58 protein-coding genes and 1 other RNA gene (2 of these 59 cut by a window edge) are annotated in these 57,130 nt (G+C 44.6%); 28 read left to right on the top strand and 31 right to left on the bottom strand.

The window, feature by feature from the left end; all coding sequences use genetic code 11:
* From AC59GT_RS17300 to AC59GT_RS17290, 3 genes are all read right to left on the bottom strand, one after another.
* Nucleotides 1-22, bottom strand: the beginning of a protein-coding gene (locus AC59GT_RS17300; RefSeq protein WP_497238789.1) for a nitroreductase family protein. Its footprint begins 557 nt before the window's first position; only the first 22 of its 579 coding nucleotides appear in the window; it begins with the start codon at nt 20-22; the stop codon falls past the left edge of the window.
* Nucleotides 23-192: 170 nt separating this feature from the next.
* Nucleotides 193-867, bottom strand: a complete 675-nt coding sequence (locus tag AC59GT_RS17295) for a DUF2711 family protein (protein WP_497238788.1) — start codon at nt 865-867, stop codon at nt 193-195.
* Between the two features lie 6 nt (nt 868-873).
* Nucleotides 874-1,428 carry a hypothetical protein gene (locus tag AC59GT_RS17290; protein WP_497238787.1) on the bottom strand — a complete coding sequence of 185 codons (555 nt, stop codon included), beginning with the start codon at nt 1,426-1,428 and terminating at the stop codon, nt 874-876.
* A 258-nt stretch (nt 1,429-1,686) separates the two neighbouring features.
* Between AC59GT_RS17290 and AC59GT_RS17285 the strand changes: the two genes are divergently transcribed.
* From AC59GT_RS17285 to AC59GT_RS17275, 3 genes are all read left to right on the top strand, one after another.
* Nucleotides 1,687-2,907 (top strand): dicarboxylate/amino acid:cation symporter, encoded by a 1,221-nt coding sequence (locus AC59GT_RS17285; protein ID WP_497238786.1) that lies wholly within the window; start codon nt 1,687-1,689, stop codon nt 2,905-2,907.
* A 47-nt stretch (nt 2,908-2,954) separates the two neighbouring features.
* Nucleotides 2,955-3,542, top strand: a complete 588-nt coding sequence (locus AC59GT_RS17280; protein WP_497238785.1) for a hypothetical protein — start codon at nt 2,955-2,957, stop codon at nt 3,540-3,542.
* Between the two features lie 110 nt (nt 3,543-3,652).
* On the top strand, nt 3,653-4,603 hold the full coding sequence (locus AC59GT_RS17275; RefSeq protein WP_497238784.1) for a rhomboid family intramembrane serine protease: 951 nt from the start codon (nt 3,653-3,655) through the stop codon (nt 4,601-4,603).
* A 167-nt stretch (nt 4,604-4,770) separates the two neighbouring features.
* Here AC59GT_RS17275 and AC59GT_RS17270 read toward each other — a convergent pair whose 3' ends face one another.
* Nucleotides 4,771-7,203: an alpha-ketoacid dehydrogenase subunit alpha/beta gene (locus tag AC59GT_RS17270; RefSeq protein WP_497238783.1), complete on the bottom strand. Its 2,433-nt coding sequence runs from the start codon at nt 7,201-7,203 to the stop codon at nt 4,771-4,773.
* A 136-nt stretch (nt 7,204-7,339) separates the two neighbouring features.
* Between AC59GT_RS17270 and AC59GT_RS17265 the strand changes: the two genes are divergently transcribed.
* From AC59GT_RS17265 to AC59GT_RS17240, 6 genes are all read left to right on the top strand, one after another.
* On the top strand, nt 7,340-7,750 hold the full coding sequence (locus AC59GT_RS17265; RefSeq protein WP_497238782.1) for a DUF1573 domain-containing protein: 411 nt from the start codon (nt 7,340-7,342) through the stop codon (nt 7,748-7,750).
* Nucleotides 7,751-7,887: 137 nt separating this feature from the next.
* Complete coding sequence (locus tag AC59GT_RS17260) at nt 7,888-9,084, top strand: pyridoxal phosphate-dependent aminotransferase (protein ID WP_497238781.1); 1,197 nt, start codon at nt 7,888-7,890, stop codon at nt 9,082-9,084.
* Nucleotides 9,085-9,134: 50 nt separating this feature from the next.
* Nucleotides 9,135-10,193, top strand: coding sequence for an acyltransferase (locus AC59GT_RS17255; protein ID WP_497238780.1), 1,059 nt, complete (start codon nt 9,135-9,137; stop codon nt 10,191-10,193).
* Nucleotides 10,194-10,342: 149 nt separating this feature from the next.
* Nucleotides 10,343-10,711, top strand: a transfer-messenger RNA (tmRNA) gene (ssrA, locus tag AC59GT_RS17250).
* 246 nt (nt 10,712-10,957) lie between these two features.
* A complete protein-coding gene (locus tag AC59GT_RS17245) occupies nt 10,958-12,154 on the top strand; it encodes a site-specific integrase (protein WP_497238779.1) in 1,197 nt (398 codons plus the stop codon).
* 70 nt (nt 12,155-12,224) lie between these two features.
* The gene (locus tag AC59GT_RS17240) at nt 12,225-13,265 is read left to right on the top strand and encodes a PDDEXK nuclease domain-containing protein (RefSeq protein WP_497238778.1); all 1,041 of its coding nucleotides are present in this window, start codon (nt 12,225-12,227) and stop codon (nt 13,263-13,265) included.
* A gap of 366 nt (nt 13,266-13,631) precedes the next feature.
* On the opposite strand, the gene AC59GT_RS17235 is transcribed toward AC59GT_RS17240, so the two are convergent.
* From AC59GT_RS17235 to AC59GT_RS17225, 3 genes are all read right to left on the bottom strand, one after another.
* On the bottom strand, nt 13,632-14,015 hold the full coding sequence (locus tag AC59GT_RS17235) for a hypothetical protein (protein WP_497238777.1): 384 nt from the start codon (nt 14,013-14,015) through the stop codon (nt 13,632-13,634).
* Nucleotides 14,016-14,054: 39 nt separating this feature from the next.
* Complete coding sequence (locus tag AC59GT_RS17230; RefSeq protein WP_497238776.1) at nt 14,055-14,801, bottom strand: SDR family NAD(P)-dependent oxidoreductase; 747 nt, start codon at nt 14,799-14,801, stop codon at nt 14,055-14,057.
* Between the two features lie 111 nt (nt 14,802-14,912).
* Nucleotides 14,913-15,494: a Crp/Fnr family transcriptional regulator gene (locus tag AC59GT_RS17225; protein WP_497238775.1), complete on the bottom strand. Its 582-nt coding sequence runs from the start codon at nt 15,492-15,494 to the stop codon at nt 14,913-14,915.
* A gap of 140 nt (nt 15,495-15,634) precedes the next feature.
* On the opposite strand from AC59GT_RS17225, the gene AC59GT_RS17220 reads away from it, so the two are divergent.
* Nucleotides 15,635-16,642, top strand: coding sequence for a zinc-dependent alcohol dehydrogenase family protein (locus AC59GT_RS17220; RefSeq protein ID WP_497238774.1), 1,008 nt, complete (start codon nt 15,635-15,637; stop codon nt 16,640-16,642).
* Here AC59GT_RS17220 and AC59GT_RS17215 read toward each other — a convergent pair.
* From AC59GT_RS17215 to AC59GT_RS17200, 4 genes are all read right to left on the bottom strand, one after another.
* On the bottom strand, nt 16,637-16,837 hold the full coding sequence (locus AC59GT_RS17215; protein WP_497238773.1) for a DUF6597 domain-containing transcriptional factor: 201 nt from the start codon (nt 16,835-16,837) through the stop codon (nt 16,637-16,639). The genes AC59GT_RS17220 and AC59GT_RS17215 overlap by 6 nt on opposite strands.
* 183 nt (nt 16,838-17,020) lie before the next feature.
* Entirely contained in the window at nt 17,021-18,436 is a 1,416-nt protein-coding gene (locus tag AC59GT_RS17210) for an aldehyde dehydrogenase family protein (protein ID WP_497238772.1), read from the bottom strand.
* Nucleotides 18,437-18,469: 33 nt separating this feature from the next.
* Entirely contained in the window at nt 18,470-19,264 is a 795-nt protein-coding gene (locus AC59GT_RS17205; RefSeq protein WP_497238771.1) for an alpha/beta fold hydrolase, read from the bottom strand.
* 33 nt (nt 19,265-19,297) lie between these two features.
* Nucleotides 19,298-20,011, bottom strand: a complete 714-nt coding sequence (locus tag AC59GT_RS17200) for a DUF1223 domain-containing protein (RefSeq protein WP_497238770.1) — start codon at nt 20,009-20,011, stop codon at nt 19,298-19,300.
* A 362-nt stretch (nt 20,012-20,373) separates the two neighbouring features.
* On the opposite strand from AC59GT_RS17200, the gene AC59GT_RS17195 reads away from it, so the two are divergent.
* On the top strand, nt 20,374-21,183 hold the full coding sequence (locus AC59GT_RS17195; protein WP_497238769.1) for an SDR family oxidoreductase: 810 nt from the start codon (nt 20,374-20,376) through the stop codon (nt 21,181-21,183).
* A 9-nt stretch (nt 21,184-21,192) separates the two neighbouring features.
* Entirely contained in the window at nt 21,193-22,113 is a 921-nt protein-coding gene (locus AC59GT_RS17190) for a helix-turn-helix domain-containing protein (protein WP_497238768.1), read from the top strand.
* A 129-nt stretch (nt 22,114-22,242) separates the two neighbouring features.
* On the opposite strand, the gene AC59GT_RS17185 is transcribed toward AC59GT_RS17190, so the two are convergent.
* On the bottom strand, nt 22,243-22,983 hold the full coding sequence (locus tag AC59GT_RS17185; protein ID WP_497238767.1) for an SDR family oxidoreductase: 741 nt from the start codon (nt 22,981-22,983) through the stop codon (nt 22,243-22,245).
* Between the two features lie 75 nt (nt 22,984-23,058).
* Here AC59GT_RS17185 and AC59GT_RS17180 point away from each other — a divergent pair, with 75 nt between their 5' ends.
* The 4 genes from AC59GT_RS17180 (at nt 23,059) to AC59GT_RS17165 (ending at nt 25,607) form a co-directional block, all read left to right on the top strand.
* Nucleotides 23,059-23,424, top strand: a complete 366-nt coding sequence (locus AC59GT_RS17180) for a winged helix-turn-helix transcriptional regulator (RefSeq protein WP_194112269.1) — start codon at nt 23,059-23,061, stop codon at nt 23,422-23,424.
* A gap of 177 nt (nt 23,425-23,601) precedes the next feature.
* Nucleotides 23,602-24,024: a DoxX family protein gene (locus tag AC59GT_RS17175; RefSeq protein ID WP_497238766.1), complete on the top strand. Its 423-nt coding sequence runs from the start codon at nt 23,602-23,604 to the stop codon at nt 24,022-24,024.
* A gap of 38 nt (nt 24,025-24,062) precedes the next feature.
* On the top strand, nt 24,063-25,112 hold the full coding sequence (locus AC59GT_RS17170; protein WP_497238765.1) for an alpha/beta fold hydrolase: 1,050 nt from the start codon (nt 24,063-24,065) through the stop codon (nt 25,110-25,112).
* Between the two features lie 36 nt (nt 25,113-25,148).
* A complete protein-coding gene (locus AC59GT_RS17165) occupies nt 25,149-25,607 on the top strand; it encodes an organic hydroperoxide resistance protein (protein ID WP_497238764.1) in 459 nt (152 codons plus the stop codon).
* A 47-nt stretch (nt 25,608-25,654) separates the two neighbouring features.
* Here AC59GT_RS17165 and AC59GT_RS17160 read toward each other — a convergent pair whose 3' ends face one another.
* On the bottom strand, nt 25,655-26,242 hold the full coding sequence (locus AC59GT_RS17160; protein ID WP_497238763.1) for a TetR/AcrR family transcriptional regulator: 588 nt from the start codon (nt 26,240-26,242) through the stop codon (nt 25,655-25,657).
* Nucleotides 26,242-27,846 (bottom strand): ABC-F family ATP-binding cassette domain-containing protein, encoded by a 1,605-nt coding sequence (locus tag AC59GT_RS17155; RefSeq protein ID WP_497238762.1) that lies wholly within the window; start codon nt 27,844-27,846, stop codon nt 26,242-26,244. Before AC59GT_RS17155 ends, AC59GT_RS17160 begins: the two co-directional genes overlap by 1 nt.
* A 167-nt stretch (nt 27,847-28,013) precedes the next feature.
* Here AC59GT_RS17155 and AC59GT_RS17150 point away from each other — a divergent pair, with 167 nt between their 5' ends.
* The 5 genes from AC59GT_RS17150 (at nt 28,014) to AC59GT_RS17130 (ending at nt 33,099) form a co-directional block, all read left to right on the top strand.
* Nucleotides 28,014-28,976 carry a heme-binding domain-containing protein gene (locus AC59GT_RS17150; protein ID WP_497238761.1) on the top strand — a complete coding sequence of 321 codons (963 nt, stop codon included), beginning with the start codon at nt 28,014-28,016 and terminating at the stop codon, nt 28,974-28,976.
* 1 nt (nt 28,977) lies between these two features.
* Nucleotides 28,978-29,418: a hypothetical protein gene (locus AC59GT_RS17145; RefSeq protein WP_497238760.1), complete on the top strand. Its 441-nt coding sequence runs from the start codon at nt 28,978-28,980 to the stop codon at nt 29,416-29,418.
* Between the two features lie 71 nt (nt 29,419-29,489).
* Nucleotides 29,490-30,509, top strand: a complete 1,020-nt coding sequence (locus AC59GT_RS17140; RefSeq protein WP_497238759.1) for a sensor histidine kinase — start codon at nt 29,490-29,492, stop codon at nt 30,507-30,509.
* Complete coding sequence (locus tag AC59GT_RS17135; protein ID WP_497238758.1) at nt 30,490-31,251, top strand: LytR/AlgR family response regulator transcription factor; 762 nt, start codon at nt 30,490-30,492, stop codon at nt 31,249-31,251. The genes AC59GT_RS17140 and AC59GT_RS17135 overlap by 20 nt, the downstream gene beginning before the upstream one ends.
* 660 nt (nt 31,252-31,911) lie before the next feature.
* Complete coding sequence (locus tag AC59GT_RS17130) at nt 31,912-33,099, top strand: glutathione-independent formaldehyde dehydrogenase (protein WP_497238757.1); 1,188 nt, start codon at nt 31,912-31,914, stop codon at nt 33,097-33,099.
* Between the two features lie 185 nt (nt 33,100-33,284).
* Here the strand turns inward: AC59GT_RS17130 and AC59GT_RS17125 are convergent, their stop codons facing one another.
* Together AC59GT_RS17125 and AC59GT_RS17120 are read right to left on the bottom strand one after the other, a co-directional pair.
* On the bottom strand, nt 33,285-33,917 hold the full coding sequence (locus tag AC59GT_RS17125) for a TMEM175 family protein (RefSeq protein ID WP_497238756.1): 633 nt from the start codon (nt 33,915-33,917) through the stop codon (nt 33,285-33,287).
* A gap of 206 nt (nt 33,918-34,123) precedes the next feature.
* Nucleotides 34,124-34,537 (bottom strand): putative quinol monooxygenase, encoded by a 414-nt coding sequence (locus tag AC59GT_RS17120; RefSeq protein WP_497238755.1) that lies wholly within the window; start codon nt 34,535-34,537, stop codon nt 34,124-34,126.
* Between the two features lie 105 nt (nt 34,538-34,642).
* Here AC59GT_RS17120 and uvrA point away from each other — a divergent pair, with 105 nt between their 5' ends.
* Entirely contained in the window at nt 34,643-37,165 is a 2,523-nt protein-coding gene (gene uvrA / locus AC59GT_RS17115; protein ID WP_497238754.1) for an excinuclease ABC subunit UvrA, read from the top strand.
* 220 nt (nt 37,166-37,385) lie between these two features.
* Here uvrA and AC59GT_RS17110 read toward each other — a convergent pair whose 3' ends face one another.
* From AC59GT_RS17110 to AC59GT_RS17095, 4 genes are read right to left on the bottom strand one after another with little or no spacing between them, the layout of a single operon-like run.
* The gene (locus AC59GT_RS17110) at nt 37,386-37,892 is read right to left on the bottom strand and encodes a hypothetical protein (protein ID WP_497238753.1); all 507 of its coding nucleotides are present in this window, start codon (nt 37,890-37,892) and stop codon (nt 37,386-37,388) included.
* A complete protein-coding gene (locus tag AC59GT_RS17105; RefSeq protein WP_497238752.1) occupies nt 37,889-38,104 on the bottom strand; it encodes a hypothetical protein in 216 nt (71 codons plus the stop codon). Before AC59GT_RS17105 ends, AC59GT_RS17110 begins: the two co-directional genes overlap by 4 nt.
* A gap of 29 nt (nt 38,105-38,133) precedes the next feature.
* Complete coding sequence (locus tag AC59GT_RS17100) at nt 38,134-38,574, bottom strand: nuclear transport factor 2 family protein (RefSeq protein ID WP_497238751.1); 441 nt, start codon at nt 38,572-38,574, stop codon at nt 38,134-38,136.
* 19 nt (nt 38,575-38,593) lie between these two features.
* Nucleotides 38,594-38,902: a DUF4440 domain-containing protein gene (locus AC59GT_RS17095; RefSeq protein ID WP_497238750.1), complete on the bottom strand. Its 309-nt coding sequence runs from the start codon at nt 38,900-38,902 to the stop codon at nt 38,594-38,596.
* Nucleotides 38,903-39,451: 549 nt separating this feature from the next.
* Here AC59GT_RS17095 and AC59GT_RS17090 point away from each other — a divergent pair.
* Nucleotides 39,452-40,453, top strand: coding sequence for a sensor histidine kinase (locus AC59GT_RS17090; protein ID WP_497238749.1), 1,002 nt, complete (start codon nt 39,452-39,454; stop codon nt 40,451-40,453).
* Complete coding sequence (locus AC59GT_RS17085; RefSeq protein ID WP_497238748.1) at nt 40,416-41,156, top strand: LytR/AlgR family response regulator transcription factor; 741 nt, start codon at nt 40,416-40,418, stop codon at nt 41,154-41,156. Before AC59GT_RS17090 ends, AC59GT_RS17085 begins: the two co-directional genes overlap by 38 nt.
* A 425-nt stretch (nt 41,157-41,581) precedes the next feature.
* Here the strand turns inward: AC59GT_RS17085 and AC59GT_RS17080 are convergent, their stop codons facing one another.
* From AC59GT_RS17080 to AC59GT_RS17070, 3 genes are all read right to left on the bottom strand, one after another.
* On the bottom strand, nt 41,582-42,484 hold the full coding sequence (locus AC59GT_RS17080) for a helix-turn-helix domain-containing protein (RefSeq protein ID WP_497238747.1): 903 nt from the start codon (nt 42,482-42,484) through the stop codon (nt 41,582-41,584).
* Nucleotides 42,485-42,555: 71 nt separating this feature from the next.
* Nucleotides 42,556-43,371 carry an SDR family oxidoreductase gene (locus AC59GT_RS17075; protein ID WP_497238746.1) on the bottom strand — a complete coding sequence of 272 codons (816 nt, stop codon included), beginning with the start codon at nt 43,369-43,371 and terminating at the stop codon, nt 42,556-42,558.
* Nucleotides 43,372-43,918: 547 nt separating this feature from the next.
* A complete protein-coding gene (locus AC59GT_RS17070) occupies nt 43,919-44,809 on the bottom strand; it encodes a LysR family transcriptional regulator (protein WP_497238745.1) in 891 nt (296 codons plus the stop codon).
* A gap of 123 nt (nt 44,810-44,932) precedes the next feature.
* On the opposite strand from AC59GT_RS17070, the gene AC59GT_RS17065 reads away from it, so the two are divergent.
* Together AC59GT_RS17065 and AC59GT_RS17060 are read left to right on the top strand one after the other, a co-directional pair.
* Nucleotides 44,933-45,484 carry a hypothetical protein gene (locus AC59GT_RS17065; protein WP_497238744.1) on the top strand — a complete coding sequence of 184 codons (552 nt, stop codon included), beginning with the start codon at nt 44,933-44,935 and terminating at the stop codon, nt 45,482-45,484.
* 2 nt (nt 45,485-45,486) lie between these two features.
* Nucleotides 45,487-46,491, top strand: a complete 1,005-nt coding sequence (locus AC59GT_RS17060) for an NADP-dependent oxidoreductase (protein WP_497238743.1) — start codon at nt 45,487-45,489, stop codon at nt 46,489-46,491.
* Nucleotides 46,492-46,646: 155 nt separating this feature from the next.
* On the opposite strand, the gene AC59GT_RS17055 is transcribed toward AC59GT_RS17060, so the two are convergent.
* From AC59GT_RS17055 to AC59GT_RS17020, 8 genes are all read right to left on the bottom strand, one after another.
* Complete coding sequence (locus tag AC59GT_RS17055; RefSeq protein WP_497238742.1) at nt 46,647-47,537, bottom strand: helix-turn-helix domain-containing protein; 891 nt, start codon at nt 47,535-47,537, stop codon at nt 46,647-46,649.
* 81 nt (nt 47,538-47,618) lie between these two features.
* Nucleotides 47,619-48,443 (bottom strand): oxidoreductase, encoded by an 825-nt coding sequence (locus AC59GT_RS17050; protein WP_497238741.1) that lies wholly within the window; start codon nt 48,441-48,443, stop codon nt 47,619-47,621.
* 108 nt (nt 48,444-48,551) lie between these two features.
* Nucleotides 48,552-49,373: an SDR family NAD(P)-dependent oxidoreductase gene (locus tag AC59GT_RS17045; protein WP_497238740.1), complete on the bottom strand. Its 822-nt coding sequence runs from the start codon at nt 49,371-49,373 to the stop codon at nt 48,552-48,554.
* Between the two features lie 151 nt (nt 49,374-49,524).
* Entirely contained in the window at nt 49,525-50,361 is an 837-nt protein-coding gene (locus tag AC59GT_RS17040) for a helix-turn-helix domain-containing protein (RefSeq protein ID WP_497238739.1), read from the bottom strand.
* A gap of 33 nt (nt 50,362-50,394) precedes the next feature.
* Nucleotides 50,395-51,267, bottom strand: a complete 873-nt coding sequence (locus AC59GT_RS17035) for an SDR family NAD(P)-dependent oxidoreductase (protein ID WP_497238738.1) — start codon at nt 51,265-51,267, stop codon at nt 50,395-50,397.
* A 102-nt stretch (nt 51,268-51,369) separates the two neighbouring features.
* Nucleotides 51,370-52,857, bottom strand: coding sequence for an L-dopachrome tautomerase-related protein (locus AC59GT_RS17030; protein ID WP_497238737.1), 1,488 nt, complete (start codon nt 52,855-52,857; stop codon nt 51,370-51,372).
* A gap of 10 nt (nt 52,858-52,867) precedes the next feature.
* On the bottom strand, nt 52,868-53,992 hold the full coding sequence (locus AC59GT_RS17025) for an L-dopachrome tautomerase-related protein (RefSeq protein ID WP_497238736.1): 1,125 nt from the start codon (nt 53,990-53,992) through the stop codon (nt 52,868-52,870).
* A 24-nt stretch (nt 53,993-54,016) separates the two neighbouring features.
* Nucleotides 54,017-54,952: an NADP-dependent oxidoreductase gene (locus AC59GT_RS17020; protein WP_497238735.1), complete on the bottom strand. Its 936-nt coding sequence runs from the start codon at nt 54,950-54,952 to the stop codon at nt 54,017-54,019.
* A gap of 86 nt (nt 54,953-55,038) precedes the next feature.
* On the opposite strand from AC59GT_RS17020, the gene AC59GT_RS17015 reads away from it, so the two are divergent.
* Nucleotides 55,039-55,899, top strand: coding sequence for a helix-turn-helix domain-containing protein (locus AC59GT_RS17015; RefSeq protein WP_497238734.1), 861 nt, complete (start codon nt 55,039-55,041; stop codon nt 55,897-55,899).
* A 932-nt stretch (nt 55,900-56,831) separates the two neighbouring features.
* Nucleotides 56,832-57,130, top strand: partial view of a hypothetical protein gene (locus tag AC59GT_RS17010; RefSeq protein ID WP_497238733.1) — the 5' end (the start) only. The gene runs 769 nt beyond the window's last position; only the first 299 of its 1,068 coding nucleotides appear in the window; the start codon lies at nt 56,832-56,834; its stop codon lies beyond the right edge, outside the window.

Raw genomic sequence — 57,130 nt, 5'->3', positions numbered from 1 at the left:
CAGCAGCGAAAGTAGATTCCATAATGATTTCTATAAGCTTTTTGAGTGCCGCAAATTAGGAATTTTTGAGGAAAGGTAATGAGTTAAGTTGTGAACAACTAAAACTGTTGTCATGCCGAACAATAGGCACAAGCTACCTCTACCTGCTTACCGATCCGCAAATTTGTGCCGATGGAGAAAATCTATTCAACGTCATGAATACAACGTATTAACTACATACACAACTCCAATAAATTTCTGTTTCTTCATTGCAGTAAAACCCTTCAAAGGAGTTTTTTTTAGTATAGATCTAATAGTTAGGTTGTCTGAGCACAGCATCGTAAAATGACTATCCCAGTGAACGGTATAAAGTATTTCGTGCTTATTAGTATACCAGTTACGTTGCGGGCCCCATTGTAGAGTTGTATCGTCCTTACCCTCTATACACTCTTGTATGTAGGCTAGTTTCCTTTCAAATCCAAATTCATCTGCTATAAACATATAATGGTGACCCTGTTCAATTAGACTTTGCAACATCTGTTTTTCAAGTGTTACTTGAAAAATTCCCTCCGATGGTAGAAGTATGTCATACTCCTCACAAACAGATCTCAAAATTTTAACGTCTTCGTCATTCTTCCATCTGTCAACAAGACCGCCTATATTGTTCCTAAGTGCAATATCCAGTTGATTAATATTCTTGAATCCTGTTAATGATAACATTTCATTCCATGATACTATTCGGGTGATTTCTTGTTTTTCAGTAGCTTTAAAAAAGGGATGTAGCATGATATAAACGGCATCAAAATGTTCCTTATAAAAATCAAGAATAGGCATGTCTGCAAAGGCGCAAATGGAATTGTGCTCGGCTTCAAAAGTCGGCTTCGACATAGATCATCAATATTGTTCCAAAAATTCTTCTATTACATCTTCGCTATCCAGGTTTTGAATAGCATTGCCAAGCGTAATTTGCTTCTTTGCGATTGCTATAGCAGCTAGTGCCGCTGAAGCAGTACTTAAATCCCAATCATTACCGATTATGCTTATTGCTAACGAGGTTAGTTCACTTAAAGCCGTAGCATACGCTGGATAAAGTAACGAGGGTATTGCGGGGTTATTTTTATGGCGCTGTATCTCTATCAGCGATACCAATCCCAGTACGTTGTAATCAATTATTTGATTTGATTTTGCAGCCGAGATCATATGAGGAACCGCATAATACGAGGCTAATCCTACATCGCCTTGATGGTGCAGTTTGTCCCATAATTCCTGATAGATAGCGCTTACTTCATTCACTGCCACGCTGTTTTTCAACCGACTTAATACTACTGAAGCATCATACAAAGAACCTCTATAACCCCCTTCTAATTCTGCCCAGCGAGGATCGTCTAATTCTAAGTAAGGTTCATTTATGGTTTTTTTTGGAAATAGGCTACCTAAGGTAAAAGTCATTTGATAAGGATCTATTGTTTTTATAAGATAATATAGATTATTATTCAGAAGTGAAAGGCAGGAGCTGTAAAAATCCACATGCCTAAGGTAAGTCTTAGGATGTTAAATATACTCAATATCATTAAGAATGTTACCCACCTTCAATTAGCATTTGTTCGACACAAGAACAACGGAGCAGTATATCTTAGGTAACTCTATCCAAAATACTCAACCAAAATTTTTACCTTTCGCCATTGCCGCTATGGGGCATAATGGTGTATGAACAACTGGATAAAAAATTATAGCAGTATACTATGGTTGCTGGCGGGCATTATTGCCGGTACCATTGCTGGTGTTGTGTTAGGGAAGGATGCAGCGGTACTTAAGCCCATTGGCGATATATTCCTTAACCTGTTGTTTGTAGCGGTTATCCCACTGGTGTTTTTCGCCATAGCATCGGCCATTGCCAACCTGCAGGGCACGCAGAAGCTTGGGCGCATAATGGGCGTAACGGCGGCCGTATTTTTAGGGACCATCATCGTAGCTGCTGTGGTAACCATTATAGCAGTTTGGATATTGCCGCTGGGCAACAGCATGGCATCCGCGAAGGCGAATATAGACGCTGGTGCCACCGGTAAGTTCACCGGTGAACAAATAACGCAGCTTTTTACTACCAGCGAATTCTTCAACCTGCTATCGCGCAAGAACATGCTGGCCATGATCATCTTTGCCATATTGGTTGGCTTTGCCAGCCTGCGCGCCGGTGAAAAAGGTGCAGCCTTCACCCGTTTCCTGAATGACGGAAGCGAAGTTTTTAAACAACTGTTCACCATTATCATGAAAGCCGGACCGGTGGGTTTGGGGGCTTATTTCGCCTACCAGGTGGCAGAGTTCGGGCCATCGCTGTTTGGCACCTATGCCCATATACTGGGGATAGGTTACGGCGTCAGTATATTTGTGTACGCCGTGGTATATAGTATTTACGCGTTTATTGCCGGCGGTATTAGCGGCATCAGGCGGTACTGGAAAAACAATATTATACCTTCTGCAACGGCTGTTGCTACCTGCAGCAGTATAGCCACCATCCCTGCCAACCTGGATGCCGCCCGTAAGATGGGCATTACCAATGTCATAGCGGGCATCACCATCCCTCTTGGCGGGACATTACACAAAGACGGCTCGAGCATATCCTCTATTCTGAAAATGGCGGTAGTATTTGCCATGTTCGGCAAAGGGTTTGATAGTCCGCAAAATATCCTGCTGGCCCTTGGCATGACCGTATTGGTGAGCGTTGTAGAAGGTGGCATACCTAACGGCGGATACATTGGCGAACTGCTGTTCATCTCGGCTTACGGTTTCCCGGCAGAAGCGCTGCCACCGGCCATCATCATAGGTACGCTGATAGACCCTATAGCTACCCTCCTGAACGCTACTGGCGATACCGCGGCAGCCATGCTGATCAACCGGTTTGTTGAGGGAAAAACGCCAACTCATAAATAGCAAAAGCAGTCTTTTTATTACATTAGCTGTAAAATCCTATCCTTTAAATGCGTCCCTCATTACTTAAGATCAAACTGGTCTTCCTCAGAGGCTTGCTTGTTGCAGCAGCCTATTTACTCATCTATAGCTTTGTTACGTGGCTGCTTGTTTATAAGTATACGGTGTTGTCTCTTAATGAAGAGCTTGTCTCTTATTGGTTGCCGGGTGGCTTATCTATTTTAATTATCTCATTATGGATAGCTCCCCGGGGCAAACTCCTAAAACTGAAAAGTAAAAAGGTCGATCTCCCGGGCGTTTACTTCTTTATCGGCTGGATAGCGCTTTCTGTACCGGTTGTACTATTTCAAAAATACATGGAAACTGCCACAGGAGTGCTAACCACGCTGAACAGGATTAGTGAGCTGCCGGGTGGTGATTTGACCAAGTATTATAAGATTAAACAGCACTATGTAGATAAACTGCACCCCGCAATTTACCGGAAAGCGGAAGTTAGCGGTAAGAATGACCAATATTTAACCTTTTATATTTATTTAGCTTGCCCTGTTGTTGATAGCAGGGAGAAGGTTGATTCAACCGCACAACAACTTTCGCGTCCACCGATAGCCTGGCTTGGCGTTAAATACAGCAAACAATAAGCAATTCCGTTAACGACGCGGAAAAGGAGCAAGCTTTTAAGGACCTTGCTGCTGATGCCGAGCAGCAATTTAGAGCAGCAGAACTGGATGATCTGGTGTATCTGAACCGCATGGGTAACAACAATGCACGTAAAGCTTACTATCACGCCGTTGCCAGCGTGTTCTCTAACGAAGTGCAACCCATCGTTTTTGAAGCAATGAAAGAACCCTTTGAAGACCGGAACGGTAAGTATTTTGAATGGACATTGGGGTCTTTTGCCATTGGGACCATGGTTTGGCTGGTGATGTGCATGCTGCCCGGATTAGAACCCTATGAGCTAAGCAAATTACAGGCGAAATCAGCAGATAAATTGTCCCCGGCAAAGCATCTATCTGCAATACTAACCCAAGGACGGGAAGCGTCCGCCACGTTCATACTTACCGGCGTAAACATCCTGGTGTTTGTAATAATGGTTTTTGCTGGACTTGGTTTTATGTCATTTGATGCGCAGGATTTGTACCAATGGGGAGCGAACCAGCGCGCAGCTGTGCTAGCCGGGCAGTGGTGGCGCTTACTCAGCAGTACATTTTTACATGGCGGTGCTATGCACTTGTTTGGAAATACTTACGGGCTACTAATTGTGGGTGCAATGGTGGAGCAGTATATCGGGAGAGTAAAACTTTTTGTCGCCTATTTCGCTTGCGGCCTGATTGCGAGTATCGCCAGTATCTGGTGGCATCCAGATACTGTTAGCGTGGGCGCTTCTGGTGCAATATTTGGCTTATGCGGTGTATTGCTTGCTTTGCTTATCACCAACAAAACCGATGGTGCATTTAAAACCGGAGGATTAATATTTATAGGCCTTTATGCAGGTATAAATCTGTTATTCGGTCTAAAAGGCAATGTAGATAACGCTGCGCATGTGGGCGGACTTGTTGGGGGTATTATTGTTGGCTTGATCATGTCAGCGTTTGTGAAGCCTCCCAAGCAAAATAAAAGAACTTCAAGAAAGCGAGCCGCGAGTGTTGAACAAGCAGCGGAAGAAACCGACCCTAACGATGAGACGAAACCTGACGCATAAACGCCTGTATCACCATCACAAAATTGCCGAAAAACTGTAACATGGTTGCAAAAACTGTAACATGTTACAACATGTAAATTTCACAAGAAGCTTAACTACAAGGATTTACTTAAAATGAGAGCAAAATAAGTGTAACAGGTGTAACACACTCACGCGTGTTACGCCTGTTAGTATAATGGTGGGTATTTGGCAGGGTTTGCCTCGTTCATCATGCTGTAAACAACATCTATAATATCATCAGTAGAAGGCTTGCTGAAGTAGTCGCCATCTGATCCGTACGGCGGCCGGTGTTCGGCGCCGCAAAGCGTTTTAGGCTGTGCATCCAGTGCAAAGTAACCTTCCTGGACTTCCAGTACTTTCTGCAGTATATAAGCAGAACCACCACCCGGAAGATCCTCATCCACTACCAGCAGCTTATTTGTTTTCCGCAGCGACTGAGCGCAGATGTGTTCCGTATCAAACGGATAGAGCGTTTGCGGATCTATCACCTCTATGTTAATGCCCATCTTCTCCAGGTCTTCGGCAGCTTCCTGTACAATCCGCAGCGTTGAGCCATAGCTAATAACGGTAACATCGGTACCTTCTCTTACAATCTCTGCTTTCCCCAGCGGTACAGTGAATTCACCCACGTTAGCGGGTAGTTTCTCTTTAAGGCGATAACCGTTGAGGCTTTCAATAACCAAAGCCGGTTCGTCGCCTCTTAAAAGGGTGTTGTACATGCCGGCTGCTTGCGTCATGTTACGTGGCACACATATGTGCATTCCCCGCATCGAGTTCAGTATCATGCCTAGTGGCGACCCGGAGTGCCAGATTCCCTCTAAACGATGCCCACGGGTACGTACAATAAGTGGGGCTTTTTGCCCGCCGCTGCTGCGATAGCTAAGGCTCGCAACGTCGTCGCTAAGTACGGTAAGGGCGTACAACAGGTAATCCAGGTATTGTATCTCCGCAATCGGACGGAAGCCACGCATGGCCAAGCCCAGGCCCTGCCCCACTATAGTTGCCTCACGAATACCAGTGTCAGTGATCCGCAGATCGCTGTACTTGGCCTGCAAACCGGCAAACCCCTGGTTTACATCGCCAATTGCACCTACGTCTTCGCCAAAGGCAACAATGCTTTTATCCCGTTCAAAGTTAGCGTCAAAGCACGCGTTAAGCACTTCCCTGCCGTCTATCAGTTTTGAGTCGTCGGTATAGTCTGCTGCCACTGCAGGCACCAGTAAAGGTGAATTCGGCGAGTTAGTAAACAGTTTTGAATTAAACCGTTCTTTGTTTTTTATCGTTTCGGCTTTTAAGTAATCAACCAAGGCCTGGCGCTGTTCTGTCTTCTCATTTAACGTAATGCGAAGCGCCTTTTTTATAGCAGCGACGGTATCTCTCCTACCGGGATCAACACACGCCTGCAGCGATTCTATCAACTGATGCAGCTCAGCGTATTTAGATGAATGTTCGGCAACGCTTTCCATTAGGCGAACGGCATCCGCCATTTCATCCTTTATCTCGCCATCCAAATCTGCCCAAGCAGCTTTCTGGCATTCGCGAACGTATTTTTTTGCGGTTGCTTCAAGCTCATCAATCTCCTCATTGGTGATGATAGCCGACTCTACCATCCATTTACGCATTTGTAAGAGGCAATCGTGTTCCTCTTCCCAGGCAAGGCGTTCTTTAGACTTGTAGCGCTCATGGGACCCTGACGTAGAGTGTCCCTGTGGCTGCGTCATCTCCGTAACATGTATCATTACCGGTACGTGCTCTTCACGGCAGATTTTGATGGCGCGCTCGTAGGTTTCACAAAGGGCAACGTAGTCCCAACCCTTTACTTTAAATATCTCGTATCCTTTACCGTTGGCATCCCGTTGGAAGCCTTTGAGTACTTCTGATATATCTGATTTGGTAGTTTGCAACCGGGCCGGAACTGATATTGCGTAAGCATCATCCCATATTGAGATAGCCATTGGTACCTGCAATACTCCGGCAGCATTAAAAGACTCGAAAAACAAACCTTCAGAAGTGGAGCCGTTGCCGATTGTTCCAAATGCTACCTCGTTTCCATTTACAGAAAAGTTACTCAGGTATTCGAGTTCTTTGTTCTGGCGGTATAGTTTAGATGCATAAGCCAGCCCGAGCAAGCGGGGCATGTGCCCTCCTGTTGTAGAAAGGTCCGAAGCTGTATTCTTGGTTTGTGCCTGATTGGTAAAGTTGCCGTTCTCATCTACATAACGAGTAGCATAGTGGCAGTTCATTTGCCTTCCGCCTGATGCAGGGTCCTTTGTAATATCAGGATTTGCATATAACTGTGCAAAAAACTCTTTAAGGTTGCTCATGCCTGTAGCGAACATAAAGGTTTGGTCGCGGTAGTAACCAGCGCGCCAATCTCCCGTAAGAAAAACTTTCGCCATGGCTAATTGGGCAACTTCTTTACCATCGCCAAATATGCCAAACTTAGCCTTACCCGTAAGTACTTCGCGCCTGCCCAGCAAACTTGCCTGGCGGCTTTCGTAACCAATACGGTAATCGCTTATCACAATTTTCCGGAAATCGTCAAAACTGAGTTCGCCGGCTTTCAGATCATTGCCTTGTTGTAATACAGTTTCGGGCATACTATATTTCGTTTAAGCGGTAAAAGTATAAAATTCTGTTTTGTTTTTTGTAGGCTGTTAGTAAAACATCTCCTTACCACATTAGTTTTGTTATTACTTTAAACCTTTTATATTTGTAGTAATCAAATAGGTAATTATGAAAAAGATAATGATAATCTGCGCAGTGTTTTTAGGCCTTGCCTTTACTGCAAATACTGCCATGGCGCAAAGTGACGACAAAGCTGAATTTAAATTCAACGAGGAAAAACACGATTTTGGCAAGATACCACAAGGTGTGCCTGTTACTACCGTTTTTGAATTCACCAACGTTGGCCAGGAACCTCTGATTTTGTCGGAAGTAAGGCCAACATGCGGCTGTACAATTGCCGATTACACTAAAACGCCGGTTCTTAAAGGTGCAAAAGGAACAATCAAGATTACCTATAATGCAGTTGCACTTTCTGGCTTTAATAAAACCATTGTGGTTACTTCAAATGCTAAAACACCTACAAAATACCTGAATATTACAGGTGAGGTAATAGCAAAGCCTGCAGCAAGCAGCAAATAAGTATCTTAATCTTAAAAAATCTAAAGGCATCGACACTCGATGCCTTTTTTGTTCGCAACGGTCTTCACTGCCGCTAGATTATCTCACCTCTCTCTAAGTGAAATTTAAAGGGGTTAAATATTTTGCTAATTTTGCACATGCCAAAAATTTCGCAGAAAGGGCAACGCATGCCCGCATCACCTATACGTAAGCTAACACCTTTTGCTGATAAGGCTAAGCTGGAAGGAAAAAAGGTTTATCATTTAAATATTGGTCAGCCTGATATAGAAACCCCGGAAGGCATGCTGAATGCCATTAAGAATATCGACTTTAAAGTTTGGGCTTATACCGCTTCCGAGGGCACATTGAGCTATCGTAAAAAGCTTGTAGAGTACTACAACAAATTAGGTTATAACATAACGCCTGAAAATATAATTGTAACGACAGGAGGATCTGAAGCAATTACTATTGCAATGATGAGCTGCCTTGATGAAGGTGATGAGGTAATTATTCCTGAACCTTTTTACGCGAACTACAATGGTTTTGCTAACCAAACCGATGTTGTGGTAAAACCAATATTGTCTTACATTGAAAATGGTTTCGCGCTGCCGCCGATAAGCGAATTTGAGAAGCTTATCACACCAAAAACCAAAGCTATAATCATTTGCAACCCCAACAACCCAACAGGTTACTTATACTCTAAAGAAGAGCTTGAGGCGTTAAAGCAACTTGCTTTAAAGTACGACCTTTATATATTTTCAGACGAAGCCTATCGTGAGTTTTGTTATGACGGACGCACATTCATATCTCCTATGCACCTGGACGGCATTGATGAAAACGTAATTGTTATGGACACTGTCAGCAAACGTTATAGTGCATGCGGCGCGCGCCTGGGATGCCTTATCACCAAAAACAAGGCTGTAATTGCTGCCGGTTTAAAGTTTGCACAAGCAAGATTATCACCGGGCATGGTAGAACAAATAGCCGGGGAGGCTGCGGTTGATACACCCGATGAATATTTTAATGCCGTTAACGCCGAATACACTAAACGCCGCGATACGCTGGTATCTGCCCTTAACAAAATTGAAGGTGTTTACTGCCCAAATCCTGGTGGTGCATTTTATGTGGTAGCAAAATTCCCCATAGATAACGCTGATAAGTTTTGCCAGTGGATGTTAGAAAGCTTCAGTTATGAGAACCAAACTGTGATGATGGCTCCGGCTACCGGCTTTTACAGCACGCCAAGCGCCGGAACAAACGAAGTCCGCATGGCGTATGTGCTTAACAACGACGATCTAAATAAAGCAATGACCTGCCTTGCAGAAGGATTAAAAGCTTACCCAGGAAGAGTTTAGCAAAATAAGTTAAAGGCGTAAATAAAGTTGGTTCTTGCTGCGAGTAATTTATGAGGTTTAGCGAGACCTTTGATACAAATAAAGGTAACATCAGTTGGATGAATAATCTCCGGCTGATTGCAATATTTGCTGTAGTTGCTTTGCACACGGCTTCGCCACTATTATTCGCATACAATTCAGTTAGCGCTTCAGATTGGATTGCGGGCGACCTTTATAACGCACTTACCCGCTTCGCGGTTCCTGTGTTTGTGATGATAACAGGTGCTTTACTCCTCGGTCGCGAATACAACCTGTTTGATTTTTTAAGAAAACGTTTAGGCAGGTTGATCCTGCCTTTTTTATTTTGGAGCTTAGTATATATCACTTATCGCTACTACAACGAAGAATTCGTTTTCACCGGTAAAATTTGGACAGATGTACGTTTTGTTCTGCACCAGTTAAAAACAGGTAGTTATTACCACCTGTGGTACATATACGAACTTATTGGTTTGTACTTATTTATCCCTGTGCTAAGTAAATTCGTGCGCAATGCAACAGAAAAAGAGCTACTTTACTTTTTAGCAGTGTGGTTTTTCGCAATGCTTTTTAGTCTTCCTTACCTGAGCTCATTAGAGACCGCTGTAGATCTGCATAACTTCAGCGGTTACATCGGCTACCTGGTGCTGGGTTATTATTTATCTCACAAAAAGATCAACCTTCATGGCATCGCGGTCAGCGCTGCATTGGCCTTTATTTGTTTAGCCACTATTATAGCTGCGGGTACATACTATCGTCAGGTTAAGCTCCATGAACTAAGCACCTACTTTTACGAACCAATCGGTCCTTTTGTAGTATTGCTTTCTGCCAGTGCATTGACCATAGCTAAATACACGGTTGTCAAGATAGCCCAACCCATGCAAGTGTTTTTAGATAATGTAAGCAAAAGCACTTTAGGCATCTACTTTTGCCACCCCTTGGTTCTTAATTTTTTTGAATTAAACGGAATTACTTATGCAGCCTTTAATCCTATTGTAAGCATCCCTACCATTGCCCTGGCATGCTTTCTAATTTCATGGCTGTTAATATGGTTGATGCGTAAAATACCACTGTTAAAACATCTTGTGGAATAAGTTAACTGCACGGCTGTCGGGTTATATGTACTTTGGTAAGGATTTTGCTTTTGTTATAGCAGGTGCTTTATACAGGGGCTTTACCAACTAAATTGTATATTTGCATTATTATCTGCTCACTGCAGCAACAAAAGCAGGCTCAACAAAATGGGGTCGACCGGAATTGACAGGATGGAGATGAATAAGTAAGCATGCAGCGCGTTGGGTGAATTAGCGCTCTAATCTGAACACTCAAACACACAAACGGCGAAAATAACTACGCCTTAGCTGCCTAATTTAGAATTAGCATAGCTTTTGTCCCGCCGGTTTTCGGTTCCATTGAGCCGGCATCAGGGGCATCGACAAACGGAACTGGCCCGCTTAGGGTGTGATAAGCAGGCGAGATAAAGCACCTACGGAAGACGGTACAGGCAAGCAACTGGCCTTCCCCTTCCCGACAATTTAACAGAAGCTAAGCATGTAGAAAGCTTACTTTATACCATGTTTGGACGAGGGTTCGAATCCCTCCGGCTCCACGAATTAAGGTTTAAATGAGTAAAAAACGCTATAAATCATCGATTTATAGCGTTTTTTTTATGAATTCCAGTCTAAAAGAGTCTATATAAATGCATGTTTCGGGAGACCTAATCGAGACCTGTTTGCACTTTTGTAACTTAGGTCGCGCAAAACTCCACAACGAGCTTACAATCAGTGTATTGCAAAAATCGGCACGCCAGATTGTCAGTAGTTTTTAACATGATTTTTAACTAGTTGCGAGACCTATTATGACTACAAATTTTGCCCTTTCGTTTCAGGTGAAACGAACCAAGGTTCATTCCGGAGGAAATGCGCCTATTTATTTAAGAATTACGATCGATAGCAGCCGCGTCGAAGTTGCTACCAAGCGAAGTGTTAACCCGTCAATGTGGAATATCGAAGCTCAAAAAGCGACGGGTAGTTCAGACGAAGCACGCTCCATTAACAACCATTTAAAGACTCTGGAACAGAATGCTTATGAAATTTACCGTGAAATGCTGGAACGAAAAATACCGCTTACTGCGCAGGCTTTCAAGGATCGCATGAATGGTGTTCAGGGGGAAGTAACTACCCGGATGCTCATTCCCATCTTTCAGGATCACAACCGTCAAATGGAAGCGTTAGTGGGCAAAGAGTACGCCCGTGCGACAGCTATCCGCTATCAAACCACGCTTAAGCATCTGATCAACTTTCTCAAATGGAAGTACAAGGTATCTGATATAGATATCCGTCGTTTGGATCATGAATTTGTCACCTCATTGGAATTCTATTTGAGAACCGTTCGGAATTGTAATAACAATTCAGCCGTAAAATACATCAAAAACGTGAAGAAGATCGTGCATCTCTGCATGGCTAACAACTGGCTTGATCGTAATCCATTCGGTAATTATAAAACTAAGATTAAGGAAGTGATCAGAGACTTTTTGTCGAGTGAGGAACTGGAAGCGATACAAAATAAATTATTTGTCAGCGACCGGCTCAATCAGGTGAAAGATGTTTTTTTGTTTAGTTGTTTTACAGGTTTGGCTTACGCCGATGTGAACAAACTTAAACGGATTGAGATCAACACCGGTATTGACAACAACAAGTGGATATTCACCACTCGTCAGAAAACCGATACGGCCTCCCGTATACCCCTCCTTCCTGCAGCTTTAGACATTCTCAACAAATATGAAAATCATCCCGAATGTGTTAATGCAGGAAAATTGCTACCTGTACTCACTAATCAGAAGATGAACGCTTACCTGAAAGAAATAGCGGATGTTTGTGGTATAGAAAAGGAATTGACGTTCCACATTGCCCGTCACACCTTTGCGACCACAGTCACGTTAGCCAATGGCGTATCCATCGAAAGTGTTTCGAAAATGCTGGGACATAAAAACATCCGGACAACCCAGCACTATGCGAAATCCTGGACAGTCAGGTTAGCCGGGATATGGATTTAATAAGGGCGAAATTTGACTCAGCCGCTGCTGCCCCATGCAAAATTTCACCTGCAGAAGAAAGGGCAAACGGATGAAACCTCATCAAAAAGACAAGTTGTTTTTATCAGTCAGGGAATTGATTGAGAATGCCCAACGAAGTGTAGTTAAGAGTATCAATATAAATATGGTACTAACTCATTTCCAAATTGGGCGGATGATCGTAGAAGATGAGCAGGGCGGGCAAACCTATGCCTCCTATGGCGCGGCAACCATCAAGAATCTCAGTTCCTATCTGACTCAAATTTTCGGTCGGGGGTTTTCGACAGATAACCTGGAGAACATGAGAGCATTTTATCTTGAATACAGAAATTCCGACGCACTGCGTAGGATTTCTGATGCAGGTAACTTAAATTCCGAATCAGTGATTCGGAATTTACAGAATGAGTTTGGACTAAGCTGGACCCACTATCTTCAACTATTAAAAATCAAAGGTAAGCAGGAGCGCCAATTTTATCATTTGGAAGCCGTGACCAACAACTGGTCGGTTCGCGAACTACAGCGTCAAATAGGGTCTTCACTGTATGAACGATTGGCATTAAGCCGTGATAAAGAAGCCGTTCAGAGACTTGCACAGGAAGGAAAGATTCTAGAGCGGCCAACGGATATCCTGAAGCAACCCCTGATCCTGGAATTTCTAAATTTGAAAGAAGACAGCCGATATTCTGAGAATGACCTGGAAACAGCTATTATTAACAAACTTGAGCATTTCATGCTCGAGTTAGGTAAAGGGTTCCTGTTCGAAGGGCGACAGCGGAGGATTACACTTAATGGCGATCACTTCTGGGTCGATCTGGTATTTTACAACAGATTGCTGAACTGCTTCGTTTTGATCGATCTAAAAATCGGTAAACTCACACATCAAGATATTGGCCAAATGCAGATGTATGTTAACTACTATGACCGGAAGATCAAATTAAATAATGAAAATCCAACCATAGGTATCATTCTATGTAAAGAAAATAACAGTGCGGTTGTTGAATATACCCTCCCATTAGATAACCAGCATATCTTCAGCAAGGAGTATAAACTTTATCTGCCGAGAAAGGAGGAATTAAAGCGTCAATTAGAGTAACAAGGCGACGAGAATAGATCAAAAAAGACTTTCATACTGATGTAAACTGCTCCAGCGTAAATCTCACTCACCGGAATCTGATGTTCTTTGGCTTTGATCCAGGTTTTTGATGTGCTAGATCTTGTCAATGGTGATCATGAAAGACCGGTGTATACGGGCGAAATTAAAGCAAGCCCAAGCACGTGGAACCACCAATAATTGGCGGTCTATGCAGCACTTTACTTTGGTTAACGAAATAGTAGAAGACCTAAGTTCGAAGTTGTAATTATGATGCAATCTTAAATCATGAGACGTTGTCTCGTAATTTAAGATTGCATCATAAGTTGCGTGAGTTTTTAATTATGATGCCCTTGTTTATGAGTGCGCTTAGGCTGCGCTAACATCTATATCTACTCCGAGAAACAGGAACAGCGAAGCAATTTTCCCGTCATTCACTATAGCTATATCCGAGCCAGTAGCAGCTGCCTGAGCACCCGACTCCCCCAAACGCCAGCTGATCTGCTGAACATGATGGTTTATTCCCGCCGGGCCTAATAATTCAAACGTGAAAGTTGCCGGCCACCCCGCCTGTAGGCGTGAGATCAATTCATTGATCGCCTGATGTCCAACGATCGCAGGTCCTTCATTCGTTTCATAAAACGCAATATCATTGGTGTAAATGTCATTCATTAAGGCTAACCTGTTTTCCGCATTGCGATCATTCCATATGCGGAGTAGGCTGTCCTCTAAAAGTTTAGCTGTGGTATCCATGATTTATTTTTTTGATTTAATTGAATATTTAATTCTCTTTTAGGTAGTTTGGCCACCGTCTACATTAAGCGTGATCCCGGTGATGTATTGGGAATCCTCACCTGCCAGAAAAGCAACTGCGGCACCGATGTCACCAGCTTTCCCATAACGGCCCAGGGCGACCGACTGCAACATCGCTGCGCTGTAAGGCCCATCTGCCGGATTCATATCCGTATCGATCAGTCCTGGTTGTATAAGATTGACAGTGATGTTCCGGCTACCCAGGTCCCTCGCCCAACTGCGGGTGTAGGCGGCAAGTGCTGCTTTAGTAGCGGCATAGTCACCTATTCCGGGATAAGGCGACCGGCTGCCACCCGTAGAACCGATGTTGATAATGCGACCACCGTCAGTCATATGAGGTAATGCCGTGCGTACCAGATGTACCGCGCCATGCACGTTCACCCGCCATTGCTTTTCAAATGCTTTCAGATCCGCAGCAGGATCGTCAATGGCTCCGGTAACAAATAACCCGGAACTATTGACCACTATATCCAGTGCGCCTAACTGCTCCATAGTAGCAGCTACCGCAGCGGTAAGATCATCCGGGTTGCCGGTATCCGCCCGAATAGCGAGTGCTTTGTTATCACCCGTTGAGATCTCGGCAGCTAAGGCTTCTGCTTTTTCTTTAGAACTGATATAAGTGAAGGCAACTTTTGCACCTTCCCGGGCTAAGCGTTGTACAATGCCGGCTCCGATGCCGCGGCTGCCGCCGGTAACAAGGGCAACTTTTCCTGTGAGTGTTTTCATGATCTGAGTTTTGTTATATAATTACATCACAAAGATCAGCAGACCAGTACCTAGGGAACGATGAGGTAAAATATCAAATCACGTTGATATAGATCAACATGAAAACGCACCTTACTTTTTAACCGCCTGGCTTTTGATGCGGCTGAGCGTTTCTTTGGTAATACCCAGATAAGAGGCCACAATATGCTGAGGAAAGCGCTGCATAAATTCCGGGTAAGAGCTTAGCAGGTCTTCATAACGTTTTTCGGCAGGTTGACTGATAGAACCTAAAACTCTTTTCTGTGCGGCGATAGAATGGTTCTGATCAATGTTCATTCGCATTTCGGCAAAAGCCGGGATAGCGGTTACGATATTCAAATGCACTTTGGGTAACATCAGCACTTCGGTATCTTCCCAGGCATCTATGTTGTAAACGGATGGCACTTCTCTAAAGTAGCTTTCCCGGTCACCTACCCACCAATTTTCAATGCTCAAAGCCATAATATGCTCGTTGCCTCTTTCATCTACAGTGTACTGACGCGTGGCCCCCTTTAAAATAAAGTTCAGGCTTTTACAGATATCCCCATCCTGTAACAGAAACTGCTTTTTTTTATAACGCTTATAAACAACTGCATTTTGCAAAGCAGCTTTATCTGCATCAGTTAACGGCGTGCGGGAGCGTGTTGAGATGTAATTGAACAAAGGATCAAGCATAATACAAATATACTTCAATGGTGCGCAGCAGGCAATATTAGCCGCATATTGATGTACATCAACATGATTTGATGCGGTAGGTCATCGTTAGAACAACTGCATTTAGGCCAACTTTGTCTCATCACAAACTCAAAACAAAAATGGAAACATCAGCAAAAAATGCACGCACCGTTATATTTGATCAAACCGGCGAAGCAGAAGTACTCACTGTAAGAAATATACCGGTATCCGCACCGGGTGCAAATGAAGTGCGCATCAAAACCAAGGCATTGGGCCTTAACCGGGCCGACGCCATGTATCGCAGGGGTACTTACCTGGAGCATCCGGTATTTCCGGCTAAGCTGGGTTATGAAGCTGCTGGGATCGTAGAATCTATAGGTGCGGATGTGCGGAATGTGAAAGCAGGCGACCGGGTAAGCGTGATTCCCGCATTTTCTCTGAATAAGTACGCGATGCATGGCGAACTGGTGCTGGCGCCGGCTTATGCCGTTGAAAAAATTCCAGACTGGCTGGACTTTAAAGATGCTGCTGCCTTATGGAGCACATATTTAACTGCATACGGCCTGCTGGTAGATCAGGCACAGGTTTCCGCCGGGCATTACGTGCTGATTAACGCAGCGTCAAGCGGTGTGGGTCTGTCCGCCATACAGATCGCTAATGCTGCAGGCGCTATCCCGATCGCCCTAAGTACCTCTTCGTCTAAAAAGCAAGCTTTGCTGAATGCGGGGGCCGCGCATGTGATCGTAACCCAAGAACAGGATGTTACCAGCGAAGTAAACAGCATCACTAGCGGCAAAGGCGCTAACGTAATTCTGGATGCGGTGGGAGGCAATGATTTCAGTGCATTACTTTCAGCGGCCGCGTTCAAAGGAAATATCTTAATCTATGGTACTTTAAGCCCTGACAAGACGAATATCAGCACCTGGGACATTCTGCGCAAAAATCTTAACGTAAGCGGTTTTACAGTAGCGGATGTTAATGCAGACCCTGCACGATTGCAGGCAGCAAAGGAGTTTATCTATCAGGGGTTGCAAACCCACAAACTTCATCCGGTCATTGCTGAGGAATTTCACTTAGATGATATCGTGGAAGCTCACAGATTCTTGGAGTCCAACAAGCAGGTCGGCAAGGTGATCGTCACCTTATGAGCTTACCGCACGCCCCATCAGTAAGATGTGGAACGGTTCGGAAGCAGAGCAGGTGAAAAATATATCCACTCTTCCATCGGGGATGACAACAAGTTCTTTCCCTTCAGTAGAATCATTTTCAAGCATCCAAAACCTTTCTACGAACTCGGAGATTTTCTGAGGCGGACTTAATTCCTGGTACTTAATTGTTGCCAATGCGCAATTTAATTGATCCCTATATAGTGTATTAATATCCTACGCGACCATAGAGTTCGTAAATATAATATTTTAGGTTTGAAGCCTGATCACGAAGCTAACTGTGATCTTTGACAAAGATTTTAAAGCACCAACCTCGACAATTTCGAAAATTGTCAGCTGTTCTCCCGTATGAAAGCTTTCTTATTTGATTATTGTTTTCGGTTCCAGGAATTCTTCCAGACCTTTGATTCCGTTTTCCCGTCCAATACCTGAATTTTTGAAACCGCCAAAAGGAGCCATTGGATCGTGTCTTAAGGTATTAATTAACACCCTACCCGCTTGAAGTTGAAGAGCAACTTTTCGCGCCCGGCTTTCATCGGCTGAACTTACATAAGCCATTAACCCGTATTCAGAATCATTAGCGATTTTGATCGCTTCGTCTTCACTGCGATATGTAATTACAGACAGTACGGGGCCAAAGATCTCCTCTCTGGCAACCATCATATCATTTCTGACACCGGTAAAAATAGTTGGCTTAACGTAATATCCTTTTTTCAAACCAGCAGGCTGCCCTAGGCCACCAGCAAGCAGCTCAGCACCTTCATTGATACCAGTCTCGATATATTGTTGAATACGGTCATATTGTTTCTGACTGGCCACCGGACCGATTTTGACCTCGGCTTTAGACGGGTCACCTACTACAAACTGGGCAGCTTCCTGAAGTAATAGTCTTTTGACATCATCGATCTTTGCTTCAGGCACCAATAACCGAGTACCGGCAATGCACGCCTGCCCATTGTTCATAAAGGCTGCTTGCAGCGCCATTGGTATCGCTTTGTTCAAATCGGCGTCATCAAGAATAATATTAGCCGATTTACCGCCTAATTCCAAGGTTACCCGCTTCATAGTATCTACCGCTTGCCTGGCAAGTAATTTGCCTACTACTGTAGAGCCGGTGAATGAAATCTTAGTCACGTCGGCACTTTCCATGATCGGTTTGGTGATCACCGCGCCATCTCCATTAACCATGTTTACAACACCAGCGGGCAAACCGGCAGCAGCAATACATTCCATGATGATCTGTGCTTGCCATGCGCCGAACTCACTTGGTTTGATTATTACGGTACAGCCTGCTGCTATTGCAGCAGCAACTTTGATAGCGATAGATCCTGCTACGGCGTTCCAGGGTGTAAATAAAGCGGCAACGCCTATCGATTCCATCACTACGGTAGATTCATTCACCTGCTTTGTGAAAGCGTAATCTTCTAATAGTTTAACCTGGTTAGCAAAAGTGGTAGCTGCGATAAGGTTGGCCCATTTCGCCCGCTCGTTAGGAGCTCCATATTCTAGGATTGTCGCCTTGATTAGATCGTCTATCCTTGATTCGATTTCGACGCTTATCCTGTTTAAATGAGCAATTCGTTCAGCTTTTGTACTGGCGGCAAATTCGGGCAGTGCAGCTTTAGCTGCCGCGATGGCAAGACTGGTGTCATGCTCGTCGGCATAGATTATTTGTGCGATCTCTTCTCCATCCAAAGGAGACTTTATTTTTACGACGTGTGTGCCATGTGGTTCAATGAACATCCCGTTCACAAAAACGCTTTTTATTGTTTTCATATCAAGTATTTAGAAGATAAAATGATGATGAGTTTATTGCTGTGCATTTGCTGCATTGATAATCACTTCCGCTACCGCTTCTGCATGAGAAACGAAAACCACGTGGCTGCCTTTAATTTCCGTGATCTTAGCGTTTGCACGTTCATACATAGCACGTTCGGTTAATGGGTTTAGAGCTTTGTCGTCTATAGCTATTATGCCATAGCTTGGCTTACTTTTCCACGCTACCTGTGTTACCGGCTCATCAAAACATTTACCGATGATAGGTACTTGCGAGGCATTCATAAAATCGCTTTGTGCTTTACTCAGATCAGCAGCAAAACCACTATTAAATTTAGCCGGATCAAAGTAAACATATCCATATTGATCAGGTGCTGTAAATCCAGCTTCCGGTGCCGCTGGTGCTGCCGCAACCCACTTGCCGGTATTCTCGCCTTTATCGGGCATAAAGGCTGCTACATAAACTAATGCAGCTACTTTGTCGTTTACGCCGGCCTCTGTAATCACCGTACCGCCCCATGAATGGCCAACTAAAATCACTTTTCCATTTTGCCTGTCAATTACGCTGTTTGTAGCTTCAACATCTGCTTTTAAAGAGGTTAACGGATTTTGTACTATACTGACGTGATATCCTTTTTTTAACAATATTTCATAAACGGGTTTCCAGCCGGATCCGTCCGCGAATGCGCCATGCACCAAGACTATATTTTTTACGCCTTTTGGTTGAGCGTTTGCCACGTCAGTTCCCAAATTGATAAGCCCGGCAATAAGGAGCACTGCAAAAATTAAAAAGCGAAGATTTTCTGAAGATTTGAATGATGTTTTCATGATTTAATAAATTATTTATTGTTGATCAATAGTTTAAGGACGCTTAGAGGGTGAAGTAACAGATGTTTTAGCAGCGGCAGATATTTCGCCGGTATCGGAGTTTTGTATGAAGCCGATTAACTCCCAATTCTGAGGATCAAATCCCGACGTTAGTGCCATTGTTTCGTCACCTTGCCCTTCAGATGCCAGGGCGAACGTATTTAACTCCCGAACAATTTGTGCATGACTAAGCGTTTTGCCTTCGTTCTCGCCTGCTTTAACCTTGCTTACTGCATGCTTTTGCACTAAGGCAAGTATCAGTTGACCTTGTACGGGCCCACCTTCTATTCGATAATGGACTGCAATTCCGTTTGCCTTTTGCAGCGCTTGTAAGGTGAGCATACCCGGCGCCTTACCGTCCAGGGAGGATGTTAAAGCTTTTCTTATCTCCGCTTCATCTGAACCTACAAACTCTGTCTTGCCGTTAAGTATCAATTGCGGGGTGTAAACCTGGCTCGTAAACTTGCTTTTATACCAGTACTGCCTTTTTGAAAATTCGGGTTTGCTGAACATGTCTTTCCATCCGAGGCGATTCCAGTAATCTACATGGTAAGCTAATACATAAATAGGTTTGTTAGTTGCTTCTCTTTGGATGCGTTCTAATAACTCGTCGGCAGCAGGGCAGCTTGAGCAACCTTCAGAAGTAAATAATTCTAATACGGCAAAACCTTGGTTAGCATTCGAAGTGATGGTTTCGCGTTGGTCCAAACGCTTGCGCTGTAAATAAACAGCGGATGTTAAAAAAAGCACAGCGACTGTACAGATGGCGGATAGCTTTAACATTTTCATAACTCTGATCTTTTTTATTTGAATCAAAACTATGGACAGAAAGAAGCCGGGAAGAGTGAAATAAGGTTGAACCGGACGTAACTGATCCTAAACCCTAAAAATTAAAAGGTGAAAGTTGATGTTAGCAGTTTTAAGATGCACTGAGTTTAACCAACCTGGTCTAACGATTACCATGTTATTTGGATGGATAATCAATCCGTTATTTTGGATACTTACAAACTCATTACGGATACATTTGGGCCTGTTCTACTGCTGAACTTTGTGATATCAAATCAGAAAAAATGAGCAAAACAATTTTAATCACAGGTGCCTCAACAGGATTAGGCAAAGTGACCGCCAAATTATTTCAAAGAAAGGGCTGGAAAGTTATCGCAACCATGCGCAATCCGGATTATGATACAGAACTGCGCCAGCTTGAAAATGTCACTCTGCTTCCGCTGGACGTAACCAACACTGGGCAAATTAACGATACCGTGAGCAAAGCGATTGCCATGCACGATATTGATGTTGTTTTTAACAATGCCGGTTACGGGCTTGTCGGCCCACTGGAAGCGGTAAGCGATGAACAACTGGCTCGTCAGCTAAATACCAATCTTTTGGGTGTAATACAGGTGACTAGGGCTTTCATTCCTTACTTCAGGGAAAAGCAAAGTGGTCTTTTTATCACAACCACTTCTATGGGCGGCTTTTTAACTTTTCCCTTAAACTCAATTTATCACGCCACAAAATGGGCATTGGAAGGATGGAGTGAAAGTTTGTCATTCGAGTTAGGCCTGTTCAATATCGGGGTTAAAACCGTAGCCCCAGGTGGCATTAAAACGGACTTTATAGGCCGTTCCCTTGATCCGGTAACTCATCCGGCTTATGAAGCAGCTATGCAAAAAGTGTTTGGTTTATTCGTAGAGGATAACCTGTCTTCTGCAGAAGACATCGCTGACGTGGTTTATGAAGCGGCAACAGACGGTAAAGACCAAATACGCTACGTGGCTGGTGAAGACGCTAAACGGTTGTATGAAAGAAGAAATGCAATTGGCGCGGAAGCCTTTCGCAAGGAACTCGGCAGCATGGTGTTTGGCGACGGAAAGTTTTAAATTAGCAACATGAAAACGTCCAATCAGCCTCCTGTAACGATCCATAGCATCACGGAACTACACCGGCTGGTTGGCCTGCCCGGTCCTGCCCATCCGCTGATCAGTTTGGTAGACAATACTAAGTTGAATATTGAGAGGGAACGTTTTCCAGAAACATTGATCCTGGACTTCTACAAGATCTCTTATAAGCACACGCTGAACGGCAGGATCGGTTATGGTCAGGGTTATTACGACTTTGATGAGGGCGGTATCATCTTTACCGCACCTCATCAGCTTTTAGCCATTGATAAGGATACGGAATACTATGGGTTTTCTCTGCTGATCCATCCTGACTTTTTGCGTGGATATCATTTGGGCACCATTATCAGTAAATATGGTTTCTTCTCTTACGATACTAATGAAGCGCTGCACTTATCCGAAAAAGAGAAGGTGACTATTGTATCGGTGCTGGAAAACATCGGCCAGGAACTCACCAATAACATCGACGATTTTAGCCAGGATCTGCTCGTTTCTTATTTAGAAGTATTGCTGAACTACGGCAACCGATTTTACAAACGGCAATTTGTTACCCGCAAAGCTGTTAATCATGATATGCTTACCAAACTGGAAGCCCTGCTTACGCATTATCTGGACAACCGTCGGGGTTTGCAAAGTGGTTTGCCTACCGTAGAATATCTGGCAGGCCAGCTTAACCTATCACCACGTTACTTAAGCGATATGCTGCGGTCTTTAACGGGGCAGAACGCTCAGCAGCATATTCATCAAAAAGTGATTGACAAGGCGAAAGAATATTTGACGAACACGAACCTCTCCGTTGCGGAGATCGCCTATGAGTTAGGTTTCGAGTATCCGCAATCCTTTAACAAGTTGTTCAAGAACAAGACGACGCTTACGCCGATAGCTTTTAAAGCGCAATTTTTCACTAATTAGTTCAATAAAAAACCCGGCTAGAAGGCCGGGAAGTGTAAGGATAACAAGTGTTCGGTATTCAACTACCGTCGCACCCCTTTAATATAATCGCAGCACCGGGGAAACTATTGATGATAAAGTTGGTGATAATTATAGACTCATCCCGCCGTCCATCACAATTTCTGCACCGGTAATGAACTTAGCAGCATCACTTGAAAAGTACGCAACCATTTTAGCTACGTCATCCGCTTCACCAAACTGCTTTAAAGGAACACGTTCCAGCATCCAGGCATCCAGATTTTTTCTTGCTTCTTCATCTAAACCTAATTTATTCAGGATCTCGGTCTGAGTTGGGCCCGGACTCACGGAGTTGATCCTGATCTTCCTGGGAGCCAATTCAATAGCAGCAGCTTTCATTACGGAGTTCAATGCTGCCTTGCTTGACGAATATACCGATGCATTAGCACCATGCATACTGGCTGTGTTTGATGACAAGAATATTACCGATGCGCCATCATTGAGTAATGGAATGAATTTGCTTAGGGTGAAGTAAGCGCCTTTGTAGTTAATATTAATGACCTGATCAAATACTTCTTCGGTAGCTGTTTCAATAGAAGCACCGCCAACTATCCCAGCATTGATGAACAGGATATCTACCTTACCGTATTGCTCGCCGACTGTCGCAGCTAATTGCCCGATCGCCTGAACGTTGCCTTGATCTGCCACTAAGCCCGTAACGCCTAATTGTTGTGCAGCGGTTTCAACAGCTTCCTGTCTGCGCCCGGTGATGATCACCTGAGCGCCTTGTGCTTTAAATTCTTTTGCGGCAGCGTAGCCAATACCGCTATTGCCTCCGGTTACTACAGCAACCTTTCCTTCTAAATTTTTCATGATTTTCTATTTTTTTCTGCAAACGTATATTATATTTGGTATAATATTGATACCAGTATCACAGAGTATACCAACATGGATGAGCAGTTAGTAAAAGAGGTTCTATCGGAACCCCGTAATCAGAAGGAAGAGATCCAGGCTTTGCAGGACACTATTTATGTTATAGGCGGCAAGTGGAAACTGCCTATCATCAATTCGATATGTAATGGAAACAGGCGCTTCAGAGAGATCGAAAGAAGCATACCAGGGATCACTACCCGCATGTTATCGCGCGAGTTGAAAGATATGGAAGCTAATAAATTATTGAAACGTACGGTAACACCTACCAGCCCGGTAACGGTTGAGTATTCGCCCAGCGACTATTGCCATTCCTTTGCTGATATCATTTTACATATGATCAAATGGGGTAAGGAACACAGGCAACGTTTAAAGGAAGATTAATATACATATAGATCTGGTAGCCTTTCCATCTGGATGGGCTTTTTTGTACCCATGCTTTTAGCTCGGATTGCTAAATGTCTAACTGGCGTTTCAGTATGTCCGTTTGAACCATTATCTGCTCATTACGGGGTTTGTTTTAGCACAACTTTGTGTCAACAATCAAAAACAAACAACGTCATGAACTTAAAAACATCAAAAGCAATTTACTGGTCAGGTGCCATCTTTATCTCACTTTGGTTTGGCGCAAGCGGTTTCTTCGAACTAACCAAAAACCCTATCGTTTGGGACATCACCGTGAAACTGGGTTACCCGCCGCACTTCATTTACATTTTAGGAGTAGCCAAGCTTTTAGGCGTAGCCGTTTTATTAACTCCTAATCGCCTTCTTAGACTAAAGGAGTGGGTATTTGCCGGTATCTTTTTTGATATCACCTTTGCTTTCTTCTCCAAACTGGCTGTACTTGGATTTGCGCCCACTGTTGATGCCATCATCGCCTTCACTGCCATTTCCATCACCTATATCATGTTCAGAAAACTCTATCCGGCTACCTATACCAAAGCCGGTACAGAACACGTGGTTAACGGTTTCGAAAGAGCATAATAAAAATCTTCCACACAATACTATCAATCTCAATTGCCATGAAAGAAATTACCACCACAGGTCGCCGCGTTTTGATAATCGCAGCAGCCATTATGATCGCCATAATCTTATTAAATAGTTCAGATCTGTTACAAGCTAAACCGCTTGCTAATCAAAGCAACAGCAAACCAGCTATTTCCGACACACCTTTCACAAAAATTAAGCAGATCAAAGCCGGTGTACTCAATGTTGGCTACGCCGAAATTGGTCCGGCAAACGGCAAACCGGTTATCTTATTACACGGCTGGCCATATGATATCAACAGCTATGCGCAAGTTGCGCCGACACTCGCAGCGCAAGGGTATCATGTTATTGTACCCTATTTAAGAGGTTACGGTAGTACTACCTTTCTTTCAGCAAAGTCAGTACGAAATGGGCAACAGGCTGCATTAGCTGAAGATGTGATCGCATTGATGGATGCCTTGCATATACAAAAGGCCACGCTTGGCGGCTTTGACTGGGGGGCGCGCACTGCGGATATTGTCGCAGCATTATATCCTCATCGGGTTAATGCGCTGGTGTCAGTAAGTGGTTATCTTATCGGTAGCCAGAAAGGCAATAAAGCTCCGCTGCCGCCAAAGGCAGAACAAGCCTGGTGGTACCAGTATTATTTCTCTACTGAACGTGGAAAAGCAGGCTACACAACCAATACTAAAGCCTTCAACAAGTTAATATGGCAGACCGCTTCACCAGATTGGAAATTTACTGATACCGATTATAACCGCTCTGCCGTAGCTTTCAATAATCCGGACCATGTGGCCATTGTAATTCATAATTACAGGTGGAGACTTGGGCTTGCTAAAGGGGAAGCAAAATATGATGCCGTGGAAAAACAACTGGCTTTAGCGCCCGCCATTACCGTGCCCACTGTGACATTGGAAGGCGATGCGAACGGTGCGCCCCACCTGGCTCCTGCAGATTATGCAAAGCGCTTTACCGGCAAATACATTCATCATACCCTGACTGGCGGCATCGGCCATAACCTGCCGCAGGAGGCACCGCAAGCATTTGCCAATGCAATTATTGAAGCAGATAGCCTTGCCAAATAACATTCAACTAAAAGACACAAGTAAACTTTAAATAAAATGGAAAATCAAAATGTAGTGAGCAGTGAAAACACTGCCAAAACAGCCATCACCAAAGTGCTGTATACCGCTAAAGTGCATATTACAGGTGGCAGGGAAGGTAATGCTACCAGCAATGATAACCGATTAAACGTGAGCCTTTCCACACCCGGCGGGCCAGGCAATGGTACTAATCCCGAACAGTTGTTTGCCGCCGGCTGGTCAGCATGTTTTATCGGGGCTATGCGCCATAATGCCTCAAGCCTGCAAATACCGCTGCCCAAAGACCTTGCTGTTGATGCAGAAGTTGACCTGGGAACCGGCGAAGGTGGTTTTTATCTGCAAGCACGCTTGAATGTGAAGCTACCCGGCTTATCAGCAGAGCAAGCGAAAACAGTGGTAGAAGCTGCACACCAAACCTGTCCGTACTCTAAAGCTACCCATGGGAATATCAACGTGGAGATCAATGTAGCTGTATAAGCATACGATCAAGAAATGCGGCGCATCAATGGAATGCTCCGCATTTTTTATTTAAACATTGTTCGCATGATTAATTCCCTGCGTTTAGCGATCAGTTCATCGAATTGCTGTTTATCCATCCCAAAAAGTTGCCGGTATATGGGCGACATCATAATTGGGTAGGATAGTAAAGAGAAAAGATTGATCAGAAAATGTTTAGGATCCGTTTTTTCGATCGTCCCCAAGTGCATTTCTTTTTCAATTTCATCCAAAAAGGACGATACCGGACCCTCATCAATTTTTGTCACAAGGTCTTGCCCGGAAGTATTGATCTCGGTAACCAGGAACACTTCTTGAAAAGGGTATTCCATCATTTCGTTTGTAAACACGTCGATCAATCCCTGTATTTTTTTCCTAAAAGGTAGCTTAGCCGACATTACCTTTCCCAATCGCAGGCTCAAGGCTTGCATAGATTCCGCAAAGACCAAAGCGATCAACTGATCCCTTGTTCTGAAATAATAATGGACCGCCGACCTGTTCATGCCAGCAGCATCAGCGATGTCCTGCGTGGTAGCGTGCAGTTTTCCTTCTTTGAATAATAGCTTTTTTGCGGTCGATTTAATAAGTTCTTCGGTCCCGGTATCTTTTGCTGGCATTATAATTTATTGTACTTTTTAAGTTCTGTTATTTTATCTACGGCAATTTCCTTTACAAAGTACTCGTCGTGTGAGATCACTAACAAAGTTCCTTCGAAATTCTTAACGGCAGCTGTCAGTACTTCCAGGCTTTTGATATCCAGGTTATTGGTCGGCTCATCCAGGATCAGCATATCAGGCGCATGATTCGATACGGATAAGCAGCATAATGCCAACTTCATCTTTTCACCACCACTTAAAACACCGCTCTTTTTGTTCCAGGTATTATTATCGAACTGGGCATATATAAGCAGCGACCTGAGCTCATGCTCCTGCAATTGCCGGCTGTTGAAGTGCTGTACCTGTTCAAAAACGCTTTTCTCGGAATCGAGCATGGTGTAATCCTGGTCGAGGTACAAATAATTGAAATTCGCCCGTTCTAGTCGCCCGTCCGTTGGTTGCAGTACCCCGGTAATGATCTTAAGTAAAGTTGTCTTTCCTGCACCATTAGCACCTTTGATGTGCATGCGGTCGCCCGAACGTAATTGAAACGTCAGCGCATCCCATAAAGGATGCTTGTCAAATCCATAACTGATCTCTCGTGCGTCAACCAACACTTTGCCTTTATGCATTCCTGATGAGGTAATATCTATTTTGAGAACCTGATATTGCTGAATTTGACTGCGTATTTGGCGTAGATTATCGTTGATATGATCCAGTTTTTCGTTTTGGGCGTTCAAGGCTTTTGCTGTACTGCCTTGAGCCTGGCTTTTCAGGCCGCCCGCAATAATGCGGGGCAGCGAGCCGGATCTGCCTTCTGCCTTGCCGCGGCTTTCCATCCGCTGCCTTTTTTCTGTAACCTCTCTTGCTTTTGCCTGGCTTTGCTTCATGGTTTTGGTCTGCTCGTGCAGGTCGCTTTCCAGGGCATTTAACTTTAAGTCTTTTTGTGCCCGGTAAAAATCGAAGTTGCCGCCGTAAATTTCTACGCCCCCTGCACTCAGCTCAAGCGTTACCGGTAACAGCTTAAGCAAAGCACGGTCGTGACTTATTACCAGAATTGTTGCCCGGGTCTCACTGATCAACCGGTAAAGTTGATCGCGGCTGACTGTATCTAAATGGTTAGAAGGTTCGTCAAGTAAGATGATTTCCGGGTCATGAAGCGTGATCCCTGCTAAAAAAACCTTGGTCTTTTCGCCGCCGCTTAATTCATGCAGTCTTTGTGAAGGCGATAGATGCTCTAAATGCCATTCCGCCAGAGCTGAATGTAATTTATCTTCGATCTCCCAGTCATCGTTCAGGTCATTAAAGTCTTGAATGTCGACGCTGCCCGCAGTTATAGCTTTCAGAGCCGCTAATTTCAGGTCGACACCTAAAGCCTGGGCAATGGTCATCTCATCATATTGTCCCAAATGCTGCGGCACATACCACGGTTTAGCCTGACTGATCACCCGGCCTTCTGTCGGAGTAATAACACCTCCTACAATTTGCAGTAAGGTAGACTTACCTACGCCATTATTACCTACTAAGGCAACTTTATCACCCTTGTTGATGGAGAATGCAATATCATGAAAGAGTAGCGTTCGGTCAGTGTGACTGTAACTTACTGAGTTGACAATGATGCTCATAAGACGCAAAAATAAGTCATCTTTTTTGTTCAACAAAATTGTTTAAATAAATTAGTGAAATATTTGGATGCTTGGTTGTCTAGTTCAGGGGCGGTTATGTCCACTTTGCGCCAATATGGGTGGTGCAAAATGAAGCTGAGCTATAGCTTAGCTAAAAATTACGCAGCATGGTAAGTTCAAAAAAACTTAAAAGGCTTTGGCCGATAGCCGGAATACTGTTAGTGGGAATTATTTCCATACAGTTTATACAGTTTCCGGTGCAAAACGATAAAGTAACACACCCGATCAATGCACCGGAAGAAGTGACCAAAATTTTCAGGAAGGCCTGTTATGACTGTCATTCCAACGAAACGAAACTACGTTGGTATGATAAGGTAGCTCCGGTATCGTGGCTGGTTGGTCATGACGTTAAGGAAGCCCGTTCACGCTTCAACTTTTCCACCTTTGACACGCTCAGCGCAACAGATCAGCAGGTGCGTTTATGGGAAATGGTGAACATGGTACTTGCAGGTAAAATGCCGCTGAACAGTTATACCACACTGCATCCAGGGGCTAAGCTTACCCCGCGCGATGTAGAAGTACTAAAAAACTATGTAGTAAGCATCAGCCCGACAAAATACCATGATAGTACGCAGATCAAAAGCGCTGAAGAAGAGCAAAAAGTTTTAGGAGAAAGATCAACTGCTTTGAAAAATATACCGGTGGCTCCCAATGGCGTCCGGTTCATTCCGGATTACAAAAACTGGGAAGTGATCAGTACGACCAGCCGCTTTGATAACCATACTATGCGCGTGATCTACGGGAACAAAGTAACCGTTAATGCCATCCGAAGCGGGCGTATCAAACCCTTTCCGAATGGTGCAGCAATTGTTAAAGTAGTATACAACATCATTGAGGAAAAGAATGGTGAAGTTCACCCGGGAGCATTTAACAACATCCAGATCATGATCAAAGATGAAAGGCGTTTCCCTGAGAGTAAAGGCTGGGGATTTGGTAGGTTTAATGGTACCAGTCTTAAACCTTATGGTGAAACTGCAGCATTCAACACCACCTGCTACAATTGCCACAAGATAGCTGATGAAACGGGCTATGTGTTCAGCATTCCATTAGAAAATAAAGATCTTAAATAAAATGATACGCACGAAGATATTTGCATTTTCACTATGTATAGTCGCCGGGTTTTCCGGATGCGCTAACAATACCTCTGATGATGCCCGAAAAAGAACGGTTTACAACGCTCATGGCATGAAAGTGATCACCTCTTTTTCTGACCGTAAACAGCAAACCATATCCCTTTTGTATGGTAATGCCCTCGCCTTACAAAGTTTAAAAACAGGCATACACGATAAAGGTGAGTTATTTGAATTGGTAACATTTAAGCAGGCCAATAATAAATACTGGTATGGCAGTTACATCAATGGTGCGGTTCAAAGTATTAAACTGGTCACTTCATATGCTACAGATAAAAATATCATCGCCTTTAAATATAAGATACCCCAAGGCCAAGTTCCAGGTAATGCCGATATAAGAATAAAAAGCATTACTTCGCACCGGGCCTTGCTGTTTCCATAGCAGTTCTGTAAATAGAGCTAAATAAATAGCTTTGCTTATTATCAGCCCGTTGGCTGATCAATATAATGTTAATGAAAAGATCACCACTGCATATATCACATACCACTATCTGGGTCAGCGCTGTTACACTTGGTTTGCTTTCATCAGTACCGCAACTGGCCTCTCATAAATTTAACGTTGCCGAGGCGGTGGTCAACGCCGGCATTACCGCTGCCTTTGCCGTGTTGATGTGGTATTTCAATATCTATATGCTGTCACGCAGAAAAGACAGCAGGCGTGTGCAAAGTATATCATACACCAAATTGTTGAGTTCGCTCTCTTTTGGGTTGGTGGTCATGTTCGCGTTAGCATGGGTGCAGCAGCTGATACTGTCTCATATCAATTTCGGACCCACCATGCTGATGGTCGAGGTACGAGGTATACTCATCAACCTGGTATTTTATATGTTTTTAAATCTTTTACAGCAGAACTACGAAAACCAGCATGTCAGTATGGAATTAGACAAGATCAAAAGCGATAACCTGGCGGCTCAGTATGAATTGTTGAAACAGCAGATCAACCCGCATTTTCTGTTCAACAGCCTAAATACCTTAAAGGCCATGGTAGAAACGGGCGACAAAGAAGCGGTTGACTTTATCCTCAAGCTTTCCAACTTTTACCGTTTTACACTGGAAAGCCGAAAGCTTGACCTGATACATATGCATGAGGAAATGGAAATTATGAATGCCTACCTCTTTCTGCAAAAGGCCCGCTTTGAGGAAGGATTAAAATTTACCTCAGCGCTTAGCGAACGGACTTTGAAGACCCTGATACCACCATTTACACTACAGTTATTGATAGAAAATTGCATCAAGCATAATGTTGTTTCCTTAAGCCGCCCTTTACACATCACCATTTACGAAGACGGTGAGTACGTCATCGTAGAAAATGTATTGCAGGTAAAAAAAGGAGATGTGAGTTCAACAGGTGTCGGATTGAAAAATATAGGTTTACGTTACAGTCACCTGCTTGATAAGAATATTGAGATCACAAATGACGAAAAAACTTTTAAAGTAAAACTGCCACTTATTTATGAACATCATCATAATTGAAGACGAGCTACGGACAGCCCGCTCTCTGGAAACTATCGTTAATGAAATAAAGCCAAATGCCCGCATCACCGGCCAGTACCAAAGTGTGGAAGATTCGGTTGCGGCGCTTTCCGTGAGTACTCAGCCCGATCTGATATTTATGGATATTCAATTGGCTGATGGCTTATCGTTTGAAATATTTAAATCAGTTAAAATTACTTGTCCTGTGGTATTCTGTACGGCATTTGATGAGTATTCTCTGGAAGCTTTTAAAAGTAATGGCGTGGATTACGTGCTGAAACCTTTTTCTAAAGAGGATATTAAAGAAGCATTGCGAAAGGTTGATGATCTGAAGAACTTTTTTCAACAGAAAACAACGCCTGATATCGAAAGTTTGCTACAGCGGCTTAGTCCGCAAAGCGGTAAAACGAGCTTTTTGGTTTTTAAGAATCAAAAGTACGCCACGGTCCAAACAGATAACATTGCTTTTTTCTACATACGTAATGATTCCACTTCTTTAATGTGTTTTGACGGACAGGAATATGCGCTGAGCCAGTCGCTTGATAATATTGCCGCTTCGGTTTCAGCAAAGCAATTTTTTCGGGTGAACCGCCAGTATCTGGTCAACTTCAAAGCAGTTAAAGAGGTCGAGCATTATTTTCTGCGCAAACTTTATGTGAAACTCGTAATCGATACGCCTGAAAAGCTGCTGATCAATAAAGAAAAATCACACAGTTTTTTAAATTGGATGGAAGATCGGTAGTCGTCCCAGTTGTTTTGAAGCTTGGCTTATATTGGTCGTCCCCTCTAATAACATCCGACCGATAACCAGTTGTTTTTTAGTTGTGATACTTGTATTAGCCATCGTTCAACAATTTAATAAACATCGGTAATACCTATTGCAACCTTCAGTGCAACCAAAAGGTTCCTAAGCAAGTTAATGACCTTATTAATGAAGGTTACTTCCCAGCGGCCGTTGAGTGCGTAGGTAATTGACCAGGTCTTTGCTGCATCATGTGCCAGCTTTTACTATAGCACTGGACTGGAAAGTCTACGCCCACTGTCTTTCAAGATTTTATCATATATGGTTTTAATATCTTTTCAAAAGCATAACTCAGACAGGGATCCAAATTATTGAAAGGAACTTCACTACCCAATCTCAGTACGATTATTGCTGATGTTATTTTAATGAAAAAAATACACTTTCAGTCATCACCAAACGAATTCTGATCACTATTTAATGGCCCCATTAATCATACCAGGGATCTGTGATTTAGCTAATTACAAAAAATTATTTTAACCTATGGTTAAACCAAGTAAACTTCTGTACGATTGTTGTATTTAATCTTTTAGTGGCCTTATGGGAATAGCCTTTGAGCCATTTTAGCTTTCAAAACAAAATTCTTCACTTAATCAAGGTTTTATGAAAGCATTAGTTTATTACGGCGCCAAAGACGTAAGGGTATCAGAAGTGCCCGATCCAAAAATTGAACAACCCACTGATGTACTGGTCAGGATCACAACGACCAATATCTGTGGTTCTGATCTGCATATGTACGAAGGGCGAACCAACATGGAAGAAGGACGCATCTTCGGGGATGAAAATCTCGGCGAGGTCATAGAAGTCGGTAATGCGGTAGTTAACATCAAAGTCGGTGACATGGTGTGCATGCCATTTAACATCGGGTGTGGTCATTGTAAGAATTGCGAGAGCGGACTCACCGCATTTTGTCTGACCATGAACCCTGGCTTTGCAGGTGCTGCTTATGGGTTTGCCGGAATGGGTCCGTATGACGGAGGGCAGGCTGAATACCTGCGGGTGCCATATGGCGACTTTAATTGTTTAAAACTGCCTGAAGATGCCAAAGAGAAGGAAAATGATTATGTACTGCTGTCTGATATTTTTCCTACCGGTTTTCATGCCACCCAGTTGGCCGGCGTTAAGCCCGGAGATAACGTGGTCATATATGGAGCCGGGCCGGTGGGTTTGATGGCAGCCATCTCAGCCGGCATAAAAGGCGCGAACAAAATAATGGTAGTAGATAATCATCCGGACAGGTTAAAATTGGCAGAAGAGTTGGGTGCTATACCGATCGACTTTTCAAAAGCACCAGCCGTTGACCAGGTCCTTGAATTAACTGATGGCGTTGGCGCTGACCGAGGCTGCGAATGCGTAGGTTACCAGTGTTGTGACAAGCACGGGCACGAACACAATAATATAACCATGAACGAACTTGTGCAAGCCGTTAAGTTCACTGGCTCAATTGGCGTGGTCGGGGTCTTTGTTGCTCCAGACCCTAAGGCAGAAGATCCTCTTGCTAAGAAAGGCCATATGGATTTTGACTTTGGTAATTTTTGGTTGAAGGGACAAAGCATAGCAACCGGACAGGCCAACGTCAAGGCTTATAATCGTCAGCTTTGCGGTTTGATCTCGTCAGGTAAAGCTAAACCATCGGTCATTATTTCTCATGAACTTTCGTTAGATGATGCACCGGATGGCTACAAGCATTTTGATGCACGCGACAAAGGCTGGACCAAGGTGATCTTGAAACCGGGTAAGCAAGGCGCTACAAAAACACAGGCAGAAGAACGAGAGGCGCTAACTGCATAACAATAAAAATCAGCGGTTTATAAAATGGGAAAGCCTGTAAGTTACGATACAGGCTTTCCCTTTTATTCGACCTAATAAATGGACTTCAAAGTGGGATACAGCCTTTTCCTTTAAGGCACCCATGATGTTTATGGTATGTTCCAAGTCTGGATCGATCACAAACATGATGATGATCATCTCATAGCTTAATTTACCTTCATCGCCTTATTCCTCTCCTTAATCTTCCTTTCACCGAACCGAGGTAGCGCAAAATAAATGTATAATAACACAATAGGAATAATACTTAAAGGCACATTCCAAATAGCAATAATTAAGGCAGCTAAATGTAGTGCAGGTGCAATGGCATATTCTTTTGTCAGCAATTTGATAAGCTCTGGGTCTGTGTCTTCTTCTAAAAGTCCTTTCTTTCTGGTCGCATACCACCACACGCAATTATAAAATAATGTCATTAGCACCAATGTTGTATGATAAATTAATGCCGCCGTTCGTTCGTCTGGTCTTCCAACATGCCGTGCCAATAATCCTGTAGTAAAAGACTGGAGCGTGACGAACATTAAAAACAAAATATGCAATATGAGCAGGTACTGATCTGTACGTTTGATATAAATGAACATGTTGTGATGGTTGGACCAGGCAACGCATATAAACAGGAAAGACGCGGCGAATGCAGCATAATGAGGCCAGTTCTTAAGGAGCTCTGCCAGCAGATCTGTTCCGCCTTCCGGTTTAGGCAGTTCCGTAGCAAGTAATGTAGCCGCGATCGCTAAAACAGCATCGCTAAAATACTCAAGCCTGTCTGTTGGTCGGTGATTGTACAAAAAAACCTTATTGAAATAAATGCTTTGTACCTTAAAATAAAGGGCCGTTGATCATGGCGATTGATCACAACGACCCTTTACTGTTTGAACCCGATAATTTACCGGGATCACCGGAATTATCCGATCTGATCTTATCCGGTATTGTGATATTGGCGGTGGGTGTCGAATGATGGCCTTTGGTCACCGCCGGCTTTTGTAATTAGCGATCACTTAAAGGCGAGTATTTTTACTTTGTCGATCACCGGTGTGGAAACGAGTAGTTCGTCTGCGCTATCCATTAGTGCCTTGGCGATCTCACCGCCTAAGTGCGCATCCCGACCGGCCTCATCAGCAAATGTATCGAATATGCCGAAGGTCGAAGATCCGATCTGCAATGCATACCAGCGAATGGTTCCCGGTTCAGCTTCCGCCAAAGGCAAAGCGCTTTTAAGGAGGTCAGCAACTTGCTGTTCTTTACCGGGTTTAGCCTCGAATTGGGCCAGTAACGCTAAGTTTTCCATTTGATCGATTTTATAGAAAGGTTCGTTGGCGGCAATATACCGCCATGATAGACAGCACATTAATAGTGCCACGATCAAGCAGATCAGATACTTAGCGAACACCATAATTATTCTCCACATGCAAGGTGGCTAGGAACTCAGCCATGAGCCTTCGCCGATCTTGATAGAAATGAAGTATTAAACGGAAGGATCGAAACTTCGATTCCCTTTTCCGGTTTATTTTTTATGGCTAAAAACGAAGGGGACCTATCCGGCTTTGTACGGGTGCGCGGTGCCCGCGAACATAACTTGAAGAATATAAACCTGGATATTCCACGGGATGCACTGGTCGTATTTACGGGGATCTCCGGCTCCGGTAAATCCTCTTTAGCTTTCGGTACGCTCTACGCAGAAGCGCAGCGACGCTACTTGGAATCGGTATCGCCTTACGCCCGCCGGTTGTTCAATCAAATGGCTATTCCGGAAGTGGATGAGATCGAAGGCCTGCCGCCTGCGGTTGCCTTGCAGCAGCAACGGGGAACTGCAAGTACACGATCCTCGGTAGGTAGCGTTACGACCCTGTCTAATTTATTGCGCATGCTGTATTCCCGCGCGGGCGATTACCCGGCGGGACAAGCTATTATTTATGCAGAATCCTTTTCACCTAATACGCCTGAAGGTGCCTGTACGGAATGCCATGGTCTGGGCCGGGTTTACGAGATCACCGAAAAAACGATGGTACCGGACGACGCGCTGACCATCCGGGAAAAGGCGATCGCCGCCTGGCCCTCGGCTTGGCAGGGCCAGAACCAGCGGGATATCCTGACCACCATGGGCTATGATCTTGACCTACCCTGGAAAGACCTGCCCAAAAAAGACCGGGACTGGATTCTGTTTACCGAAGAGCAGCCTGTCGTGCCGGTTTATTCCGGTCACACCCACGAAGAAATTCAGCGCTTTATCAAAAGCAAGCGCCAGCCTGACTATATGGGCACCTTTACCGGCGCGCGCAGGTATGTCAGGCATACGTTCGCCAACACGCAAAGCGCACTCATGAAGAAAAGAGTAGCGCAATACATGATCAGCAGTGAATGCCCGTTATGCCATGGCAAGCGCCTGCGGCAGGAATCCTTGTCCGTCAAATTCGCGGGTTATGATATTGCTGAACTGTCCCGCCTTGCACTAAACAAACTGGCTACGATATTTGCGCCCTATGCCAGCGGTGAAGCCAAAGCTCTGGAACAACTGGAAGAAAAACACCCCGAGAAGGTTGTGGTCGTCAAACGCATCGCCGAAGACTTCCTGGCCCGCGTGCAGGTGATGCTGGACCTTGGCTTAGGTTACCTGACTATAGAAAGGAGTACGCCAACATTATCACCGGGGGAATTGCAGCGGCTGCGGTTAGCCACGCAAGTGCGCTCGAATCTTTTTGGTGTGGTCTATGTGCTGGATGAACCATCGGCAGGCCTGCATCCGGCGGATACCGAGGCCCTGCTACGGGCATTGGACAAACTCAAGGCATCCGGTAATTCCTTATTTGTGGTGGAGCATGAGATCGATGTGATCCGGCATGCCGACTGGATCGTGGATGTCGGCCCGGCAGCGGGTGAAAAAGGCGGTCATATTTTATACAGTGGCTTACCTGAAGGTCTGCGCAGCATAAAGGAATCGCTTACCGGGCATTATCTTTATGACGATACTCCGAGAACCATCAGCGACCCCAGGAAAGCTAAAGATTGGTTAAAACTCGAAGGCGTCACCAGGAACAACTTACAAAACCTCGATGTCGCTTTTCCTTTAGGCGTGTTAACGAGCGTGACGGGTGTATCCGGCTCTGGAAAAAGTAGTCTGGTCAGCCAGGTCCTTGTGGAACTCGTGGCTGAGCATTTGGGCCTGCAGATAGATATTACCGGCGAAACCGATGCGGACCCGCTGGAACAAGTCGAAATACAATCACTTTACGGGCAGATCACCGGGGGTATACAAAACATCAAAAGATTGGTTGTCGTTGATCAGAAACCGATCGGGCGTACACCGCGCTCTAACCTGGCCACCTATACTGGCCTGTTCGATCATGTCCGAAAGTTATTCGCCGCTACCCCCATGGCCAAAGCGCGCAAGTTCGATGCCGGCCGCTTTTCATTCAATGTCGTCAAAGGGCGCTGTCCGCATTGTGAAGGTGAAGGCATGGTCATGGTCGAACTGCTATTCCTGCCGAGTGTCTATACGCCTTGCCCTACCTGCGGCGGAACCCGCTATAATCCCAAAACACTGGAGGTGCTTTATAAAGACAAAAATATTGCGGAGGTGCTGGACCTGACCGTAGATGAAGCCGCAAACTTCTTTGTTGAAGTACCGGCGATCAGCCGCGCGCTGGAGGTGGTCCGTGAAGTCGGATTGGGCTACTTGCGATTGGGGCAGCCTGCAACTGAACTTTCAGGTGGTGAAGCGCAGCGGATCAAGCTGGCAACCGAACTGCAACGCGCTCAACATGGTCAAACGCTGTATGTGCTGGACGAACCGACTACGGGACTGCATCCTTCAGATGTCGAGCGTTTCTTACTCCAGATGACCCGCCTGGTCGATGCCGGTAATACGGTGATCTTGGTAGAACATGATATGAAAGTGATAGCGGCCAGCGACTGGGTGATCGATATTGGGCCGGGGGCGGGTGAATCAGGCGGCCGGATCGTTGCTGAAGGCGAACCGGCAGCGATCGTCAAAAATAAAGAGAGCCGTACCGCTCCTTACCTCGTCAAATACCTATGAAAGCGGACACCTCATCTTATTTCAATTTTGATAGCGGCAAATATGCCTTAAAACCGGACATCGCATATAGCACGCCGCGACCTATCCAAATGGCCCGGAAATCATTCATGTACAAATGCCAGAGTAATTTATGATAGGGCATCACCAGCGCTCAGGCCAATGAAGCCCTATTTTTTGACGATCCGCCTAATGAAGTGTCGCAAACTATGTCACTTTAAATTCAAACAGATAGATAGATTTCGATCACGCCATAATATGGAATAATAGAATAAGGCTCTTGTGAAGGATTAACCCTTGCAAAAGTAATCCGTGATCCATCCTGTTTATAATTTTCCTTCCAGGGAATATTTGCATCGTAAGAATACATTACCGGCTTGCCATTCTGGACGTATTGGGTCTGTCCACTTGGATAAAACTTGATCCTGTTGATATCAGGGAACCATAGTGGATGTTCAGGCAAGGCCCAGTCACTTACAATACTGTAAGATTTTTTCGGATAAAGTCTCATGTTGACCATAGAGATGATTGGCGTTGATCCGCCGGTGATCGTTAATTTGTCGGCGGAAATCATGTATACTTGCGGTGAGTTGAGTGGTTCTTCGCCAGGGAATTTGAACAGTACGGTCACTTCAGTTTGACCCTGGGCATTCTCTTCGACTTTGGTTATCTTACCCGGGATCTCGCCACGAACCCATTGGTTAAGGGTAAAATGGGACCAGGCGCTCACATCATCACCTGCCCCGAACCGCAGGGAAAGCGGGCGCGGAAATAATGATTACCAACCTGCGCAGTGCCGGTATATTCTGAATTTGAAAAACTGTACTTGCCGCCCGAATTCTGATCAGCATCATTTTCATCTTTGTCTTTTTTACAGCCCGCGCCAAGCAAGAGCAGGTTCAGAACCAAAAGGGTAAGCGGTAAATGAATTGCTTTTTTCATGGTAGCGTATTTTAGCGTTTAAACTTTTGTCACTTCACATCAATGATGGTTGCCTGCCGGGCAATGATCCGCCATCCGTCTTTTCCTTTAAGCCACACATTGGTATACCTGCGGGTCACTTTTTTCCCGGCATGGTCTGTAGCTTTTTCGGGCTGATTTTCTTCGTAACCCATGGTTACAGCCACGTTATCAGTGATAGTCACCTTTTCAATCACACGGCTGAAACTTGCGTATGCAATTTTGCCTTCCTTCATCAAAGCGCGGATCTGGCTAACGTTCACAATAGTGTTAGCAGGATTGTTGACTACAAAATTGGGCGACCATAATTTTTGGAGCATTGCGGTATCGCCTGTTATGGTCGCTTGCGCTTCCAGCTGATCCAGCCTGCGGATCTCGTTTTCGGCAGTGCTTTGCGCCATAGACAACTTAGTTGCGAACAGCAGGAAAATGATTATGATGCTTGTTTTCATGAGATCGTTAGGGTTTAGATTATTTACTATTTACCGGGAACAGGTTCTCGTCTACCTGCGTACCTTGTCCGGCCACGCGGCACCAGTTGCCCGCAGTTTTATGATATACTTCGAGTCGTCTAACCTTGATATTGACGTCGCGACCATCAACCACAAGGCTTACCTTGATCAGGAGATTGACTACGGCCGTCGTTCCGTCGTAAATACGGATGAACTCATTTCCGGGAACCGGCCTTACCAATTTGAATACCAGTTTTTCCTTTCTCTGCGCTTCGATCCATTGCTGCCGCGTAAAGGAAATGTCGCCTTTAGGACCGACTGCGATCATATCCGCGCAATCTAATGTTGTTCCGGGACCTTGGCTCCGCAAGAGTTGCCGGATCTCCTGGCGCTCTTTCGGATAGCTGGTGGTATCCACCTGTGCGTATACACTAAAGCTTCCGAGGATTAAAAAAGTGATGATGAATAATGCTTTCATAGTGTTTATTTTCAGCAAAACTATGTGGGAGAGTTATCCGAATTTTGAAAAGTAGCCTAACGGATGGTTACTGAAAACATATAGTATTTTTTCAGCTGTCAAAGCATTTTGTCGACGACGAAATGATCTGGTAGGCAGAGCAGTAACATTGGTCGAATAAGCAGCCGTTTTTTGAGCTGCTTTAAATACCGTTCTGTATCTTAGCCTTACATCCTAAAATTAATGCAGCAATTGCCTTTTATATATTCTAATAATTCAACCTGGCGGCTATTACGGCATCTGGTTTTTTGGCTGCTATGGTTTCTTTTTCAGCTTTTGTTATATTCTTTTTCTCCATCGCCGGCATTGCAGCGGCAACCGTTTTGGCACCGCCTCATCATTACATCACCGGAGACGTTAATGTACATGGTCCCTAGCCTCTTTTTGGCTTACACGCTCATGTATTTGGTTATACCCAAATTGGTTTTGCCCGGTAAGTATGCGTTCGCGACCATAAGCGCGATGATACTCGTTCTTTTGACCGCTGGCTTATCAGCGCTATTATCGCTGACGGTGATCGATTACATACGTCATCTGAATGCGGACAAAATATCGCCGCTGGTTGCCCGCGAACCTCACCCGGCATTTTATGTGCAGTTTGGTGTGGCTATGCTGGCAGGTTTGCGTGGAAGTATTACAGTAGGTGGCGTGGCCGCAGCTATTAAACTGATGAAGTGTTTTTATGAAGAGCAGCAAGCGGCGCTGATTTTGGAAAAGGAAAAAGCAAATGCCGAACTCCAGATGTTAAAAGCACAGCTTCACCCGCACTTTTTGTTCAACACGCTCAATAACATTTATTCGTTTACACAGGATGTTTCCGAGAAAGCATCCGGGATGATTATGGGACTTTCGCAACTACTACGTTATATCCTGTACGATTGCAATAAGCCGCTGGTGCCATTGGACAAGGAATTAAAGATGATCAGTGATTACCTGGCTTTAGAAAAAATACGATATGATGAAGGCCTGGACATATCCGTGCAGTTACCCAAGACCACCAACCATCTGATCGCTCCCTTAATGCTGCTGCCGTTCATGGAAAATGCCTTTAAGCATGGTGCCAGCCAAATGACGGAAAGGCCCTGGATCAGCTTAAGTGTAACGATCAATAATAATGATTTAGCCATGAAACTCATCAATGGAAAGCCGGTGGGTGCTAATCTCGCTGCTCCCGGAATTGGGATAGCCAACGTGAGAAAACGACTGAAACTGCTTTATCCCGGCAGACACGTATTATTGATCAATGACGAAGAGGAGATGTATATCGTTAACCTGACCCTTACGCTAACAGGCGCGCATACCGGGCAAATTAAATTAGTACACCATGGCTTCGCTGAAGAAATACAATTGCCTGATCGTTGACGACGAGCCGCCGGCAAGGGAAGTGCTGCGCCGCTATGTTGGTCAGATGCCCATGCTTAACCTTGTGGGCGAATGTTCCAATGCGCTTCAGGCGCTCACGCTATTAAAACAGCAGCCGATCGACCTGATGTTCCTTGATATCCAAATGCCGCAGATCACCGGAATGGAGTTGATCGGGACATTGACGCAATCGCCCAGGATCATATTGACCACTGCTTTCGAACAATACGCAGTTCAAGCCTTTGAACTTGACGTTACTGATTATCTGGTTAAACCTATCCACTTCGAAAGGTTCGTTAAAGCTGTAAACAAAGCATTGCCGGAAGAGGATGTTCGGCATAATAGCCAGGCTGTGATCAGCATACCTGAACGCACGGATCACGCTTTCCTGTATTTTCGTTCGGATCGTAAAATGGTGAAAGTCCTGCTTGATGACATTTTATACATTGAGAGCTTAAAGGATTACGTTAAAATTTACACTACTAAAGGACAGGTCATCACCAAATATGCAATCGCTGCGCTTGAGGCGATGCTGCCAGGCGCTGCATTTGTACGGGTGCACCGGTCTTATCTTGTTGCGCTGAATAAGATGGATTCTTATACGCACGAAGAGATCAACATAGGGAAAGGCGTCATTCCTATCGGAAAACTCTATCGCCAACAAGTTTTAAAAGCGTTAACAGAAACAAACGATGGGAAATAGCCATAGCGGCCAAATGGTTTGATGCCAACCAAGCGCATATTCCATTCATCAATCGAATTATTTATTATCTGCTTTGGTGTAGTTTTGGAGAACTGAACACGCTTATCAAGAACTTTCAATCAAAACAACTGCGGGTAAAGCAACCATTTAAAATTTAATTTACCTGTTTCCAGAAAGTTGGGTAAACGCGTTATTCTGATTCAGTTTCTATTAGACAACACCTCGAACATATCATGTGACAGATCGAACGACTTTGTGCTTTTTTGCAGTGGTGGCGGAACAGTTGAGTTAATTTAATGCAAACTCTAAAGCATTTATTTGGCAAGCTAAATCAAAATGTGATTGAATACGATTTAATCTATGACGTACTTTGCAAAGTATAAAGCCGTATCAGTTTATATCAATGCTCAAAGTGGTACTTTCAATTAAGTCTTAAATCTAAATTCCCGCGGCGTGTATCCCGTCTTGTTCTTAAAAAGTTTGGTGAAGTGTGAAGGGTGCTCAAAGCCTAATTCGTAAGCGATCTCACTAATCGATTGCTGTGAACTCCAAAGCAAATGTTTTGCCCTTTCTACCAATTGTAAATGGATATGTTCCAACGTTGACTTCCCGGTATATCGTTTAAGCAGGTCCGCAAGGTAATTAGGAGATAAATTTAGTTCTGACGCAAAATACCTGACATCTGGCAAACGTTGCTCTTTTGAAACGCTTTCTGAGAAACAATTTAGCAACAAGCGTTCAAACTCCTGTACCAAATCACTGTTGGTATTTTTTCTCGTCAAAAATTGCCGGTCATAGAACCGGCTGCAGTAGTTCAATACCAACTGCAGATTGTCAACAATCAAGTCATTCGTGTGCCTGTCAATATTGTTGTCATACTCCCGCTTGATCTTGTTCAGGCAGTCCACCAATATCATCTTTTCGTCTTCAGACAGGTGCAAAGCCTCATTTGTACCATAATGAAAAAAGGAATACTGATAAATTCTTTTGCCAAGTTCTGTTCCGGCCAGCAGATCAGGATGAAAAAACAATCCCCAGCCTTCTAAGACTTTGGTATCGGGACTGGACGAGATTACCTGGTTAGGGGATGTAAACATCAGTGTCCCTGCTTCAAAATCATAATGCGATCTGCCATATTTTAGTACACCGTCAAATTTCTTGCACATAATGGTATAAAACCCCGTTTGAAAAAAGATGTCTTCATTCGACCTGTCCCGATCTACTTCGGTCAGGTCAATTACCGTAATCAGCGGATGTTTGGGTTTGCCGCAATTATACAAGCGATGTACGTCACTAATCGTTTTAATTTCCTTGTAATCTTGCTTCATATGAAAACACTTACCTAAACGTAACGATATTCTTCCCCCAAGCCATATATATGCGCCGGGGGAAGATAATCTTAATTAATGAAATAGTCCCTTATGGTTTGGACCAGTTCTTCTTCACTATGCTTCTGCTTGGCATCAATGTACAACTGCGCATCGTCACCTACAACATAACGGAGCTTACTGCTTTTGTCAGTAGCTGCGGTAAAAATAACATTAGCTACATCTGTTGCACTCGCTTTGGAAAGGTGCTCGGTCGGCTTCGCATATCTGGAGAAAAATTGCGCCTGCAACGGCTTGTAATCAGCAATTTCATTGGCAATGACGTCCAGGCCTTCTCTAAAGTTAGTATGTACACCGCCCGGTTCGATAATTTTAACACCGATATTCAATTTAAACAATTCATGTGAAAGCGCTTCAGACCAACCTTCAACCGCAAATTTGGAACTGGCGTACAAGCTGGTAAACGGTAGTCCCGTAACCCCGCCGAAAGTGGACAGATTAACGATTACACCTTCCCCACTCTTCCTGAAGTAAGGTAACACTTCCTGCGTAACCGCCATCATGCCCAATACGTTCACCTCAAATTGTTTCCTGATTTGTTCCGGGGTAGCTGATTCAAAAACGCCCATAAGACCGTAACCCGCATTGTTCACCAGGGCAGAAATGTTTCCAAACTTTTGGATCCCTGCATTTACCGCTTCCGCGATAGTCTCGGGTTTCTGTACGTCAAGCGCCGTAACCAGCACATTTTGCAGCAAATTCAATTCCTGTTCTTTTTCTGGTGATCGCATAGTAGCAATAACGTTCCAGCCTTTTTGTTGAAAAAGTTTAGCTGTTTCCCTGCCAAATCCGGATGATGTTCCGGTTATTAAAACGGTCTGTTTCATGATTTTCAGTTTTGTAAGGCAAAGATGGGAAGCGTAAGTGACCTACATTTATACATTTCACGGTATCACTTGTTGATTTCTCTGTTAATTGATTATACCCAGATATTGATGCGATCAGTAATTGCAGATACCTCAAATGTCCATAAATGCTATCATGATTGGTGGATGACTTTTGGCAGATTATAATGTATAATCAACATTGATTTGGAAACATTCAATCATCTTCGGTAAAGAGGTCATTAATGACCTTAAAGAAATACTGAAACCGGTGAACAATGGCAAAGTGGGCTGTAAGAGTCAACAAATAACCTGGAGCTAGAAGCGCTGTTCAATTTGTGCAGGCGAGCGGTCGGCTATTCTCAAGTATGATCAATGCATTTCGCTTTACCGATTATGCCGGCTACTTGTCTTATTGAAAGAACAACGGGAGGGTATACACGCTGCGCTAACGGAAACAGAAAGCAGATAACTTAACAAAGTAAATGATCGAAGGGATGCATGTGACACAGCTATATGCTACTTGACATCAGCTCTAAAATCAACTTTGTTACAAGAGGTGATAATCTGCAGCATGGAGCCGAAGCATATCTTTCAGTAGTTGCGCTGCTTTTTTTCGGTAAGCATGCAAGGGCCAGGTGATCGTGGCATCTCTGCGCATACCATCGCCCGTGATCTTTATCGCTTTAAGTTCCGGATACTGATAGACGGATGAACCCATCAGGATGGTACACCATTTACCGGTGCTCACCAGTTGCAGCAACATATTGATATCGTTTACCTCCATCTGCGCTTCCATTTTAAGTTTATGTTTTGCTAGTATCTGATCAAAATAGTTGCGGATACTGTAGCCGCTGGAAGGCAGGATCATGGGCAATGATATCAGTTTCCCTAAATTCAACTGCTTGTTTTTTGCACAGGGGTGTTCCTGATGAGCGATCAACGCCAGGCACGAGGAAAAGAGTTTTTCAGAAATATGAGCTGTATTTTGCTGTACGGGCAGGAAGGATAACATCAGGTCCATCTTCCCTTGCTCCAACTTCATCAGTAGTTCATTTGTGGTGCCAAATATCACTTGTAAGCGGATGCCCGGGTAGCCGTCGTTAAAGTCAGCGATGGCTTTGGTAAGCACATGTATCAAACCATAAGTAACGCCAATAATTAAGGAGCCTGTCTCCAGGTTCATCAGGTCTTTCAGTATATTCTTGCCGTCCTCCGCATATTTCGCCGCCTTCTGCGCATAAGGCAGAAACAAAGCACCGGCTTCTGTCAACCGCACTCGCCTACCTAAACGGTCAAATAATAATACACTCAGCTCATCTTCCAGTTGCTTGATCTGCTGGGACAAAGTACTCTGCGTGATAAACAACTGGTTGGCAGCCTCCGTAAAATTATTGAGTTCAGCTGCTCTGATAAAGTATTTAAGTTGACGTAATTCCATTTTTTTACAGAAGTTTCACAAGATAATCAAAATCGTTTTTATCGATTTAGAACATCGAAAAAAAGAGTTTAGACGATTAATAAAATGCTCCGACATTTGAATTGTAAACAAAAAACAATGATTATGGAAATCCAACAAACGCTAGAAAATGCATTATCTCACTCTGTAGTAAAAGCGATCATCAATGCACCTATCGAAAAAGTAAATATAGCCGACTGGTTGCTCAATCTGCCTGATGCTGAATATCAAAAATGCTCTGTCAATCATATTGCCGCAGGTGCTACCACTACATACGATGGACAGCCGATGTCTATTAATGTAGAGATGATCGGGGATGCTTTAGTGATTCAGCATTATGTAGCCACCGAGCATAGGTCTGATTACTGCCGTATGCTTTCCTTATCCGACGTGATCGGTAAGAATGGCCGCAGCAAAGTTCAGGTCCTTTGGGAACTGAAAGCTAAAGCCATTGATGAAAATACCTGCGAGTACACCAATGAAATTCACGCTACAGCCACACCTGAATTCCTCGAATTCATCAAAGGTAATGGTGTTACACTGGCGCAGGCGGCTGCCGCACGCCAGGCCGCTTCAGACGTGCATAATCACGAGGAGACCCCCTTGTTCGCCAAAAGTATTGAGCATAAAGCGTTGACCGGCACTTACAGTATATGAGTATGAAAGCTTCCATCAACAACAGGCTGGTCCGGCTGATCAGCCTGCCTGCTGGGGTACCAAAAGTGACTGATTTTTCATTAGAACAGGAGGTTTTACCGCCGATCAAAGACGGACATTTGCTTTTGAAATTACTTTATATATCAGTTGATCCCTATTTGCGGGCTAAAATGGCCGGCGGACACCAACCGCCGCTGTATGCAGGTGATGTGATGTACTCCCGTTCAGTGGCCAAAGTAGCAGCATCCAGGCATCCTGGATTTAAAGAGGGCGAGCACGTGATCGGGTTCCTGGAATGGAAAGATCATGTAACATCGGACGGTACAAATCTTACTAAAATTGATGAACGTGGTGCCCCGTTAAGTGCTTACCTGGGCGTTTTGGGCTCAACCGGCTTGTCTGCATATTTTGCACTGAGAGATATCGGCAAGCCCAAAGCGGATGAAACCATCGTGGTATCGGGAGCCGCCGGAGCAGTGGGAAGTATTGCCGGGCAGATCGGCAAGCTGATGGGTTGCCGGGTTATCGGCATTACCGGTTCGGATGAAAAGGCGTCCTTTATCAAGGATGAACTTGGATTCGAAGAGGCCATTAACTATCGTGCGGTTACTGATATGAGCAAGGTTATACAATGCGCATGCCCTGAAGGAGTGGACATTTATTTTGACAATGTGGGTGGTCATATTTCTGACGGCGTTTTCACAAACCTGAATGATCATGCTCGGGTGGTGGTTTGTGGTTCCATATCCAGCTATAACGCAATGGAAATCGATCTGGGACCGCGGTTGTTGCCCATTGTCGTCTACAAAAAGCTCTTAGTTCAGGGCTTTCTGATCGCGGATTATAAACATGAATTTCCTGCAGGCATTACTCAACTGCAAAAATGGTTAGCAGAAGGAAAACTACGTTATGCAGAAACGATGTTGAATGGTCTCCACCGTTTGCCGGAGGCATTTGTCGGGCTTTTCGAGGGAAAGAACGAAGGTAAAATGATTGTCAAGCTTTAATGAGTATTTAACTAACGAGGTCGTGTCTTTGAAAGCCTATGTCCAAAGCTGGATATACTATAACCAAACGCTCAAGCCCGGTGTAACGATGGGTGAAAACTGGTCGGATGCCTGGTTCAGTTAAACGATGAGCTTTGGGCGTTGAACTTTACCGCTTAGTTCAGATGCAATTTTTTAAATTCAAGCGGCTTCATACCCGTTTGTTTTTTGAACAGCCGGGTAAAGTAGGAACTATTTTCAAAACCAAGCTGGTACGCAATCTCGGCCACACCCTGCCGCCCTTCCCGCAGGAGGTTTTTTGCCTCACCGATTAAGGATATATGGATCAGGTCCATTGCTGTTTTGCCGGTTTCCTGTTTCAACAGATCACTCAGGTATCGCGGGGAGACAAACAGGCTATCTGCAAGCTGGCTAACAGAGGGCAGCCCCTGGCTTTGCAGCAACCCTTTCTGATAGTAATCCTGAAGAGCCTCGTTAAACCGGGTCGCCGTTTTTCCGGACACCTCTGTGCGGTTAATAAACTGTCGCTTGTAATAACGCTGTGCGTACATCAGTACCGATGCTACATGACCCAATATTATGTCGCGACTATACTCGTCCGGATTATTTTCGTATTCTGACTTGATCTTATCGTGCAATTCCCACATCACTGCTTCTTCTCTTGGCGAAAGGTGCAATGCTTCATTGACCTCGTAATCAAAATACCCATATTTTTGCATGGCCTGGTGCAGTTCGTGACCGTTCAGGTAATCTTCATGTACCAGCAGCATAAAACCTTTCTCCTCAAACTCCAGGTTCTTCATCTCGATGATCTGCCGGGGTTTGACAAACATCATGGAACCGTTGGAATGGTCATACTTGGTACGGCCATAAAGTATCACGCCAGATTTTACCTTTTTAAAGCCGATCATATAGCAGTCAGCGGTAAACTCCCGGTCGCCTAGCGGACAGTCGCGCTGGCAGCCTAATACGCTGAATAGCGGGTGTTCAGGTGGTGCCCAGCCGTTGCCTTGATGGAGGTCCGCGAGTGTGCTGTAATGTTTCATATCATAATTCGGTGTAAGGCGTTATTATTACCAAATAACCAAATATTGCTTAGCGCTGCAATATCCGGTTTGTTTTTGATGTTAATGGCCGTGTGCAGCGACGCTCTCCTCTTTCCATTCTTTGATCTCAGCCAATCTTTTAGTATACTCATTTTCAACTACGTGGTAGGCAATTTTACCTAACAACAGTCTTAATGGAGGATTATCACTGTTAGTAATTTTTAGAATAGCTGCTACGGTAGCCTCCGGCTTACCCCAGGTGTCCGGGTTGTCACCGCTTTCGGCAAAGGCAGCACGTACAGGGGCGTAATCAGAAATATCTGCCGTAGTTTGGATAGCGGAATTACCTGCCCATTCTGTTGCAAAGCCGTTAGGTTCAATGATAGTAAATTTAATACCCAGGTGCGCTACTTCGCGGGCAATGGTTTCACTCAAACCTTCCACGGCAAATTTGGATGCGTTATACAAGCCGAGCATCGGCAAGGTGGTTAGGCCCAGAAAGCTGGATACCTGGATAATGTGACCGCTTTTTTGTTTACGCATTCCCGGCAAAACAGCCTGTGTTACCCAAAGCAAACCAAAAAAATTGGTTTCCATTTGTGCCCTGGCCTGTTCTTCGGTCGTTTCCTCAACCGTGCCGAAGAGTCCGTAACCGGCATTATTAATTAAGATATCAATTCTGCCGAAATGCTCAACCACTTCATCAACCGCTTTTACAACAGCTTCGCGGTTGGTAACGTCTAATTGTACTGGTAAAATGTTGTCGCCATAGGTGGCCACCAGGTCGTCTAAGGCTGGTAAATTACGTGCAGTTGCTGCTACTTTATCGCCGCGCTTTAAAAAGGCTTCGGCCCAAAGTTTACCAAATCCTCTTGAGGCACCTGTAATGAAAATTATCTTTGACATGATTTTTTCTTATGCGTGATTATTGATTTCAATGATGTAATATTTTGCGAAAGCCGATTTGAACACGCTCTATGCAATTAACAGGATAGAGCGTGTTTGAGCAGTTGATCAACCGTGAGCCGCTACAGCAACGTCTTCCCAAGCTTTCCAGGTATCCAGTTTCTCCTGGTACACGCGCTTGGTTTTAGTGTAGCCTAACTTGCCTAAAAAGAGGCGTAACGGGGGGTTTTCGGCATCAACCAGTTTTAAGATAGCCGGCACAGTAGCCTCAGGTTTACCATAATCGTCAGGCTGCAGACCTTCGGCAGCACCTAAACCATTTTTGATAGCATCATAAGCAGCAATGGCTTTGCTTTGCACTGCTGATGCACCGCCAAAATCGGTAGTATAACCATTAGGCTCCACTAGTGTCACTTTGATGCCGAATTCGGCTACCTCACTGGCTAAGGCCTCACTCAAGCCTTCCACCGCAAATTTGGTCGCATTATAAATGCCCAGCGTTGGCAGCGTCCATACACCAAGCACACTTGACAACTGGATAATGTGACCATGGTTTTGTTCACGGAATATAGGTAGCGCTGCTTGGGTAACCCACAAGGTACCAAACACATTGGCACCAAAAATGTCCTTGGTTTCCTGTTCGCTGATCTCTTCAATAGCCCCAAACACACCGTAACCTGCGTTGTTGATCACTACGTCCAAACTGCCAAAGTAACGATGTGCTTCGTTTACCGCCGCCATGCTGGCTTCGCGGTCGGTGATGTCTAACGCTATCGGTAAAAAGCGGTCACCGTATTTGTCGGCCAGATCCTGCAGGCCGCTGGTATTGCGTGATGTAGCAGCTACCTTGTCTCCGCGTTCTAAAAAAGCTTCTGCCCAAAGTTTACCAAATCCTCTTGATGCGCCGGTAATGAAAATTGTCTTGCTCATGATTGAAATATTTTTTTGTTGTTTTTGATATTTCAAAGGTGGGTTGATTTCCGCCGGATAAATAACCCGTTTGTCGGGAAGAATAGCACAGATTTACCTGGGGCAGTAATCTATCACGTTCATAAAATATTGCAGTGGTAATTTTACAGCATTATTCTGCCTGATTAGAAAAGTTCGCTCTATCCGCCTGCAGCTCTGTCGGCGCATAACCAAATTGTTTTTTGAAGGCGAATGAGAAGTGGGAAATATTCTCAAATCCTGCTTCCAGATAAACCTCAACCGGCTTGCGGCGTTTTACCAATAGCTCATAATGCGCATGTTTCAGCCGCTTTGAAGTAAGCCACCTTTGGGGCGTGGTGTGAAAGGCTTTCCTGAAATCGCGGTTGAAGGTCGCGATGCTTCGGCCGGTCAGGTAGCTGAACTTTTCCAGCGGCATATTGAACATGAAATTCTCTTCCATAAACGCGGCCAGGTTGATCTTGCCCGGTTCAGAAAAATCAGACAGAAGGGCGTCTGCCTCCGGGGCCAGCGTGCGCAATATACTGATGCCTTCATTTACTTTTAAGGTTGTGATCTCCTCCGGAAGATCTTGATTCAGTTCAAAATAGGGTAATAAGGAAGCGAAATAACTTTCAAGCAAAGGATGCGGATCAAATGTTCTCAGTTTCGTATTTGCTGGCGAACCTGCTTTGATCGCTTTACCAGCATAGTAAGCGGCCAGCCGATCCGGCTTGAACAGGACCACTATCGACCGGTATGGACGTCCTTCTTTAGCCCTTTTGATCACTGAGCATAATTGGTTACGCGGCACCAGCAGAATATCACCTGCCGCAAGCGTGTAGGAACAGTCAGCCTGAATGATTCTCATTTCCCCGGAAATTACCTTCATCAGCACATGGTGATCCGATACGACCTCTGCCTTGTAATACTTTTCATCTACACAGGATACCAGTATTTCTGCATGTGTATTTTGCTTCCTTTCCGTCATTATTCAAATTTATAGCATTGCACCGTTGCTTAGTTAGCTTTTCATAAAATCCGGAATAAGCGTCGTCCCAGAGACATCTGCATATGCCGTTACTTCTTTCCATTTCTCAGCCTCTTTCCAGGTTTTTTCCGTATTCTCCTTAACCAGATGATAGGCATCGCTTCCCACCAGGATATGCGGCGGAAGCTGATCCACTTCACTGACCTTCAAAATAATTTGTGCCACTTTTTCAGGATCGCTGTTCTCATTACCCCAGTAATTCTCCAGGAACTTGATTGTAGCGCCTACTGTGGGTTCGTATTCCGGTAGTAGTTCAACAGGATTGGCAAATGCCTTTTTTCCCCAGCCAGTCCGGATGCCGCCCGGCTCCAAAGCCGTAACTTTCACGCCAAAGGGCGCGGTTTCCTGTGCCAGGCTTTCTGTAAAGCCGCCTACGGCCCACTTGGCGGCATGGTAAGCCGCATTGCCTGGCGTAGCCATCCGGCCGCCTGCAGAAGATATCTGTATGATATGCCCGTTTTTTTGTTTGCGCATATAAGGCAACACTTCCCTGGTCAGTGTTACGACACCGAAAAAGCAGGTTTCCACCAGTTTTCTGAACTCCTCAGCGGGTACTTGCTCAAACGGACGGTTATCGCCATAACCTGCATTATTCACGAGCACATCTATACGGCCGAATTGACTAACTGCAGCTTTTACGACATCGGCTGCTTGTTGCTCATTGTTGACGTCAAGCTCAGCAACCACTAGCCGCTCGCGATTTGCAGCATTCAGGTCGGCTAATTGCGCTATATTTCTTGCAGTCGCAATCACCGTATGTCCAGCAGTTAACGCTGCTTCCGTGATATTGCGGCCCAGGCCGTTACCGCTTCCGGTTAGCAACCATACTTTGCTTCCTGTTTTCATGATGATATGATTTTTAGCAAAGTTAGACAGACCACGCGTGGCAGGTTTTGTTCAGCATATCAATTTTACTTTGTTCAAAATATCATTCATACCAACACGTACTTATTTGAAGGGCACACCGGCAACCAGTGGTTTGAACCTGAAAATGTAAAAGGGTGCTTTCGCTTTATTCACCCCGCCATTAAATGCGGCACCCAACTGTGCCTGTGCGGCAGATACATACATAAATCCGTCAGCCGCATTATAACTCACACCATCCGGCCAGAGCAGTTTACTGTCGGCTGTCAGCTGGTGTACGCTACGGTCCTTAGCCAGGATGACGCTTACGCTGTTCGTTTCCATAGTCGTGAGGTACAAGTTGCCGTCCATGTCAATGCTCAAACCACCGTTATTGGGTTTAGCCGAATACATTTCTACCCGTCTATCCAACTCATTCCCTGTTAACCTTGTATCGAGCAGATCTGTCATCTGCACCCGGTAAACTTTAGAGCCGTTCAGCGAAGCGTAATAGAGCCACTCAAAACTGGCATCTGCTGTAATGCCATCACAGCCCACTAAAAGGTTTTTCCCTTTTATTTTAAGCTGCTTTCCGCCGATGACTAATGGGATATTTTCCGGTCGCGTGGTCCGCGTACCCTCCAGCAGTCGCCTCGTTGATCCGGTTTCCATATCCACGACGATCAGTGCTGCTTTGCTGCCATCGCCTCCCTGACCGATCCCTTCGTCTGCGATCACAAATACGCCGTGTTTAATATCCACAACCATATCATTGGGTTGGGATTCTTTAATCAGCGAGGACGCCGGGAGGTAATATATCTTTTCCAGTTTGTCTGTTCGGGTATTCCAACCTACGATCTTCGGCGTGATGGCGTTGCGCTGCCCCATATCCAGCATCCAGATAATGCCATTGGCATCATTGCGGATGCCGAGCACATTGCTCAGGTAATGATCATCTGTACTGCGTGGGGTATTCCACTCCAGATTGGGGAAGGGTGTACTTTGCTTGTTTTTAGCATCGTATTTCATGACCCTTATCTTCGGATTGAAGAAAGGGTGGTTGCTGTACACCAGTTCTCCCTGCGGAGTAAATGCAATGTTACCGACCGCTTCCCTTACTTCTGCATATATCTCCGGCTGGATGGCTTGTCCGTTCCATGGCTTCTTTTCCTGCTGACTACTGGTTGTGGCATAATAATTATCGCTACCAGCAAGCCAGTCCATACGCGCGGGTGCGAAGAAATCGATATCCAGCGTCCCGTCTTCCAGCGCCGTGAAGCTATGCGGCACATTGGCGGGTATGATGATGCCATCGCCGGCTTTGACGATGATGTCTTTCCCGCCAATAGATACGCTTACACTACCTTTTGTAATGAGCGAATATTGTTCATTGGCATGCTGGTGCACAGGTACCATAGCTCCTTTCTGATAAATAAAATAGCCTATAGTACCCGATTCACCGGAAATCGTGCTCCTTGTCAGCAAGGGATTAAGTTGCTTGGCAGGTAGATCTTTTAAGCTAAAATGCTGTAGTTCCTGCGCACGGGCAGATAAGCAAAGCATTAATATACATGCAAACGTTAATTTCCTCATGGTCCGCTGCTTAAATTTTTAACCTGAAGATCCTGAAGGGACGCTGGATCTTATTGCCATCCTTGTGAAACCAGGGCATGAGCTGGATCTGAGAAGCCGATATATACAAATAGCCATCATCAGAAATGCTGTAACTGTCAGGCCATATCAGCCGGGCCTTGTCAGTCACCAGCGTTTGCATTTTAAGATCGGGCGTGATCTTCACGATACTGCTTTTTTCCAGGTCACCCAGGTAAAGATTGCCCGCTTTGTCGAAGATCATACCATCGGTAGTCACAAAATGGCCAAGGTCTTTTACGCTGTCGGCAATGGTTTGCAAAGGAGTTGAGAAATTGCGAAGTAGCGTTGTGCGCACCCGGTACAACTTATCATCAGTAAGCGGTTTATAGTACAGCCACTGGTGGTCCGGTGTCAACGCAATGCCGTCGGAATTCACCTTCAAGGCGCTTCCATCCCCTTTAACCAGCTCGGTTCCGTCAGGTGAGAAGTGGTAAGCCGCATCAGATTTAACGGACGGGTGATTACCCAGTACAAATCGTGAATCACCTGTCTTGATATTGAGTATTACGATGCCTCCTCCCGATGAACTGGTCATATAGGCGTAGCCATTCTTGTTATCTATACGGATGTCATTCAGGTAAACATCAGCTCCGGCCACATTTCGCGGGAAGTGATAGATGCGCTCGATCTTGTTAGTGGCTAAGTTTATTTTCACCACCTTATTACTTTGCTGGTAGACTGAACTTAAACCGATGCCCGCAGCATCCACTACCCACAGGAAGCCTTTGTCATCTGTAACGACGGACTGTACGCAAACAAATTTATTTTGCCCGTTATCCCCTTTTTTGAAGTTGTTCCAGTTGTTATCCGGATAAGGCACGGGTTTGCCGTTCTTTACCTCAACTACAGAATAACTGTGCTGATCCAGCCAATAGGGATAATTGGTGAACACCCGGCCATTGGCTGACACCGCAACGCCCGTCAATTGATAGGTGCTATCTGCAAACACTTCTTCGAGTGATATGGCTGATGATATATCGGCTTTCTCTGCGTTTTGTGGTAAGTTTTTTTGCCGGTTATTCTCGCACGCCGCCAGGAATAATCCAACAACGGCAATAATCATTAAATTTCTCATGATGTTCAATTGAATAATGTGAGTTTACAGGGTTACGACTACTTTGCCAACGGTGCGGCCGCTTTCAACTTGTAGGTGTGCGGCAGCCATTTGCTCGAAGGGATAAGTAGCCGAAACATGTGCTTTTAAAATACCCTTCTCCAGCATCGCTGCAATTTGCTGCATGTCATCTCCATTGGATTGAACTAAAATGAAATAACCATGCACACCTTTTGCCTTGGCCTTTTCGGTCACGGCTTCATTCAGTCCGGTTGGAATACTGATAATGGTACCACCATTTCTGGTCACCAAAACTGATTTGTCGATAGTATCGCCGCCAACGCCATCCAGTACAAAGTCAAATTCTTCGGGATGATTAGCCCAGTCATAGCTGGTATAATCGATATGCTCATCAGCACCCAGGTTCAGGATAAATTCCTTATTTCTGGCAGATGAGGTACCGGTTACCTGTGCACCCAGGTGTTTCGCCAGTTGAATGGCAAAATGGCCCACGCCACCTGCGGCTGCGTGTACCAGTACTTTTTGCCCAGTTTGTAAATTGGCATGATGCACCATCGCCTGGTAAGCGGTTAAGGCGGCCAGCGTAGAAGCCGCAGCTTCTTCATGTGAGATAGTAGTGGGTTTGATAGCCAGTTGCGAAGCAGGTGCGGCCACGTATTCCGCATAGGCTTTACCATGACCAGGGAAGTTCACCATGCCGAAAACTTCGTCACCTGCTTTAAATTGTTCCGCTTTAGATTCGGTAATGACGCCGGAAATATCCCAGCCTAATATCAATGGGCTTTGGTCTTTGATGCGCCCATAAACACCTTTACCTGCACGGCTCTTCACATCCACAGGGTTGATACTAATGGCTTTAACCTGTACCAGTACTTCACCGATTTGAAGTGATAGTATCGCGATTTCTTGAATTTGCAGTTGGCTAACCTCGCCAGGATTATCGATGATAAATGCTTTCATAATTCTATTTATATTTTTATGAAAGCAAAATTATACTTGACATATTCAATTCCTTTGGTATAAATTTGCCATAAATCAGTACAAGTATGAAACGCGAGGATTTACATGCGCCGTTCTCCATTGAGTATGCTACCTTAGATAAAGGTCCACGGGCCGGACACAAGCACAGCTTTTTCGAGTTGGTATATATTGTGGAAGGTACAGGCATACAATGCATTAACCAAAGTCAGTTTGCTTATGTTCCCGGACATATGTTCCTGATCACGCCGGAAGATTGCCATTCTTTTGAAGTGCAAACGACGACGACTTTTTTCTTTTTGCGTTTTAATGATATTTATATCAGAGAATCGGGAATACTGACCAGTAATGTGCAGAAATTGGAATTTATTCTTCAAAATGCCAACCATAAGCCCGGCTGCATTTTAAAGAATATTGTGGATAAACAGGTGGTCAAACCGCTGGTCGACGCGATCATCCGGGAGTATGAAAACCGCGATATCTATAACCAGGAACTCATTCAACAATATGTCAATACGATGATCGTGCTGGTGGCTCGGAATATAGCCAAGTTTCTGCATTTGGAGCTTTCTGAAAATACGGACCAAAGAGCTGCCAATATCTTGAATTTTATACAGGCGAATATCTACTATCCGGATAAGATTCGCGCAGAATACCTGTGCAAAAAGTTCAATGTATCTATCAATTACTTGGGCAAGTATTTCAAACAGCATACCGGCAGTACCTTGCAAAGGTACATCACGCAATACCGGCAGACCTTGATCGAACACCGCTTAATCCATAGCGATAAAAGGCTGGGTGAGATCGTAGATGAGTTTGGCTTCACGGACGAAAGTCACCTGAACAAGTTTTTCAGGAATAACAAAGGAATTAGTCCGAAAGCTTTCCGAACAAAAAATTCGATGAGATTTTCAGCGCTCCTTGATTGACCTGTTTGACAAATCACAACCCTCATCAGATTAACATATTGTTCGTTGATCAGAAAATGAAACGTTTCTATCAACGAAAAAACGAGAAACAAAACGAATCCATCAGTTAGGCGATAACGAATTATTTACAATGGAGACACCGGCCATTTAAAATCTTTTGCCGGATACTTTTAGGCCCTGAAATACACGCTGGTGCTAGGTGAACAGAATTACACTTACCGCTCGATAGCTAATGGATGCTTAAAACTAGTTTTCATGTGAAAGTTTATTCGATAACTTAATTAGATACAAGTGTCCAAAAGACTGGCGCTCAGGTATGCATGTCCAAAGTTCCCTGTACGACAAGTTTATCGCCTCAGAATAATTCATAATATTCGGCGCTTGCCTGAACCCTTATGCGGGTGCGCATCTAATTTAATTTTCCAACTCATGAAGGCAGTAACCTGTCTGTTGAATTAGACGGGTTTCTTCCCGCTATGGATGCTAAGCGCCTGCAGTCTAAGGTGACCATACGTTCTATAACATAAGCCCAGACGATATAGCGCGTATGCCCCAACAAAAAGAAAATACGGTTAACAAACTTAGGTGTATACTTAATGCATAATCATTTAACATTCTAAAAGTCGGTTTGAATGTCGCACTGGTAAAGGGTAAGGATCTGCCACCGCCTGAAAAATGACACGCCTCATCTTAGGTGCTTTATTATTATGAAACTAATCGGTCGCTATAAATATGCAACAGCTCGGTCGCAAATTTTGATAATGCCAAAGCTTGACCGACGCTTAAGAAGCCAGTGAATCTTATGGCGATTTCAATTGGCTAATCTCCATAGCCTTGTCTTTTTACATTTTCAATAACGGTTAATTAAAATAAAAAATATGTGAGTCAGGGTAAGCTTATCTGAATGTGACCTATCCTTAAATAAGCAACAAATGACCCATATCAAATCTCAATCTTCAAAATGGAGTGTAACTGCCCTTCTCTGGAAAACTGCCATACTCCTATTCATTCAGTCCAGTATTCATGCACAAACAACCACCCACCCGCATACTAATATCGGCCCGGTGTATCCCCTGAGCAGCAATGGCAAAAATGCTCCACGCGATACCAATAGTTTTTCGTTGAATCTGTTAGCCGGCGTTTCGGCAGCAGAACGGGGTGTTACGATTGCCGGGGCATCCAACATCATAAAACAGCATGCTAAAGGCTTGCAGATAGCGGGACTTAGTAA

Source organism: Mucilaginibacter sp. 320_HR (assembly GCF_059691875.1).
Note: the sequence above shows the minus strand (reverse complement) of the source record. Positions and strands in the feature narration are given on the sequence as shown.

Excerpts from the sequence above, each read along its gene's own strand:
- uvrA (WP_497238754.1), top strand. The coding sequence starts at position 34,643 with ATGGCTAAAAACGAAGGGGACCTATCCGGCTTTGTACGGGTGCGCGGT.
- AC59GT_RS17065 (WP_497238744.1), top strand. The coding sequence starts at position 44,933 with ATGGAAATCCAACAAACGCTAGAAAATGCATTATCTCACTCTGTAGTA.
- AC59GT_RS17195 (WP_497238769.1), top strand. The coding sequence starts at position 20,374 with ATGAGCAAAACAATTTTAATCACAGGTGCCTCAACAGGATTAGGCAAA.
- AC59GT_RS17040 (WP_497238739.1), bottom strand. The coding sequence starts at position 50,361 with ATGACGGAAAGGAAGCAAAATACACATGCAGAAATACTGGTATCCTGT.
- AC59GT_RS17020 (WP_497238735.1), bottom strand. The coding sequence starts at position 54,952 with ATGAAAGCATTTATCATCGATAATCCTGGCGAGGTTAGCCAACTGCAA.
- AC59GT_RS17290 (WP_497238787.1), bottom strand. The coding sequence starts at position 1,428 with ATGACTTTTACCTTAGGTAGCCTATTTCCAAAAAAAACCATAAATGAA.
- AC59GT_RS17025 (WP_497238736.1), bottom strand. The coding sequence starts at position 53,992 with ATGAGAAATTTAATGATTATTGCCGTTGTTGGATTATTCCTGGCGGCG.
- AC59GT_RS17275 (WP_497238784.1), top strand. The coding sequence starts at position 3,653 with ATGGGTAACAACAATGCACGTAAAGCTTACTATCACGCCGTTGCCAGC.
- AC59GT_RS17050 (WP_497238741.1), bottom strand. The coding sequence starts at position 48,443 with ATGTCAAAGATAATTTTCATTACAGGTGCCTCAAGAGGATTTGGTAAA.
- AC59GT_RS17230 (WP_497238776.1), bottom strand. The coding sequence starts at position 14,801 with ATGAAAACACTCACAGGAAAAGTTGCCCTTGTTACCGGCGGCAGCCGC.
- AC59GT_RS17120 (WP_497238755.1), bottom strand. The coding sequence starts at position 34,537 with ATGTGGAGAATAATTATGGTGTTCGCTAAGTATCTGATCTGCTTGATC.
- AC59GT_RS17205 (WP_497238771.1), bottom strand. The coding sequence starts at position 19,264 with ATGAAAACATCATTCAAATCTTCAGAAAATCTTCGCTTTTTAATTTTT.
- AC59GT_RS17260 (WP_497238781.1), top strand. The coding sequence starts at position 7,888 with ATGCCAAAAATTTCGCAGAAAGGGCAACGCATGCCCGCATCACCTATA.
- AC59GT_RS17095 (WP_497238750.1), bottom strand. The coding sequence starts at position 38,902 with ATGATCGCAGTCGGTCCTAAAGGCGACATTTCCTTTACGCGGCAGCAA.
- AC59GT_RS17130 (WP_497238757.1), top strand. The coding sequence starts at position 31,912 with ATGAAAGCATTAGTTTATTACGGCGCCAAAGACGTAAGGGTATCAGAA.
- AC59GT_RS17285 (WP_497238786.1), top strand. The coding sequence starts at position 1,687 with ATGAACAACTGGATAAAAAATTATAGCAGTATACTATGGTTGCTGGCG.
- AC59GT_RS17175 (WP_497238766.1), top strand. The coding sequence starts at position 23,602 with ATGAACTTAAAAACATCAAAAGCAATTTACTGGTCAGGTGCCATCTTT.
- AC59GT_RS17280 (WP_497238785.1), top strand. The coding sequence starts at position 2,955 with ATGCGTCCCTCATTACTTAAGATCAAACTGGTCTTCCTCAGAGGCTTG.
- AC59GT_RS17245 (WP_497238779.1), top strand. The coding sequence starts at position 10,958 with ATGACTACAAATTTTGCCCTTTCGTTTCAGGTGAAACGAACCAAGGTT.
- AC59GT_RS17295 (WP_497238788.1), bottom strand. The coding sequence starts at position 867 with ATGTCGAAGCCGACTTTTGAAGCCGAGCACAATTCCATTTGCGCCTTT.
- AC59GT_RS17225 (WP_497238775.1), bottom strand. The coding sequence starts at position 15,494 with ATGCTTGATCCTTTGTTCAATTACATCTCAACACGCTCCCGCACGCCG.
- AC59GT_RS17105 (WP_497238752.1), bottom strand. The coding sequence starts at position 38,104 with ATGAAAAAAGCAATTCATTTACCGCTTACCCTTTTGGTTCTGAACCTG.
- AC59GT_RS17155 (WP_497238762.1), bottom strand. The coding sequence starts at position 27,846 with ATGAGCATCATTGTCAACTCAGTAAGTTACAGTCACACTGACCGAACG.
- AC59GT_RS17190 (WP_497238768.1), top strand. The coding sequence starts at position 21,193 with ATGAAAACGTCCAATCAGCCTCCTGTAACGATCCATAGCATCACGGAA.
- AC59GT_RS17185 (WP_497238767.1), bottom strand. The coding sequence starts at position 22,983 with ATGAAAAATTTAGAAGGAAAGGTTGCTGTAGTAACCGGAGGCAATAGC.
- AC59GT_RS17220 (WP_497238774.1), top strand. The coding sequence starts at position 15,635 with ATGGAAACATCAGCAAAAAATGCACGCACCGTTATATTTGATCAAACC.
- AC59GT_RS17015 (WP_497238734.1), top strand. The coding sequence starts at position 55,039 with ATGAAACGCGAGGATTTACATGCGCCGTTCTCCATTGAGTATGCTACC.
- AC59GT_RS17170 (WP_497238765.1), top strand. The coding sequence starts at position 24,063 with ATGAAAGAAATTACCACCACAGGTCGCCGCGTTTTGATAATCGCAGCA.
- AC59GT_RS17085 (WP_497238748.1), top strand. The coding sequence starts at position 40,416 with ATGGCTTCGCTGAAGAAATACAATTGCCTGATCGTTGACGACGAGCCG.
- AC59GT_RS17180 (WP_194112269.1), top strand. The coding sequence starts at position 23,059 with ATGGATGAGCAGTTAGTAAAAGAGGTTCTATCGGAACCCCGTAATCAG.
- AC59GT_RS17255 (WP_497238780.1), top strand. The coding sequence starts at position 9,135 with ATGAGGTTTAGCGAGACCTTTGATACAAATAAAGGTAACATCAGTTGG.
- AC59GT_RS17145 (WP_497238760.1), top strand. The coding sequence starts at position 28,978 with ATGATACGCACGAAGATATTTGCATTTTCACTATGTATAGTCGCCGGG.
- AC59GT_RS17235 (WP_497238777.1), bottom strand. The coding sequence starts at position 14,015 with ATGGATACCACAGCTAAACTTTTAGAGGACAGCCTACTCCGCATATGG.
- AC59GT_RS17035 (WP_497238738.1), bottom strand. The coding sequence starts at position 51,267 with ATGAAAACAGGAAGCAAAGTATGGTTGCTAACCGGAAGCGGTAACGGC.
- AC59GT_RS17100 (WP_497238751.1), bottom strand. The coding sequence starts at position 38,574 with ATGAAAACAAGCATCATAATCATTTTCCTGCTGTTCGCAACTAAGTTG.
- AC59GT_RS17070 (WP_497238745.1), bottom strand. The coding sequence starts at position 44,809 with ATGGAATTACGTCAACTTAAATACTTTATCAGAGCAGCTGAACTCAAT.
- AC59GT_RS17135 (WP_497238758.1), top strand. The coding sequence starts at position 30,490 with ATGAACATCATCATAATTGAAGACGAGCTACGGACAGCCCGCTCTCTG.
- AC59GT_RS17030 (WP_497238737.1), bottom strand. The coding sequence starts at position 52,857 with ATGAGGAAATTAACGTTTGCATGTATATTAATGCTTTGCTTATCTGCC.
- AC59GT_RS17160 (WP_497238763.1), bottom strand. The coding sequence starts at position 26,242 with ATGCCAGCAAAAGATACCGGGACCGAAGAACTTATTAAATCGACCGCA.
- AC59GT_RS17150 (WP_497238761.1), top strand. The coding sequence starts at position 28,014 with ATGGTAAGTTCAAAAAAACTTAAAAGGCTTTGGCCGATAGCCGGAATA.
- AC59GT_RS17080 (WP_497238747.1), bottom strand. The coding sequence starts at position 42,484 with ATGAAGCAAGATTACAAGGAAATTAAAACGATTAGTGACGTACATCGC.
- AC59GT_RS17240 (WP_497238778.1), top strand. The coding sequence starts at position 12,225 with ATGAAACCTCATCAAAAAGACAAGTTGTTTTTATCAGTCAGGGAATTG.
- AC59GT_RS17265 (WP_497238782.1), top strand. The coding sequence starts at position 7,340 with ATGAAAAAGATAATGATAATCTGCGCAGTGTTTTTAGGCCTTGCCTTT.
- AC59GT_RS17140 (WP_497238759.1), top strand. The coding sequence starts at position 29,490 with ATGAAAAGATCACCACTGCATATATCACATACCACTATCTGGGTCAGC.
- AC59GT_RS17270 (WP_497238783.1), bottom strand. The coding sequence starts at position 7,203 with ATGCCCGAAACTGTATTACAACAAGGCAATGATCTGAAAGCCGGCGAA.
- AC59GT_RS17165 (WP_497238764.1), top strand. The coding sequence starts at position 25,149 with ATGGAAAATCAAAATGTAGTGAGCAGTGAAAACACTGCCAAAACAGCC.
- AC59GT_RS17055 (WP_497238742.1), bottom strand. The coding sequence starts at position 47,537 with ATGAAACATTACAGCACACTCGCGGACCTCCATCAAGGCAACGGCTGG.
- AC59GT_RS17060 (WP_497238743.1), top strand. The coding sequence starts at position 45,487 with ATGAAAGCTTCCATCAACAACAGGCTGGTCCGGCTGATCAGCCTGCCT.
- AC59GT_RS17090 (WP_497238749.1), top strand. The coding sequence starts at position 39,452 with ATGTACATGGTCCCTAGCCTCTTTTTGGCTTACACGCTCATGTATTTG.
- AC59GT_RS17075 (WP_497238746.1), bottom strand. The coding sequence starts at position 43,371 with ATGAAACAGACCGTTTTAATAACCGGAACATCATCCGGATTTGGCAGG.
- AC59GT_RS17045 (WP_497238740.1), bottom strand. The coding sequence starts at position 49,373 with ATGAGCAAGACAATTTTCATTACCGGCGCATCAAGAGGATTTGGTAAA.
- AC59GT_RS17210 (WP_497238772.1), bottom strand. The coding sequence starts at position 18,436 with ATGAAAACAATAAAAAGCGTTTTTGTGAACGGGATGTTCATTGAACCA.